The 55795-nt window shown below is 46.8% G+C and carries 66 protein-coding genes and 2 pseudogenes (1 of these 68 cut by a window edge); 45 read left to right on the top strand and 23 right to left on the bottom strand.

Features of this window, described 5'->3' with window-relative positions; genetic code table 11:
- The coding region (locus tag NSMM_RS04105; RefSeq protein ID WP_090284884.1) for an IS6 family transposase at nt 1-645 on the top strand (645 nt) is incomplete at its 5' end.
- 93 nt (nt 646-738) lie between these two features.
- On the opposite strand, the gene NSMM_RS16970 is transcribed toward NSMM_RS04105, so the two are convergent.
- The 3 genes from NSMM_RS16970 to NSMM_RS04120 all read right to left on the bottom strand — a co-directional run bounded on the left by NSMM_RS16970 (nt 739) and on the right by NSMM_RS04120 (nt 2066).
- On the bottom strand, nt 739-1017 hold the full coding sequence (locus tag NSMM_RS16970) for a DUF2569 family protein (RefSeq protein WP_176753850.1): 279 nt from the start codon (nt 1015-1017) through the stop codon (nt 739-741).
- The gene (locus NSMM_RS04115) at nt 1005-1325 is read right to left on the bottom strand and encodes a hypothetical protein (RefSeq protein ID WP_090284888.1); all 321 of its coding nucleotides are present in this window, start codon (nt 1323-1325) and stop codon (nt 1005-1007) included. Before NSMM_RS04115 ends, NSMM_RS16970 begins: the two co-directional genes overlap by 13 nt.
- A 72-nt stretch (nt 1326-1397) precedes the next feature.
- Nucleotides 1398-2066, bottom strand: coding sequence for an AcaB family transcriptional regulator (locus tag NSMM_RS04120; protein ID WP_090284890.1), 669 nt, complete (start codon nt 2064-2066; stop codon nt 1398-1400).
- A gap of 134 nt (nt 2067-2200) precedes the next feature.
- Here NSMM_RS04120 and NSMM_RS04125 point away from each other — a divergent pair, with 134 nt between their 5' ends.
- The 8 genes from NSMM_RS04125 (at nt 2201) to NSMM_RS04160 (ending at nt 10347) form a co-directional block, all read left to right on the top strand.
- The gene (locus NSMM_RS04125; protein ID WP_090284892.1) at nt 2201-2701 is read left to right on the top strand and encodes a S26 family signal peptidase; all 501 of its coding nucleotides are present in this window, start codon (nt 2201-2203) and stop codon (nt 2699-2701) included.
- Nucleotides 2702-2703: 2 nt separating this feature from the next.
- On the top strand, nt 2704-4776 hold the full coding sequence (mobH, locus tag NSMM_RS04130) for a MobH family relaxase (protein ID WP_176753851.1): 2073 nt from the start codon (nt 2704-2706) through the stop codon (nt 4774-4776).
- Nucleotides 4773-5396, top strand: a complete 624-nt coding sequence (gene traW / locus NSMM_RS04135) for a type-F conjugative transfer system protein TraW (RefSeq protein WP_090284896.1) — start codon at nt 4773-4775, stop codon at nt 5394-5396. Before mobH ends, traW begins: the two co-directional genes overlap by 4 nt.
- Entirely contained in the window at nt 5380-6393 is a 1014-nt protein-coding gene (gene traU, locus NSMM_RS04140) for a conjugal transfer pilus assembly protein TraU (RefSeq protein WP_090284898.1), read from the top strand. Before traW ends, traU begins: the two co-directional genes overlap by 17 nt.
- A 76-nt stretch (nt 6394-6469) precedes the next feature.
- Nucleotides 6470-7222 (top strand): type-F conjugative transfer system pilin assembly protein TrbC, encoded by a 753-nt coding sequence (gene trbC, locus NSMM_RS04145; protein ID WP_090284900.1) that lies wholly within the window; start codon nt 6470-6472, stop codon nt 7220-7222.
- A complete protein-coding gene (gene traN, locus NSMM_RS04150; RefSeq protein WP_090284902.1) occupies nt 7219-9189 on the top strand; it encodes a conjugal transfer protein TraN in 1971 nt (656 codons plus the stop codon). The genes trbC and traN overlap by 4 nt, the downstream gene beginning before the upstream one ends.
- Complete coding sequence (locus NSMM_RS04155; protein ID WP_090284904.1) at nt 9164-9949, top strand: hypothetical protein; 786 nt, start codon at nt 9164-9166, stop codon at nt 9947-9949. The genes traN and NSMM_RS04155 overlap by 26 nt, the downstream gene beginning before the upstream one ends.
- An 11-nt stretch (nt 9950-9960) precedes the next feature.
- The gene (locus tag NSMM_RS04160) at nt 9961-10347 is read left to right on the top strand and encodes a hypothetical protein (RefSeq protein ID WP_090284906.1); all 387 of its coding nucleotides are present in this window, start codon (nt 9961-9963) and stop codon (nt 10345-10347) included.
- A 66-nt stretch (nt 10348-10413) separates the two neighbouring features.
- Here NSMM_RS04160 and NSMM_RS04165 read toward each other — a convergent pair.
- The 5 genes and pseudogenes from NSMM_RS04165 to NSMM_RS04185 all read right to left on the bottom strand — a co-directional run.
- Nucleotides 10414-10545, bottom strand: a pseudogene (locus NSMM_RS04165) (IS256 family transposase); the annotation flags it as partial.
- 136 nt (nt 10546-10681) lie between these two features.
- Complete coding sequence (locus NSMM_RS04170) at nt 10682-11038, bottom strand: DUF1428 domain-containing protein (RefSeq protein WP_090284910.1); 357 nt, start codon at nt 11036-11038, stop codon at nt 10682-10684.
- A 59-nt stretch (nt 11039-11097) separates the two neighbouring features.
- Nucleotides 11098-11397 (bottom strand): type II toxin-antitoxin system RelE/ParE family toxin, encoded by a 300-nt coding sequence (locus NSMM_RS04175; RefSeq protein WP_090284912.1) that lies wholly within the window; start codon nt 11395-11397, stop codon nt 11098-11100.
- Nucleotides 11366-11635 carry a ribbon-helix-helix domain-containing protein gene (locus NSMM_RS04180; protein ID WP_090284914.1) on the bottom strand — a complete coding sequence of 90 codons (270 nt, stop codon included), beginning with the start codon at nt 11633-11635 and terminating at the stop codon, nt 11366-11368. Before NSMM_RS04180 ends, NSMM_RS04175 begins: the two co-directional genes overlap by 32 nt.
- 247 nt (nt 11636-11882) lie before the next feature.
- A pseudogene (locus tag NSMM_RS04185) lies at nt 11883-12551 on the bottom strand (IS1595 family transposase); the annotation flags it as partial.
- A gap of 309 nt (nt 12552-12860) precedes the next feature.
- Here NSMM_RS04185 and NSMM_RS04190 point away from each other — a divergent pair.
- The 7 genes from NSMM_RS04190 (at nt 12861) to NSMM_RS15070 (ending at nt 18719) form a co-directional block, all read left to right on the top strand.
- Nucleotides 12861-13244 (top strand): recombinase family protein, encoded by a 384-nt coding sequence (locus NSMM_RS04190; protein ID WP_245654679.1) that lies wholly within the window; start codon nt 12861-12863, stop codon nt 13242-13244.
- 355 nt (nt 13245-13599) lie between these two features.
- Nucleotides 13600-14481: a PD-(D/E)XK nuclease-like domain-containing protein gene (locus NSMM_RS04195; protein ID WP_090284916.1), complete on the top strand. Its 882-nt coding sequence runs from the start codon at nt 13600-13602 to the stop codon at nt 14479-14481.
- A 317-nt stretch (nt 14482-14798) separates the two neighbouring features.
- Nucleotides 14799-15188, top strand: coding sequence for a single-stranded DNA-binding protein (locus NSMM_RS04200; RefSeq protein ID WP_090284919.1), 390 nt, complete (start codon nt 14799-14801; stop codon nt 15186-15188).
- A 10-nt stretch (nt 15189-15198) separates the two neighbouring features.
- Nucleotides 15199-15531, top strand: a complete 333-nt coding sequence (locus NSMM_RS04205; protein WP_090284921.1) for a hypothetical protein — start codon at nt 15199-15201, stop codon at nt 15529-15531.
- Nucleotides 15532-15607: 76 nt separating this feature from the next.
- Entirely contained in the window at nt 15608-16696 is a 1089-nt protein-coding gene (locus tag NSMM_RS04210; protein ID WP_090284923.1) for a DUF7146 domain-containing protein, read from the top strand.
- A gap of 268 nt (nt 16697-16964) precedes the next feature.
- Nucleotides 16965-18020, top strand: coding sequence for a recombinase RecT (locus NSMM_RS04215; RefSeq protein WP_090284925.1), 1056 nt, complete (start codon nt 16965-16967; stop codon nt 18018-18020).
- A 456-nt stretch (nt 18021-18476) separates the two neighbouring features.
- Entirely contained in the window at nt 18477-18719 is a 243-nt protein-coding gene (locus tag NSMM_RS15070; RefSeq protein WP_143001852.1) for a hypothetical protein, read from the top strand.
- A gap of 24 nt (nt 18720-18743) precedes the next feature.
- Here NSMM_RS15070 and NSMM_RS15075 read toward each other — a convergent pair whose 3' ends face one another.
- Complete coding sequence (locus NSMM_RS15075) at nt 18744-19097, bottom strand: hypothetical protein (RefSeq protein ID WP_143001853.1); 354 nt, start codon at nt 19095-19097, stop codon at nt 18744-18746.
- Between the two features lie 92 nt (nt 19098-19189).
- Between NSMM_RS15075 and NSMM_RS04230 the strand changes: the two genes are divergently transcribed.
- From NSMM_RS04230 to NSMM_RS04240, 4 genes are all read left to right on the top strand, one after another.
- On the top strand, nt 19190-19972 hold the full coding sequence (locus tag NSMM_RS04230) for an ArdC-like ssDNA-binding domain-containing protein (protein WP_090284930.1): 783 nt from the start codon (nt 19190-19192) through the stop codon (nt 19970-19972).
- A 4-nt stretch (nt 19973-19976) separates the two neighbouring features.
- On the top strand, nt 19977-20141 hold the full coding sequence (locus NSMM_RS15545) for a hypothetical protein (protein ID WP_176753852.1): 165 nt from the start codon (nt 19977-19979) through the stop codon (nt 20139-20141).
- A 288-nt stretch (nt 20142-20429) separates the two neighbouring features.
- Complete coding sequence (gene radC / locus NSMM_RS16855) at nt 20430-21035, top strand: RadC family protein (RefSeq protein WP_218121001.1); 606 nt, start codon at nt 20430-20432, stop codon at nt 21033-21035.
- Nucleotides 21032-21301 (top strand): hypothetical protein, encoded by a 270-nt coding sequence (locus tag NSMM_RS04240; protein ID WP_090284932.1) that lies wholly within the window; start codon nt 21032-21034, stop codon nt 21299-21301. The genes radC and NSMM_RS04240 overlap by 4 nt, the downstream gene beginning before the upstream one ends.
- A 420-nt stretch (nt 21302-21721) precedes the next feature.
- Here the strand turns inward: NSMM_RS04240 and NSMM_RS04245 are convergent, their stop codons facing one another.
- Entirely contained in the window at nt 21722-22528 is an 807-nt protein-coding gene (locus NSMM_RS04245; RefSeq protein ID WP_143001854.1) for a hypothetical protein, read from the bottom strand.
- Complete coding sequence (locus NSMM_RS04250; protein ID WP_218121002.1) at nt 22498-22995, bottom strand: thermonuclease family protein; 498 nt, start codon at nt 22993-22995, stop codon at nt 22498-22500. The genes NSMM_RS04245 and NSMM_RS04250 overlap by 31 nt, the downstream gene beginning before the upstream one ends.
- A gap of 304 nt (nt 22996-23299) precedes the next feature.
- On the opposite strand from NSMM_RS04250, the gene NSMM_RS04255 reads away from it, so the two are divergent.
- The gene (locus NSMM_RS04255) at nt 23300-23977 is read left to right on the top strand and encodes a hypothetical protein (protein ID WP_090284936.1); all 678 of its coding nucleotides are present in this window, start codon (nt 23300-23302) and stop codon (nt 23975-23977) included.
- Between the two features lie 573 nt (nt 23978-24550).
- Here the strand turns inward: NSMM_RS04255 and NSMM_RS04265 are convergent.
- The 3 genes from NSMM_RS04265 to NSMM_RS04275 form a co-directional block, all read right to left on the bottom strand.
- Nucleotides 24551-25087 carry a hypothetical protein gene (locus NSMM_RS04265; RefSeq protein WP_176753853.1) on the bottom strand — a complete coding sequence of 179 codons (537 nt, stop codon included), beginning with the start codon at nt 25085-25087 and terminating at the stop codon, nt 24551-24553.
- A gap of 377 nt (nt 25088-25464) precedes the next feature.
- Entirely contained in the window at nt 25465-25851 is a 387-nt protein-coding gene (locus NSMM_RS04270; protein ID WP_090284938.1) for a transposase, read from the bottom strand.
- A 184-nt stretch (nt 25852-26035) separates the two neighbouring features.
- Entirely contained in the window at nt 26036-26710 is a 675-nt protein-coding gene (locus NSMM_RS04275) for an SOS response-associated peptidase (RefSeq protein ID WP_090284940.1), read from the bottom strand.
- Between the two features lie 67 nt (nt 26711-26777).
- Here NSMM_RS04275 and NSMM_RS04280 point away from each other — a divergent pair, with 67 nt between their 5' ends.
- A complete protein-coding gene (locus NSMM_RS04280) occupies nt 26778-27248 on the top strand; it encodes a LexA family protein (RefSeq protein ID WP_090284941.1) in 471 nt (156 codons plus the stop codon).
- Nucleotides 27206-28567 (top strand): Y-family DNA polymerase, encoded by a 1362-nt coding sequence (locus tag NSMM_RS04285; protein WP_245654680.1) that lies wholly within the window; start codon nt 27206-27208, stop codon nt 28565-28567. The genes NSMM_RS04280 and NSMM_RS04285 overlap by 43 nt, the downstream gene beginning before the upstream one ends.
- Nucleotides 28568-28601: 34 nt before the next feature.
- Here NSMM_RS04285 and traD read toward each other — a convergent pair whose 3' ends face one another.
- From traD to NSMM_RS04300, 3 genes are all read right to left on the bottom strand, one after another.
- Entirely contained in the window at nt 28602-30407 is a 1806-nt protein-coding gene (gene traD / locus NSMM_RS04290; protein WP_090284947.1) for a conjugative transfer system coupling protein TraD, read from the bottom strand.
- A complete protein-coding gene (locus NSMM_RS04295; protein WP_090284948.1) occupies nt 30400-30786 on the bottom strand; it encodes a hypothetical protein in 387 nt (128 codons plus the stop codon). Before NSMM_RS04295 ends, traD begins: the two co-directional genes overlap by 8 nt.
- Before the next feature lie 97 nt (nt 30787-30883).
- Nucleotides 30884-31414 (bottom strand): IncC plasmid conjugative DNA transfer DtrJ family protein, encoded by a 531-nt coding sequence (locus tag NSMM_RS04300; RefSeq protein ID WP_176753854.1) that lies wholly within the window; start codon nt 31412-31414, stop codon nt 30884-30886.
- Between the two features lie 198 nt (nt 31415-31612).
- On the opposite strand from NSMM_RS04300, the gene NSMM_RS04305 reads away from it, so the two are divergent.
- Genes NSMM_RS04305 through NSMM_RS04375 form a run of 15 tightly spaced genes read left to right on the top strand, consistent with a single transcriptional unit; the run spans nt 31613 to nt 45333 of the window.
- On the top strand, nt 31613-32038 hold the full coding sequence (locus tag NSMM_RS04305) for a lytic transglycosylase domain-containing protein (protein WP_090284952.1): 426 nt from the start codon (nt 31613-31615) through the stop codon (nt 32036-32038).
- Complete coding sequence (locus NSMM_RS04310) at nt 32038-32616, top strand: OmpA family protein (RefSeq protein ID WP_090284954.1); 579 nt, start codon at nt 32038-32040, stop codon at nt 32614-32616. Before NSMM_RS04305 ends, NSMM_RS04310 begins: the two co-directional genes overlap by 1 nt.
- Nucleotides 32613-32822 carry a hypothetical protein gene (locus NSMM_RS04315; protein WP_090284956.1) on the top strand — a complete coding sequence of 70 codons (210 nt, stop codon included), beginning with the start codon at nt 32613-32615 and terminating at the stop codon, nt 32820-32822. Before NSMM_RS04310 ends, NSMM_RS04315 begins: the two co-directional genes overlap by 4 nt.
- 3 nt (nt 32823-32825) lie before the next feature.
- On the top strand, nt 32826-33125 hold the full coding sequence (locus NSMM_RS04320) for a hypothetical protein (RefSeq protein WP_090284957.1): 300 nt from the start codon (nt 32826-32828) through the stop codon (nt 33123-33125).
- A 14-nt stretch (nt 33126-33139) separates the two neighbouring features.
- Nucleotides 33140-33436, top strand: coding sequence for a type IV conjugative transfer system protein TraL (gene traL, locus NSMM_RS04325; RefSeq protein ID WP_090284959.1), 297 nt, complete (start codon nt 33140-33142; stop codon nt 33434-33436).
- A 2-nt stretch (nt 33437-33438) separates the two neighbouring features.
- On the top strand, nt 33439-34035 hold the full coding sequence (gene traE, locus NSMM_RS04330; RefSeq protein ID WP_090284961.1) for a type IV conjugative transfer system protein TraE: 597 nt from the start codon (nt 33439-33441) through the stop codon (nt 34033-34035).
- Nucleotides 33965-34678, top strand: coding sequence for a TraK domain-containing protein (locus NSMM_RS04335; RefSeq protein ID WP_176753855.1), 714 nt, complete (start codon nt 33965-33967; stop codon nt 34676-34678). The genes traE and NSMM_RS04335 overlap by 71 nt, the downstream gene beginning before the upstream one ends.
- Nucleotides 34668-35912 (top strand): TraB/VirB10 family protein, encoded by a 1245-nt coding sequence (locus tag NSMM_RS04340; RefSeq protein ID WP_176753856.1) that lies wholly within the window; start codon nt 34668-34670, stop codon nt 35910-35912. The genes NSMM_RS04335 and NSMM_RS04340 overlap by 11 nt, the downstream gene beginning before the upstream one ends.
- Nucleotides 35912-36634 carry a DsbC family protein gene (locus tag NSMM_RS04345; protein WP_176753857.1) on the top strand — a complete coding sequence of 241 codons (723 nt, stop codon included), beginning with the start codon at nt 35912-35914 and terminating at the stop codon, nt 36632-36634. The genes NSMM_RS04340 and NSMM_RS04345 overlap by 1 nt, the downstream gene beginning before the upstream one ends.
- A complete protein-coding gene (gene traV, locus NSMM_RS04350) occupies nt 36631-37290 on the top strand; it encodes a type IV conjugative transfer system lipoprotein TraV (protein WP_090284969.1) in 660 nt (219 codons plus the stop codon). The genes NSMM_RS04345 and traV overlap by 4 nt, the downstream gene beginning before the upstream one ends.
- Complete coding sequence (gene traC / locus NSMM_RS04355) at nt 37287-39845, top strand: type IV secretion system protein TraC (protein WP_090284971.1); 2559 nt, start codon at nt 37287-37289, stop codon at nt 39843-39845. The genes traV and traC overlap by 4 nt, the downstream gene beginning before the upstream one ends.
- Nucleotides 39842-40183, top strand: a complete 342-nt coding sequence (locus tag NSMM_RS04360) for a hypothetical protein (RefSeq protein ID WP_090284973.1) — start codon at nt 39842-39844, stop codon at nt 40181-40183. The genes traC and NSMM_RS04360 overlap by 4 nt, the downstream gene beginning before the upstream one ends.
- 1 nt (nt 40184) lies before the next feature.
- Nucleotides 40185-40973, top strand: coding sequence for a conjugal transfer protein TraF (locus NSMM_RS04365; protein ID WP_090284975.1), 789 nt, complete (start codon nt 40185-40187; stop codon nt 40971-40973).
- Between the two features lie 22 nt (nt 40974-40995).
- Complete coding sequence (locus NSMM_RS04370) at nt 40996-42417, top strand: conjugal transfer protein TraH (RefSeq protein WP_090284977.1); 1422 nt, start codon at nt 40996-40998, stop codon at nt 42415-42417.
- A gap of 3 nt (nt 42418-42420) precedes the next feature.
- Nucleotides 42421-45333 carry a conjugal transfer protein TraG N-terminal domain-containing protein gene (locus NSMM_RS04375; RefSeq protein ID WP_090284979.1) on the top strand — a complete coding sequence of 971 codons (2913 nt, stop codon included), beginning with the start codon at nt 42421-42423 and terminating at the stop codon, nt 45331-45333.
- Between the two features lie 4 nt (nt 45334-45337).
- Here NSMM_RS04375 and NSMM_RS04380 read toward each other — a convergent pair whose 3' ends face one another.
- A complete protein-coding gene (locus tag NSMM_RS04380) occupies nt 45338-45670 on the bottom strand; it encodes a hypothetical protein (protein ID WP_090284981.1) in 333 nt (110 codons plus the stop codon).
- 397 nt (nt 45671-46067) lie between these two features.
- Between NSMM_RS04380 and NSMM_RS04385 the strand changes: the two genes are divergently transcribed.
- Nucleotides 46068-46685 (top strand): ParA family protein, encoded by a 618-nt coding sequence (locus NSMM_RS04385; RefSeq protein WP_245654681.1) that lies wholly within the window; start codon nt 46068-46070, stop codon nt 46683-46685.
- Nucleotides 46682-46972 carry a hypothetical protein gene (locus NSMM_RS04390; RefSeq protein WP_090284985.1) on the top strand — a complete coding sequence of 97 codons (291 nt, stop codon included), beginning with the start codon at nt 46682-46684 and terminating at the stop codon, nt 46970-46972. The genes NSMM_RS04385 and NSMM_RS04390 overlap by 4 nt, the downstream gene beginning before the upstream one ends.
- Nucleotides 46973-47294: 322 nt before the next feature.
- Here NSMM_RS04390 and NSMM_RS04400 read toward each other — a convergent pair whose 3' ends face one another.
- Both NSMM_RS04400 and NSMM_RS04405 read right to left on the bottom strand, forming a co-directional pair.
- Nucleotides 47295-47906, bottom strand: coding sequence for a FlhC family transcriptional regulator (locus tag NSMM_RS04400; RefSeq protein ID WP_090284989.1), 612 nt, complete (start codon nt 47904-47906; stop codon nt 47295-47297).
- A complete protein-coding gene (locus tag NSMM_RS04405) occupies nt 47900-48184 on the bottom strand; it encodes a flagellar transcriptional regulator FlhD (RefSeq protein ID WP_090284990.1) in 285 nt (94 codons plus the stop codon). Before NSMM_RS04405 ends, NSMM_RS04400 begins: the two co-directional genes overlap by 7 nt.
- 132 nt (nt 48185-48316) lie before the next feature.
- Here NSMM_RS04405 and NSMM_RS15085 point away from each other — a divergent pair, with 132 nt between their 5' ends.
- Nucleotides 48317-48739 (top strand): helix-turn-helix domain-containing protein, encoded by a 423-nt coding sequence (locus NSMM_RS15085; protein WP_218121004.1) that lies wholly within the window; start codon nt 48317-48319, stop codon nt 48737-48739.
- 31 nt (nt 48740-48770) lie between these two features.
- Here NSMM_RS15085 and NSMM_RS04415 read toward each other — a convergent pair whose 3' ends face one another.
- From NSMM_RS04415 to NSMM_RS04425, 3 genes are all read right to left on the bottom strand, one after another.
- Nucleotides 48771-49031, bottom strand: coding sequence for a hypothetical protein (locus NSMM_RS04415; protein ID WP_090284994.1), 261 nt, complete (start codon nt 49029-49031; stop codon nt 48771-48773).
- A 3-nt stretch (nt 49032-49034) separates the two neighbouring features.
- The gene (locus NSMM_RS04420; protein ID WP_218121005.1) at nt 49035-50015 is read right to left on the bottom strand and encodes a ParM/StbA family protein; all 981 of its coding nucleotides are present in this window, start codon (nt 50013-50015) and stop codon (nt 49035-49037) included.
- An 81-nt stretch (nt 50016-50096) separates the two neighbouring features.
- Complete coding sequence (locus tag NSMM_RS04425; RefSeq protein WP_090284997.1) at nt 50097-50312, bottom strand: hypothetical protein; 216 nt, start codon at nt 50310-50312, stop codon at nt 50097-50099.
- Nucleotides 50313-50888: 576 nt separating this feature from the next.
- Between NSMM_RS04425 and mobI the strand changes: the two genes are divergently transcribed.
- The 4 genes from mobI to NSMM_RS04450 form a co-directional block, all read left to right on the top strand.
- Entirely contained in the window at nt 50889-51362 is a 474-nt protein-coding gene (gene mobI / locus NSMM_RS04430) for a conjugative transfer protein MobI(A/C) (protein ID WP_090284998.1), read from the top strand.
- Between the two features lie 285 nt (nt 51363-51647).
- Complete coding sequence (locus tag NSMM_RS15550) at nt 51648-51911, top strand: hypothetical protein (protein WP_090285000.1); 264 nt, start codon at nt 51648-51650, stop codon at nt 51909-51911.
- A gap of 992 nt (nt 51912-52903) precedes the next feature.
- Nucleotides 52904-54505, top strand: coding sequence for an AAA family ATPase (locus NSMM_RS04445; protein ID WP_218121006.1), 1602 nt, complete (start codon nt 52904-52906; stop codon nt 54503-54505).
- Nucleotides 54502-55795: the 5' portion of an McrC family protein gene (locus NSMM_RS04450; RefSeq protein WP_090285006.1), read on the top strand. It continues 20 nt past the right edge of the window; the window shows 1294 of its 1314 coding nt (coding positions 1-1294); the start codon lies at nt 54502-54504; its stop codon lies off the right edge, out of view. Before NSMM_RS04445 ends, NSMM_RS04450 begins: the two co-directional genes overlap by 4 nt.

The following is a 55795-nucleotide window of genomic DNA, read 5'->3' on the forward strand; positions in this document are numbered from 1 at the left end:
TACGGAATTAGCTATCGTGAATTGGAAGAAATGATGTTGGAGCGTGGATTTGAAGTCGATCACACAACGCTTTATCGTTGGGTTCAACATTATGCACCCGAAATGGAAAAACGCATGCGGTGGTACTACAAGCCGACGATGGGCTACAGCTGGCGGGTAGATGAAACCTATGTCAAGGTTAAAGGGAAATGGACATATTTGTACCGAGCTATTGATAAGCACAGTGACACGATTGATTTCTATCTTTCACCTACCCGTAATAAGAAAGCCGCCAAACGGTTTCTAGGCAAAGCGCTCAAATCCATAAAACCATGGGCACATCCGCAGACGATTAATACAGATAAAGCGCCGACTTTCGGTCCTGCCATTGATGAGTTGAAGGAAGAAGGGAAATGCCCTGAGGATACGGTACACCGGCAGGTAAAGTACTTGAACAATATTGTCGAGGCTGATCATGGAAAACTCAAACAGCTGATAAATCCCGTACGCGGGTTCAAATCCATGAAGACCGCCTATGCAACGATCAAGGGGTTTGAACTCATGCACATGTTCAAGAAAGGACAGATGGATGCATGGAAATATGGGCAAGGTCTCATAGGAGAAATCCGTCTTATTGAAAGACAATTCGATATTTACACCGCATAATCAAAAATATCAGAGATTTACTCTAGCCAACGCTATTTTTTGCAACAGAGCCAGGTAACGAGTTGCCATGGTCGATTCCTCTTGACCACAATGTTAGATACTTGGCGTAGTGATGCCATAAGTGGCCTTAATTCGTTTTGATGTTGAAAGGTAAGCAGTCAAGATTGCTGCGGCAAAAATTGAATCAATCATATTTCCGACGAACTGTGGGCCAGGCTCAGATTTTCCAAAGATCATGACAGGGATGAATATCCTCAGTATGAAGCTTGCGATTGGCCCAATTACCCAGAGGGTAATTTTTGTGCGCTTTACTGCTGATAAGCTGCGTTCCTTAATGAGGCCGAGCCCGGCATAAAAACTCAGGTAACACACAAGCAAGAATGTCCCGCAGGTCGCGGATTGTATATACCCAATGCTGCGACTGATTCTAAATTTGGATATTGATCTTCAACTATCATAAAGTCCGTATTTATGTTTACCGCCCTCATTAGGGGAACTAGAAACATGAGCCCAGTGACTAGCAGCAACAACCAGCCACCAACCCCTGAAACGCCGCTTTGTTCTGGCGCGGCAGGAGGGTATTTGTTTGCAATGTTTTTTATGCCGTGTGCAATCATCCATGTGATTACAATGATTATCACAAGCGGAAGAAAATCAATCAGCATTGATGGTTTGTCCATTGAGGGCTCCATTGAAAGTACCTAACGTAATATATACGTCAAGAATATTGGACCTCGACTAATCCAATCCAGTTAGGCTTGCTGGTTTCGGCTTAGCCAGGAAAATGCACCCGGGGATGTATCTTTTGGCTCTGTTGATCCAGCAGATTGTTTTGTGTCTGCCGCTCCCTTTATAGTTGCTTCACTGACAGCAGGAACATCAACGATATTTTCCTGCTGCGCTTTTTTTCTGGATTCGATCATCGCCTGGCGCACGATTCCCCTGACATGGGTAGCGATCCTGAGTATTCTTCGTTTCCATTCATAGGTTACTCTCGAATAGTCACTGTCAGGAACCAGACCGGATAACCAGACTGCATCGAGCTTGGTAATAAGGTTATCGAATTCACGGATGATGTTCGCATAACGTGCCGATCTATGGGAGGATATCTTCGCCTCCACTATCACGGGTTGTGAGTAACTGACACTTTCAAGCGTAATTCCATTGTTCTCGGCAATTTTTTCGAGTCTGACTATTTCATTGCGAATGTCAGCCTGAGCCTTGCTTAGTTTCTCGTCGATTAATCCCTCCATCTCGCGCACCTGATATTCGTCCGCGAACGCACGCAGCACGACACTCAAGGAATAGATCGATTCAGTATAAACATCAAACCCTCTCTTGAACGTTTGCTGCGCATGGAAAGATTGCAATGGCAATTTTTGCGACATATATGGACGACTGCTGGCCGTTTTGTTTTCCATGTCTTTTCCTTGATGTTGATGGCAAAGTCTTGATTATCCTTTTTAGTGATTTCTTAAACTACCCCCGATAAGTGCCCTGAATTTGTCACTTATCGGGGGTAGTTTTTCACATGCAATGTTCGTAGCATGTGCGCATGAACAAACTTTGTAATCATTTCGCAAAATATTATCCGCTGTACCTCTGGATACTGGTGGGTTGTACCGCTTTTGGGAGAGGTTATGCCGTCTCACTGAATGTGACCAATTCCTTACCAGGAATTTTTTATCTGATTGAAAAAAACAAGGCGTTTAAACCAGCTCCGAATGAAATGATCGCTTTTCTGTACGAAGGTGATGCCTTCTATAGTAAGGGAGCTGTCTTTGTCAAAATAGTCAAGGGAATACCTGGATCGATCGTCTCATCCAAGGAAGCAGACCCCGTCACTCATGATTATTTCGTAGACAATGTTTTTTTTGGTAGAGCAAAACCCTACTCCAGCACCGGCGTACCAATAAAACGCGGTCCGACTGGAATCATCCCTGAAGACCATTACTACGTATACGCCACCCATCCAGACAGCCTCGATTCGAGATATGAGCTTGTTGGATGGGTTCGCCGGAACCAGATCATTGGACGCGCCATCAGGGTTTTTTGATCATGTTGACGAGTCTGCTGAGGTTTCTAAAACTGTTGTTGTTACCAGACGGTGACAAAGCATCACCTAACCATCTTGTACCGGCAGCCAGGCACTGGCAAGACAAGGATATTCCTCGTTACCCCCCGTTTATGCAGGGGCTACCGGTCATTCCGGTTGAAAAGCTCCTGCATACCCAGACAGCACTCATTGAACGTATCAAAAACACGACCGGCATTACACAGACGCAATTCAACCAGTATTACCGTCCGGTTATCGAGAAATTCTCGTCTTACGCTCATCTTTTGCCTGCTTCACAATCCCATCATCATCGCGGTGCAGGTGGATTATTCAGGCATTCCCTGGAAGTTGCGCTGTATGCGCTGCAATCTTCGGAAAAGGTTTTACTGGACATTGCACAGACTCCCGCAAAACGTAGAGAGCTGGAACCACGATTGCAACTGGTGACATTCCTTGCAGCCCTGTGTCACGATGCTGGCAAGCCTGTAACCGACATGACCATCACCAATCATGATCGATCTGCTATCTGGCGACCGATCCGGGAAAGCCTGCATGCCTGGGCAACCCGACAGAAAGTTACCACCTATTTTCTTGATTGGCGTGAAGGGCGTAACCGCCAGCATACCGCCATGGCGAATCTGGTCGCAGACAGAATCATCGGGACCGAGGCGCTTGCCTGGATTGAGGAAGGCAGCATTGAACTCATCATCTGGTTGATGGAATCCCTGAATTCCAACCCATCTGTCACCAACCCCATATTCGATCTGGTGATCAGGGCTGACCAGGCCAGTGTCGAGCGCGATCTCAAAACCATCGGCGCAACTATGGCGGGCTATGATCTGGGCGTGCCGGTAGAGCGCATACTGACCGACATCATGCGCCGCCTGACCAAAGAGGGTGTCTGGACGATCAATGAACCAGGAGCGCGGGTGTGGAAACTCTCCGGCAGCACCTATCTTGTCTGGCCTGCTGCGGGTGAGGATATCGCAAGAGTCATCCGTGAAGAACGGATGCTGGGGCTGGCGCGTACCTCGGAAGGAATTCTCGACATGCTGGTCGAGCGCGATATTGCGCAGATCAAAGAAGGCCAGTCACCTTACTGGAAAATTGCGCCTGCCTGCCTCAAGGAGAAGATCAAGGATATTCGCTTGCAGGCAATACGCCTGAAAGATGACGTGATCGTATCCGCAATGCCATTACAAACGGTAGAAGGAGAAGTGATCGATGATACTTGTGTGCAGTTGGAAGCACCAGAAGCGGCCACCCAGTCACCATCTGTTAAGAGTTCAGTCATCGTTGAGGTAAACCAAGAACCACCAGCAACCTTACAGACAAACCAGCCTGCTAAGAAAGAGGCTGCTTCGCTGTCACAGCCAGCATTGCCAGTATTACCGAATGAATTGGAGCTGGATTTTCCTGACAATGAATCAGGTAGGATACTACAAGTATTACGTGATGCTGTCGCATCGAAACGCAAACAATGGGGACAGGATGTTCTGCTTGATGATAACGGGTATCTACTGATCCGCTGGCCGGATGCTTTTAGTGATTGTGCTCTGCCGCTAAAGAACATTCTGGATGCGCTATCTGATCAAAAATGGTTGTGGATCGATCCTGTGACACCCTGGAAGAAGGTAGTCGATGCTGAAATCAATGGCCAGATTACTAAGGCCATTCGGCTGGAAAAAAGTATCAGTGCTTCTCTGTCCGGGATGTCTTGCAAGCCGGTATCCAGTTCCAGAGAAATAACATCGATGAGCGTCAAACCTGAAACAGATAAAAAACCGTCGTTACCGTTGCAGCAACCTGCACCTTCACCTGAGGAATCTTCAGTTAAACCAGAAAGTACAACTGGTAAGCGAGGTTTCCCTGCACTGAAAGAACTTATCGCAATCGCTCAACTAGAAGATATAAAGGCTGATCAGGATGGCTGGTTGGTTCTCGACCGAAAATTGCTGGCAAAGTCAGTCAGGGCGGCAGGATACCGGTTTACCGTGGTTTTTCTGAACAGTCTCGTCAAAGACAACCCAGACAGGTTGTCGAGTGAAGGCACATTGATCCGGTTAAAACTATGAGACATATTCATATGCTCGCCTGCTGCTTGCTTGTATTGCTTGTCGGACAACTCATGGCCGAAGACCTGGATGTGATTGGGCCAACGTATCCCATACAGGAGCGCGATCTAATCGAGGCGATGCAGACCAGGTTCAAAAATATGGAAAAAAGCGGTGAGCTTGCCGATCTGGAGGAAAACTATAAAAAACAGGTGATTTCAGGTATCGAGCGACCACAACCGGTTGCAGGTATCAGCACATCTGGAACCAACAAAACTTTTTACGTTGATCTCTCTTTTACGCTTGATCGGGATGTCGTGGACGAACATGGCCGGGTGATGTTCAAGGCGGGCTTTAAGGTCAACCCCCTCGACTATATTGGTTTTGGCAAGATACTGGTGTTTTTCAATAGTGACAATAAGCGTGAGAAAGCCTTCGTTGAGCGTTATATCAAATCGGCGGAGATGCCAGTCAAACCCATACTGATTGCTGGTGCGCCACTGGAACTGATGCGCGAATGGCAGCGGGAAGTATTTTTTGACCAGGGAGGCGCGTTGTCAAAACGCTTCAAAATCACCCACTCACCTTCTACGGTCAGACAGGAAGGCAAAAGGCTGAGAATAGATGAAATCCGTCTCTAAAAAACTGTTTTTTGCCTTGCTGCTGATCGGCATTTGCAATGCATCCCATGCTGCCACCTGTACCGGCAGGTTTGCCAATCCGATTACCGATATTTGCTGGTCATGTATATTCCCGATCCGCATTGCCGGTATTTCCATTTCATCACTTGAACAGGAAGATACGCCTAATCCAGAGGATATTGCCTGCGCGTGCGGCAACCCCCCAAGAGCAGGCATTCATGTGAGTTTTTGGGAACCGGTCAGGCGTGTTGATGTGGTACGTGATCCGTTCTGCCTGACCAGTCTCGGTGGTATCAGCATGAATCCTGGTTTTGATGCGCCGGTTGCCTCAAGAAACCGGCGTGACGGGATGGATCAGGCGTCTTTCTATCAGGTACATTGGTATGTAGATCCGATCATATTCTTTTTACAAACCATACTCGATAATGGCTGTCTGGAGAATGTTGGATTCGACATTGCTTACCTGACCGAACTCGATCCAATGTGGAAGGATGATGAATTAACTGCACTACTCACCCCGGAAATCTTTCTGTTTGGCAATCTACCCGCGCGGGCTGCCTGTGCAGCTGATTGCGTCGCGGCAACTGCCGGTTTTCCCAACAACCTTTTTTTCTGGTGCGCAGGGTGCCAGGGCAGTTTGCATCCTTTGAACGGCAACATTCAGGCACATATTGGCAGCGTCCAGGCATCCAGTCTGATGGTGAACCGTATTATCGCCAAGTTGCACCGCGAGCTGCTGATGTGGTCCGCTGCTGGTAACAATTCAGTATGTGGCTATACCCCGCAGCCAGTGATGGACAAGACTGGCTACAAGTACCAGATGCTCTATCCCGTCCCACAAACCCTGAAAATTGCGGGCAAATGTTGCCAGCCACTCGGACGATCAACCGTATTGTGGGGCGCTGGCCGTGAATTTCCGATCCAGGGTGAAGACTTTTCCTATCAGATATTCAGGAAACGTAACTGCTGTCAGGGTGCCATTGTGCTGGGGGAATGATATATATAGCAATATATATAGCTATATATATATAAAGATAGCTATATAGCTGTCTTTATATGCATGAGAGTGAGTAATGAGAAATAACCGGTTCCTGTTTTTTGTCGCCGTAGTCGCAACCTTAGTGTTCCTGCCGTCACTCCCTTTGGCGCAGGAACACCTTTTTCCAGGTAATACGTCTACTGAGCACAAACCGTTGGTACGTCTGCCTGATGACGAGGACATCCGGAATGCCTCTAGTCGTGGGCGTAAGGCTATGCAGCAGCTCGATACACTTGAGAAAAATAACGCGATTGCCATACCGCAAATGCCCGACATGGACGCCTTGCCGCAGCCAGCTTTTCCAGCAGATGACATTACTACCATTGCCGAGAAATTCAGGGATATAGGTGAAGCTAGTGCTGAAAAAATGCACTCGCTCGATCTCCTGATATTGGTGTCCCTCTCGATGCCGGAAGCAGCGTTACGCAAGCTTGCTGACCAGGCGGAAAAAGCAGGTGCTACATTACTGTTTCGTGGACTGAAAGATGACTCAATGATGAAAATGGGGGAGGCTGTCAAGGCCATCCTGGATGGTCGCAACGTGCATGTCGCCATCCATCCGCCTGCTTTCCAGCAATTCGGTGTGACCCGCGTACCTGCTTTTGTCCTGGCCAGCCAGGAAGCGGGCAAGGTAATGGATAACGGTTGCTCAAAACCACAGACCTTTGTCAAGGTTAGCGGTGATGTGTCGCTCGACTATGCGCTCGAATACATAGAGCGCACAAGCCCTGACTGGTCGATGGTGGCCAGATCTTTCCACTCACGAATCGTTCGCGGAATCCAGTGAAATATAATCTGCACCTGATGCTGATCGGGCTGTTTTTGGGGCTGTCCGGTGCAATTTTCGCTGATGATATGAATAGTGCTTTCGAGGATGCCAAGGCATTAGCCGATAGCAGAAATGCAGCTATTTTTTCGGGAGTCAATGAACAGACGATAGCTGACAAACTGGATTATTACGGTATGCCACCTGCCGAAGCCAGTCTATTCCAGGATGGCCAGGGACAGCTCACCCAGCCAGGTCTGGATAAGGTAAATAATTGTGCTGGATATATTCCAACCGGCAACGCCATGTTCGATCAGGAATGTGATGCGGTCAATTTCATCGTTGACCACCGACAAACCGTGCAACATGTTCCGCTCGCGCCTGATGATCCTGTTCTGCAAAATACCCGCAATGCCAGAAACAATGCGCCTGCCGTTTTCCAAAACACCGGTATTACTTCGAATAACGATGGTCAGTGTGTTGCTCAGACGAACACTGTTCCAGCGGTTTATGCAGAAAAATCCTGCGCCTTAATCAAGGAAGTTGCACCGCATGAGTGCCTGGCTCCACGGGATATTGTAATCGCTCAACAGCAAGACTCCGTTACTGGCGGGATCATTCATGTGCTGGTTTCGAGCGATTACGACATGAGCGTCTGCGGCCAGTGGCATAACAATCCAAACTATGAGTATGTCGGCAGTGAATGTGTATCGAAAGTACCTCCATTCCCACTGCCTCCGGAAATCAGTTTGGCGGATGTTGCACCAGACGGATGTTTTACCCAGAAGCGGGGATATGTTGGACTAACTGGCGTTGAAGATCATACGGAATGCCTGATTTTTGATAATGATCCGGAATGCACTTATCAGTCGGATGCTGCGTGTCAGCAGACCGTAACGATCAATGAGCAGCAGATATGTGTCGATCAGGAAAGAATCTATAGCTGCAGAACAGCGCCATCTATGGACAGCACGTTTCTTGACTGCTCAGGCCAGAAATTCTGTATCAATGGCAACTGCTTCAACACCGGTCATCAGAATGACACCGATTTTGCGCAGGCGATGTCATTGGTTGAGGCAACCAGGGAAGCCGGTGTCTACCTGAATGAAAACACCTGGCGTATTTTCGACGGTGACAGAGGTAAGTGCCGCATAAAGCTTGGTGGCATCATGAACTGCTGTTCCGGAAGCTCTGGTGGCAGCACTTTCAACAATAATCTCCTGTTCAATCTGACGGTTCAGGCAGGAAAGAATGTGCTGTCTTACGGCAGCAAATATCTCTACGATGCGTTGTATACTTCCACTGCGCCGAACTGGATAATCAAGGGGATGTCGGCAATGATGAGCGTTGATCCACTGAAGATTCCTTCTGGCGGATTATTAAGCGCATTCTCGCCATCATTGAGTTACTTTGGATTCAGTGCAACACTTGGATCGACACCAGCACCAGGGTTTGTAACCAGTCTTATAGGCGCGGAAGGAGCGATTATTCCATTAGGAACACCAACCATGTTTGGTAGTAGAGTGGCATTCGGTTTTGACCCAACTTCCTTTGCTATAGCGGTTGCCATCATGGTTCTTCAGGAACTGCTGTCCTGTGAGCCTGATGAACAGATACTGTCAATGAAGAAAGGGCAGAATCTTTGCCACCGGGTAGGATCGTACTGCTCAAAGAGATTCTTCGGTGTCTGCCTGCAAAGCACTCGCTCCTACTGCTGCTATAACAGTCGCCTTGGCCGCATCATCAATTCCCAGGGAAGAGCGCAAATCGGAAAATCATGGGGAAGCGCCAAAAACGCAAATTGCGCGGGATTCTCCCATGCCGAATTTGCGTCGATCAATTTCGCAGCACTTGATTTATCTGAGTTCTCACGCGAGGTTATGACAGCCGTGAGACTGCCGAATACGTCGGATCTATCCGATAACGCAAGAGACGTAATCACAAGAAGGACACAAAATTACTATGACACGGGTCATCAGATTGAATAATTCTTCAAAACAAATCGTTTCATTTTTTCTGATTTTTTTGACGGTAAGCTGTCAATCGATTGTTGAACATGCTCCTCTTTCAAATTCAAGCATCCATTCATTGGTAATGGATAAAACTGCTGTATTCAGTTCACGTAATTTTGATGCAAACAAATCCATCTATGTAGTTAGCGAATCAGGCATTAGACCGCCACATTTGCCGCTTACGTCAAGATTATTTGGCGAAAACGGATTTTTTGTTACCTCCGAGAAAGATAATGCAGATTACATAATGTTTGTCATATCCTTTATTACCATGCCATTCAAGGAAGATGGCCGTGCAATGCCCTATACGGCAGAATATCTTTTATCGATGCGCGAGGAGCCGCCTGTCGTCAAACCGTTACTTTTGCCAGGAGAGTCTACAAAAAAACAAATCGATAAAATGGCAAAACTTGTAGATAAAGCGACAAACAATGGGGCTAATTTCTACATGGGAGCAAATCCAATTTCACTTGGATCATCACTAGGTAGCGGATTAGGTGGGATTATTGCTGGAGCAGCAATGGGGGTTATCGGAACGGCGACTGGCATCGCTTCACAAAACAATATTAAGGAGGGATTGGCTGGCCTCAGATTTTCTATTGCATCCAACAGGTCAATTGGAAATCAGGTTGTTGGATTCGACATCTATATTGCTTCTACTCAGCCCGAACATCCAGAAACCTTGTTGCGCGCAGCTATTGAACGCGCAGCAATTGAACTGGGAGTTAGCAAATAATAGTGAAAACTATGGCAAAAATAACTCATCTGCTGGTACTTTTATTCCCGGTACTTTTCTCCTGGCAAGCCATGGCAGGAATGCCGACCTATCCCAACATAAAGCCGTTGCTGATAAAGGCAATTGATGCACCGGATGGTACAGTCAGCGGGATTGTTTCGGGACCGATGGCAGGATTTTTTCGGCAGACAACCGGATCACAACAGCCAGTTATTGCCACAGTGACAACACTGGCAGAATTCGATCAACCAGGCTGCAAACGCCTCAATCTCCACCTCAATCAAACTGGAGCGCAGACAAAATCAGGTGAGCCGAAGGATTTTGATGTGAGCTATGGCATCAATCTTTGCAGAGACGGCGATGCGCCTGCAAAACAGAGCCAAATGCTTGGCAACTAACATCCATCTTCAGTCTTTTGCTGGTCTGCCACTACTCGCTTCAAGATATTCATCATTTCATCCTACTTCAGGACCAACCAAAACTTCCAATGCGGTGGCCATTTCTCCAGTCGAAACACCCTTCAAATACAGCCAGGGTAACGCCGCCTCTAGCATAACGGTCTTCCGTACATACGGCGGCACCAGGGATGACCGAAATATGGCTAATTCATGGCTACTTGGTACATGTTGTTTTAAAAAAATTGATAGCACATGGAAAAATTATCCATGAACATATCTCTTTTCCAGTCGATTGCATGGAAAACATAATTGTTTTTGAAACACTCGAAGAAGCTTAGCTTTCTGTCACAAAAATTGGATCAAAACCAGCCCACATCATACGTTTTCCATCAAACGGCATTTCAGGCATATCTTTCCATCTTGGATCAGATTCCATCGCCTTCGCCGCGGCTTCGTACGTTTCCTTATCCGGCCATTCAATCCATGAAAAAACAACTGTTTCTTCATCTTTTGCTTTCACGGCACGCTTAAAATCAGTGACTTTACCATCAGGCACACTATCACCCCATGCCTCAACGATTTTTAATGCACCATATTCTTGAAAAATAGGCGCGGATTTTTCCGCTAGTTTTTGATATGCGTCTTTGTTTTTGGTTGGAACTGGTACAAGAAATCCTTGTATATAGCTCATTTGCTTTTCCTTTCGCTAAATACGTTCATTATTACCAATTTTGTAATATGAAGCACACTCTATTTTTCATCTATATGGCGTTTAAAATCCATCTCTTCACCCAATACACGAACAATTATAATTCCGGTGTCTGTGTTGATAAAGAAAACAACATGACGGCCATAGCGAAAACGCTGTAGATTAGGTGTAAGTTCGTCTGAATTTACGCCTATATTTGGATTGTCAGCAAGAAATTCAAAGCGTTCATGCAAACCAAGTACATAACTTCTAGCTTGTGCTAGTCCCCACGTTTCTATCCCGTCTTCATAAATTTTATCAATATCTAGGTCAGCTTCTGTCTGTATCTGGTAGCGTGCCATTTTCTATCATTCTCTTTTCTACGCGTTTCATAATATCAGGCACACTATTCTCACTAATCCCACTGGCTAAACCTTCTTCAATCGCAGCTTTAAGCGTTTGAAATTTTTCCTCACGCTCACGCTCACGGCGAATAAGATCGTTTATAACATCCGTTTTGTTTGAATATTCTTTACTCGCAACCTTAGCATTAAGCCAATCGTCATTGGGCGATGTAAAGTTAACTGATTGCTTTGTCATGGTATTGTCCCTCAATTCAAACTATTTAGTTAAGTTCCAATATACACCCGAAAAGCACCCAATCGCAACAGGGAAAATACGGCTTCTTCAGAAAACGTATAAGGGTTCGAAAACGGACACTATTACCAAATCGGTAATTTCTACTGTGATTTTTCCCCACGCAATCACATCGTAAACGGCGGTTTCACCCTTTTAAACCATCTATTGCAAAACAGGTTTAAAAAAATCTTGCAAAAATTATTCCTGATTAGCAACGAACGTCAGCCATTCGAATAGAGTGCAAGGACTGCGGAGTGGTCGAAGCAGCGGCGATCAGCAATCGTTCGTGCAGTGAGCAAAGATCAAAACGCCGGTTGAATTGGTAACTGAAGGCGGCAAGATAGCGAACGGCATACTTGCGGAAGTTGAACGTATGGTAACAACCCGACAAGCTGGTCTTGAGATTGCCGAGGATAGTATTGATCCACCGGAACTCGGGAGTCTCCTTTGGTTTGCGTCCGGCGATAACTGTAAAATGGTGGCTACAGCCAATTTTGGTGACGGCACCAAAGCAGGCCAAGGCATCCGAGAACACCGTGCAGCCGGGCGCCAGACAATCCTTTGCCCAGGCTGAAATTGCCTTTAGCGTAAATCCCGAGACTGGGGTAAGCCTCACGCGCAAAGGGTGATCATCCTCAGTCAGAGACACAGCGGCAACAATGGGCACCTTATTCTCTGAACCTCTACCCGCTTTTCCTCCCGCACGCTCTCCACCAAGATAAGCATCATCGACCTGGATTCTGCCATCAAGGACATAGCGCTCCTCACGATTAGCCATCGCCTGCATCAGTTTGTGATGTATCAACCATGCCGTAGGATAGCTCACTCCCAGCTGGCGCTTGAGCGCCAGGGATGACAAACCGGTCTTGGCCTGACTAGCCTCGACAAATGCTTAGCGTACAATTTTTTCTGTTTTCTGAGTCGACCCCTAAACGAGTTGGTTCCGTCTATCACACATCGGCGGGATGCGATTTCACACGGTGATGGTGACGTTGGCACGCTGGCCAGGGGTAGCGAGAGCATTTGAACAAAACTACAAAGAGATGCACTGATTAATTCCGGCACCGGCCCTAGAAACATATTTGAGGACAAGGCCAGTGGCGCAAGGGAAGATCGTGAAGGACTGATAAACGTGTTGGAATATGTCCAGCCTGGTGAATGTCTGGTGGTCTGAAAACTCGACAGATTGGGAAGATCGTTATCGCAGCTCCTGAAAATCGTGGTTGATCTCCAGAAACGTAATGTGGCTTTCCGCTCTCTCACTGAGCAGATAGACACCTCCACTCCAAATGGTGAATTACTGTTCAGTATTTTTGGTGCTCTTGCTCAGTATGAGAGCGCCCTCGTCAGAGAGCGCATTCTGGCGGGATTGGAATCAGCAAGAACAAGAGGGAGAAAAGGTGGGCGACCCAGAGCGGTTGATGATGAAAAAATGACTGCGATTGCTCATGCCCTGCAATCCGTTGCAAGCAAGGCATCCGTATGTCGGAAGTTCAATAACAAACGGTCTGCACTGTACGATTATCTGGGAAGACATTCCACAGACTCTGATTTGCATTCTATCAAATAATTCTTCCACATTTTCTGTGGATAACACACCGCATGAACAGAGTAATCGATTGTGAAACAAGTTATTTACTAGGTTGCTGAAAATTTGAGCAGTTAAAATAAATAACTCAACTTTAGACATTCAGCCATTTATCGAATTAAAATAATTTGCGAAAAATAAGAATTTTGCTATAGAATAATATCGTCTCGTCCCTTCTAGTAAAGGGTCTGGTCTTCCAAGCTGAGGAAGTCAAACAATCAGCAATCTTAGTTCTTCATCTTATGACAGGCTTTACGGCTTGTCATTCATCAATCCCACGGGGACATCTTCCTCCCCGCAGGGATCATGGTGTCTCCGTGTTTTCAGGAGCATCATCATGAAAACATCATTCGTAGCATCCATAAGCCAATTAATACCTGATAACAGTGCTCATCAGGGAATACTTCAGTCGCTACCGGCTGAGGAATATCACAGTAACCCGGCGATTGGACACTCAAGTCTGTTGAAATTAATGCGCTCGCCTGCGCATTACATCGATTACGCGACCAGTCCACGTAAGCCGACACCCGCAAAGCAGCTTGGAAGCGCTTTCCATGCAGCCTTGCTTGAGCCGGAGGTTTTCAAGCAAAGCTATGTCGTCGCGCCTAAGTTTGATCGGCGTACCAAAGACGGTAAATCTCAAGCTGAGGCATGGGAAACCGCCAATGCAGAAAAAACAGCGCTGAGTGCCGAACAGATGGAATCCATTCTAAAGATGGCTTCTGCTGCACAGGAGCACAAAGGTGCAAAATTCCTGCTTGCGCAAGGCGAGGCAGAAATGTCAGGATTCTGGACAGACCAGGAAACCGGCATTGCTTGCAAAATCCGTCCAGATTTTCTGGCAAAGAGAGGTGAACTCATTACTGGCCTGATCGACATCAAGACCTGTGTCGATTCAAGCAGGGAAGTATTTGCCAAATCAATTGCCAAATTTGGCTACGACGTGCAGGCAGCCTACTACACCGATGGATTGGAAAAACTGACTGGTAGAAAAGTTGGGTTCTACTTCATCGCTATTGAGAATGATGCGCCACATGCAACGGCGGTCTATGAGGCCAGCCTTGAAATGATCGAGATTGGTCGCGCCAAATATCGTGCAGCACTGGAATTACTTCAATGGTGTCGCAAGGAAGGTTACTACCCGTCCTATCAGCCTGCGGGCGAGATCGAGAGAATCGATTTACCACGCTGGGCATCCAGTTTTACCCTGGAAGATTAGCTATATAGCTAACTATATCTCTTAACCACCACCCCTATGCTCCGGCGTAGGGGTGTCCTAGCAACCAGCTATATTGATAGCTATATAGCTATACATCCATGACTGTTTTCCTGAGCGCATCGAGGTGTACTGAGGAAAACAGGATTGTTCTCTCTGGCTATGGCCAAGGGACATGAAGGTAGCTGGCCTTCCTAAACGAGCAGCAATTTCCAGGCAATCGGGCAACCGGTTGTTTATTTCAAACCCTGCCGGGTAAACATTGTTCCCGGTTGGGGATGGTGTCATGTCCGGCTTTTTCTAAAAATAAGGAGTAAATCATGTTGAATAGAATTCAACTTATTGGTTATCTGGGTTCTGACCCGGAGATTCGCTACACCCAGCAAGGTGAAGCGATCACTCGCACCCGTATTGCTACCAGTGAAAACTGGAAAGACAAAGCTGGTGTGAAGCAGGAAAGAACGGAATGGCACAACGTCGTTTTCTTCGGAAAGCTCGCTGAAATTACTGATGAGTATCTGAAGAAAGGATCACTGGTTTATATCGAAGGTCGGCTTCAAACCCGGTCCTGGGATAAGGAAGGTGAAACCCGTTACGCAACCGAGGTTGTCGCTGACAGCATGAAAATGCTGCCAGACGGCAAGAAACAGAGCGTCGGCAGTAAAGATAAACAAACTGCTGACTTTGATGACAATTCTGGTCCTTTTTGAGGAGACTGGTATGAATCATAAAGCCATCCTTCCTACCCTCTGGAAAAACGCCCTTGTCAGAAATGACTGGGCTGATCTTGAAAAGAACTTCCCGGAGGAAGCTGCCAACGCGAAAGTCTGGCAGATTGAATCCGGGTTGTCTGTAATTGGATACAGGAATGAAATCCTGTTCATTAATTACGAAGGCCGCATGACCGAGTGTCTGGAGTTTACCTGCGCAGAAAATAACCCATTTTTTGAGAAGGTTTTGCATCGGATCGAGTGTGGCGTTACTACAGCGACGGATGCGGAGGTTATTCGTCGCTACGTTGCAGAAATCAGACAATTAAATTGCCATCATTGATTGTCATTCCATTCCCAGCCGGGGATTCGTCCCCGTCCGGGATGCACCTCGGCTGGTTTTCCTCAAGGAGAATCAAATGAAAGCAATTGATTTAAAGCCTTTGGCAATGGGTAGATGGGAAGAAATTCTCACTGCCCTTGCACCTCAGTCTATCGTTGCCTTAAAGCACAAGGGTCGTCATGTGCCATGCCCTGTTCATGGAGGCAAAGATGGTTTTCGAGTATTCAAAAATGTTGCGATCACAGGCGGAACCGTATGCAATACCTGTGGTTTCAACAACGATGGTTTTAACACCATCATGTGGCTGAATGGCTGGGATTTCAAAACCACCTTGCAGGCGGTCGCGGATCATCTCGGATTTGGTAGTCAGGAAAACCCGGCTATACGAAGGGCATCAATTAATGCCAGGAATTTCGGCCATAACGATGAAAAGCTCCGCCAGGCACTCAATCGTGTTTGGCATGAATCGCTAAGTCTTTACGATACAGAGGCAGGGCCAGCACGTCTCTATCTGGCGAGAAGGGGAATATCCATACTTCCTGCGGAAGGATCGGCAAGATTTCACCCATCGCTTGCCTACTATGACAATCGAAAACTTGTCGGCAGATTTCCTGCGATTGTTGCCATGGTCAGTGATGCAGAAGGCAGGCCTGTCACCATTCATCGTACTTATATTACGGTAGATGGCAGAAAAGCACCGGTTCATTCGCCCAGGAAATTAATGGGCTATCCAACAGGTGAACGTCAGATAACCGGCGGCGCCATCCGGCTAACCAGGTCGGATACGCAAACACTCGCCATTGCCGAAGGACTGGAAACGGCTCTTTCGGTAATTGAGGGAACAGGCATTCCAACATGGTGCGTGATTAATGCCACTTTGCTGGAAACCTTTGTGCCACCTGAAGAAGTGTCTCGTGTTCTTGTCTTTGCCGATAAGGATATTGGGACTGATCAGCACCCCAAGGGTCATGGCCAGGAAGCCGCAAGAAATTTGACCATGCGTTTGTGGCGGGAAGGATTCATAACTTCGATATTCATGCCCTCTACAAAGATTGCGCAAGGTCAGAAATCTATTGATTGGAATGACGTGCTTTTCAAGCAGGGAAAGCAGGGGTTTCCAGTCGTTGATCTTGAAGAAAACAGGTTTGGGCAAAAGTCTGCCTGAACCAGGATAGCCCCGCCCAACGGGTGGGGCATCATCCTTCGATGACTATCCGAAGCATTTTCCATGAAAATGCTTCGGATAGTCACTGTATTCATCTGCCGTGAGTAATCATGGAAGACGATATTCGTAACTGGCGAATCCAAATAATCAGTAAACAACCACGCCTGACGAATTTATTTCTGCCGGGTGTTTTATATTCATTTCACCCTAAGCGGGGGCATTATTCCCGCAGGGGCATGGTGTCTCCGCATTATCAAGGAGCAACATCATGGCTTTTCAAACACTGAAAAACATCAATCGTTCTCAGTCAGGTAACAATGAAAACGAACCAAAGAATTTCCCGGTCATGCTGGATAAATTCAAAGCAGAGATTGCACGTGCATTACCCAGGCATATCAATCCGGATCGGATGACACGAATTGCCCTGACTGCTTTTCGTATGAATCCGCGACTGGCCGAATGCGATCCACGTTCGGTATTTGCAGCGATCGTCCAGTCCTCGCAACTGGGGCTGGAAGTCGGCTTGATGGGAGAAGCGCATCTCGTTCCATTCAAGAACGAATGCCAGTTGATTCCAGGTTATACCGGACTGATCAAGCTGGCACGGCAGAGTGGGTTTGTACAGGACATCTACGCGCACGAAGTCAGGATGAACGATCAGTTCAACTTGAATCTGGGCTTGGAAAGGAGTCTTGAACACGTACCCATGCAAGGATCATGCGGTTTCCCGGCAACCGACGATGAACGCGGACCAATCGCTGGTTTTTACGCGGTTGGCGTCTTTAAAGACGGTAGCCGGACATTCGTTGCCATGGGTGTCACGGAGGTTGAGCGTATCCGCGACAATTCACGCGGATATCAGGCAGCAAAACGGAGTAAAAAGGATTCTGTATGGGATTCTGATTTCACCGCAATGGGTCTGAAAACCGCAATCCGGCGGTTATGCAAATATTTGCCAAAATCGCCGGAGCTGGCTACCGCCTTGTCACTTGATGCAGCATTCGAGCAAGGCAAAGATCAGCATCTCAATCTCATCGATGCTGCCACAGGAGAATTTGTGCCAGATAATTTCGATGAGGAAGAATCCAGCGAGGTAAAGGTAGAAATGCCGCCTGCTGTCAAGAAGTCTGATGCTGCAAAAGCATCTGAAGCAGAAATCAGTAATCCGGTATTACAGGCTGCGATACTGGCTCTGGAAAAAGCAAAGACTTATGACCAATTGGACGAAATTTATATCCGGCTAGAAGCAGACTTTGCTGATACTGACCTCGAATTTCTGATGCGTCATTACCGCCGTATTAGAGATTCCATAGAATCAAAATAGATATATAGCTATCTATATATCTATTACTTGAACCGCCCTCCCCTATGCCTCGGCGTAGGGGTTTCCCTGATAGATAGCTATATATCAACATATCAAGCTATCTGTATTTCCTGATAGCTATATATCTATCAATGCTTTCCTGAGCGCATTGAGGTGCCCTCAGGAAAGCAGAATTCATGCCCGTGGTTATCCATGGCTGATCTTCCAAGCTGAGGAAGTCAAACAATCAGCAAATCAATAAGCATCCGGGCAGCCGGGTGTCATTCATTAATCCCGCGGGGACATTATCCCCGCAGGGGCATGGTGTCTCCGCATTATCAAGGAGCAACATCATGGAAATATTGTTTTCTATAAAAGCAGTGTTTTCCTGGATACATTGTAAAAGTAAGAAAAAGGAGTTTCAGCCGGTCCAATGGCTGGAAACAACTCTTGTATTTTCGCTAAACGATGAATGGCGTGAGTACGATACTCCTACATGGTTACGCAGGGGTATTTGTATCACAGGTAGGAATGCTGCTGCCAGGAACAATCTTCTTCAATCCACGAGAAATACCCGTACCCGATAAGGACAGGTTTTCCGGCATTACCGAATGGAGATTGTTATGGGTATCTTGTTCGATATGGCAGCATTTTACAGGTGGCTTGAACAGGCATCAGATCGTGAGCTTCTTGCTCGTCGGGACGAAGCTCTCAACATAAAAGACCACATCAGTGATTCGGATCTCAAGCAGGATCTATGTCACCTGATTCGGTTGACTGAGGAGGAGCTTGTTGCTCGGAAGTTCCGGGCATGAAGCTCATACGCCGCATTTTTGCCAGAATGTCGGAAGCGTTACTTCTTCCCTCCATGATGGCAAACACTCCGGCCGCCTCATCACTGACCATGGCTCTGTGCCTGATTCTTTCCAGGCACAAGTCAAATACTTCTGATCGAGATAATTGAAAATGCTCGCAAAGATCTTCAAATTCATCTCGACGGAATATCCAAGGCTGGTTGAACAGGAGATATTTCTTCTGATCTTGTTCATCCTTGCCGCCAACTATGAGCGAGAACGATGAATTACATTTTTTATTCATGTAATTAGTCTATCACGCTTACCATAACCTCAAGCGGGGACATCACTCCCCGCAGGGGCATGGTGTTTCCGCTTCTTTTTGGAGACACCATAATGGAAAAAGTTGATTGGAATCTCTTGCTGCATGATGCGCTTTCGATGCCTGGTAAATTGTCTGAAGCGTACTTTGCCATGCACAACTACTCACTCAGCAACAGGGTGCTTGCAATTAAGCAGCTTGTTCCGCGCGGGTTACCTATTTCACCCATCGCCAGCTTCAACCGCTGGAAAGAACTTGGCCGCAAGGTCAAGAAAGGCGAAAAAGCCTTGTCATTGATCATGCCTTTAACCATCTGGAAAAGGAATGAAGCCAGTGATGAGAATGACGAAACCGATAAAATTCATAAAGGATTCATGCTGAAAAAATTTTGGTTCAGCCTGTATCAGACGGATGGTGATCCTGTTCCTGAAATTATCATTCCCGAATGGGACAGGGAAATGGCGCTATCCCGACTTGGCATCAGAGAAGAAGTTTTTGTTGGTTTTGATGGCAACAGCATGGGATATGCAGTTCCACGCGAAAGCTTGATCGCGATTAATCCACTCAATCGGCTGCCATTCAAAACTTCTTTTCATGAAATAGCACATTGCCTGCTGCACTCCGAAGAATCAATACTGGTCGATTATCTGCTTTTGGAGAAGGCAATCTATGAAGTTGAGGCAGAGTCGGTAGCCTATTTGTGCTGCGCATCGCTCGGCCTGCCTGGACTGGAAGAAAGTCGGGGATTTATCCAGTACTGGATGTCGAACTCAGCTCCTGGTTCTCTTTCAGATAAAAATATCCGACGCATTTTTGGTGCTGCCGACAGAATATTGTCCGCTGGCCATAGAGGATGAAATCATGAACACAATTGAATCCAGAATACGCGGGCTGTTGCATGCCATATCCGAACTTCGTGATGCACCCTACACGATACGGGGCATGTATTTTGATCAGGATGGTTTAGTACAGCGAGCCATCGATGAATCTCTGCAAGCCGATGTTATGGCGCAGCAGGTATTGTAGAAACCTGAACCGCTGGAAGTGACAACATGATTGTCGATACTTCCGGCGGTTCACCAACAGATAGATAGCTATATAGCTATCTATCTGTGCTTTCCTGAGCGCATTGAGGTGCCCTCAGGAAAGCAGAATTCATGCCCGTGGTTATCCATGGCTGATCTTCCAAGCTGAGGAAGTCAAACAATCAGCAATCAAGCTGGGTACGCTTCTCAAAGCATACCTTTTCCCATACAGGGGCATCATCCCCCCTGTTGGGAGCTTGGTGCCTCTTTTTTTCAAAGGAGTTGCATCATGAAGCAGTTCAACCAAATGAGCAATATCGAACTTCTGACATTGCTCGTCGGTGAAGAATTAGCCAGCAACCTTGGAACCAAATACCTCTCCGAGCTGTTTGGTTTCATGAATCCAAGATCAGTAATGGTATCAAGCGGTGAACATCATACTTACTACCATCTTCATCCAAACTTGGGAGCAGCAAAGGAGCTTATTTCCCGCTGCTTCCTGGAACAGATGACTTCTGGAGAATCATTTTCCTCTCCGGATGTTTCTAAAAAATGGTTATGCACCATGATTGGAAATCTTGAGCACGAAGTTTTCTGGTGCCTCTGGCTGGATTCGCAGCACAGACTGATCACAGCCGAAGAAATATCTAGGGGTACGATCAACCAGGCCAGCGTTTATCCAAGGGAAATTGTGAAACAGGCGCTCGCCGTAAATGCAGCGGCGGTCATTCTGGCTCACAATCACCCATCTGGTCTTCTTGATCCATCGTCGGCAGACATTCAGTTGACGGTGGGTCTCAAAAAAACCCTTGATCTCGTGGACGTAAAGCTACTGGATCACATCGTAATAGCAAATTCTTCCGGTGTATCTTTTGCCGAAAGGGGGTTGTTATGAAAAGGGTATTTAGCTTTTATGCTGATGCCGGTCATGGCTGGCTCAGGGTACAAAAAAGTATACTTGCCGAGCTTGATATTGCAGAGAAGATTTCTTCTTTCAGTTATCAGCGCGGTGATTATGCTTATCTCGAAGAGGATGTGGACTTGTCCTTATTCCTGAAGGCAATGAGAGACCGTGGCATCGAACCTGAGTTTCGTGAATATCATTCCGAATATTCCAGAATTCGCAGCTTCGATCATTATCGTTACAAGTTGCCGTTATAGCCACAATTCACCTCTGGCAGATTTTCTGCTGGGGGTGAATTAATACTATTTTTTGTCTTTTGTGCCATTATCTACCGGCTTGCCACCAACATCTTACCAGGCATCGCTCAAGACTGGCGGCCAGCGTTGTTGAAGCGTGGAACAGTCGTGATGATAGAGAACGATTTGCGAACCGATTACCCTTACCCTGTTACCGGTCGCCCTGCTTTGTGGCAATCAACAACCGCCGAACGGGGAAACGTCGCGCGATCAAGGTCCAACTGATGGGTGACGGTGAGTGCTCCAGACTGGTTGCGCATTATCTGGATGTTATCGAATGCAGGATACTGCCGGAGAAAAAATTTAGTCCAAAATGCAAGTCTTGTGGCCACCGAATGGTTTGCGGATGGCAGAAGCTACTGCCCAGCAGTTCCCAACTTTTTAACTACACTTCCAAAGAATAATTCCATCGACGACATCACTTACCGTTTTGTACTCATAAGCGTTGAGCAGAGAAGTTAAATTATTGTTGATAATCTCGACGGCCTTTTTTCTGTCTGAGCGAATAAACTCGCTTTGATTGCCACATGTTTTGTCTACCCAAATTTGAGGGTAAGTCCTAATTGTATGATTCAGGGATGCAAGAATCTCCGCAACATAAGGAGCCGTCTTTTTGAAATTCCAATCAACTTTTCTCAGAGAATGCATATTCCCCAACAAAGCCAATATGGGTACCTGACTTACCTGCTCTGCCAATATTTTAGTCATCCACTCATCACGTCTAACGTCTATTTCCATTCCGGCATCAATCGCAATCAGTTTTAGGCAATCATTTACTTTTGCCATTTTTGCCAGATCATTGATCATCACACGAAAGGCAGTGTGATCGATTATGGAAGAAATTTTAATATCGGATACAGTTGACTTGCCTTCTACGATTTCATCAAGAATCATTTGTTGATTGCTGGCAATCTCAAGCGCAACAACCAGGCATTTATCCTGCTGCAAATATTTGGATATTACAGACTGGAAAAATTGGATAGATTCAGGTCGCTTATGATGTTCACCGATTATTGTAATGCTGTTAGGCTCAATGCCTTTTATGATCCATTTCTGGACTTCACCTGAATAAACCGAATTTGAGAAAAACAACCCGGTTACGAAGAAAAAAAAATAAATCCTCTTTTTCAAAGCAACGAATATGGAGCATTCTGATTTCATCTTTTTCTTGCTTGTCGCCATTCCCATGGTGGAACTTGCTGAGCTTCCGGTAGGCTCCATAGCCCCGATCTATTCTTTCTAGCCCGTTTTTCCAAAGCATAGAGATTTTGATCCTTGGCATATTTTCGATATACCCAAGCAGCCCCAAGCCTCACCATTTCTGCATTTACATCGATATTATCCGCATAGACTCGCCCAACCGTACGTCCATAGCGATCGATATCCCGCACTTCGACGCTTATGGTTTTGCCGTAGACAAGCCGAGACAATTCTTGTTTTGCACGCTTTCCATAAGGCTGTGCTGATTCGGGTGTATCGATCTCAGCGAGCCGTACTTTGATTTGTTTTTTTTGATTATCCAGGATTGTTAGCGTATCACCATCTGATACACCCACTACTCGCCCAATATGTTCCTGAGCTACCGCAGATAACGGTAAGAACGCAACACATAGCAAAACGAGAAATAAAACTTGCTTAAAATTTTTGGGATTCACCAAATATTCTCCTACTCATTTATATTTTATGCAGATAGAGACAATCTTTATTGCTATCGACTGTTTTGGCTATAAAGTTGAGAGGCGGGAAACAAACTGGTCAAACCGCGTTGTGGGCGTTGGTTCTTGACCGCCATGACCAACGCTTGGGTTGTGAAATAATTACATAATCCACGGTGCGCTCTTGACGACTTGGGTAGTTACTAAAGGAAGTATCTTAGTAGCTTATGCTTTGCCACCCCCAGTAAACACCCAAACCTATCGCCGGGTTCGAGTTCTATAACATATTGATAATAAATTTAAAATGACATATATAAAAAAATTAATCATGCTGATCGGAAGCTGTTTACTGTGCGCCGCATCAATATTAACCATGGCAGGAGAAACAGAAACAGTTTTTACATCTCCCGGAAAGCTATGTTTTCCACAAACCTCTTTGCGTGCCGAGCTTGATAGATATGACAATGTTATCCTGGATCACTATGTCGTTATTTCAAAGGTGCATCATTTCAAAGAAGGACTTGTTTTTGTGGGATTCAGGCTTAAAAGCAAACCAGATGAGTTATGGCTATTTAGTGGAACAACCTGGGTAAAATATCAAAATAACCTTATTGATTCTTCCCCTGAGCCTTTTATTCCACAAGTACAAACTATACCGACTGGACAACTCCAGCCAATTATGCCAACAACGATTTCAATGGCACCAATTGATCCTAGTGCTTATGTAAGTGACGGTGAAATCTGGATAGGCTATGGGCTAAGCTCATCAACAAGTGTGGCCGAAACTTTTTTTGAAATGATAGAGAGCAATAGATTTGAACGTATTTGGGAAATTGGCAAGAGACTAAATGAAGGAGAATTCTCTCCTTCAAATATTTGCCTTACTATCACAAAAATGTCAGAAATCGATCATTTGGTGGGAACGTTCCCCATACCCAACGAAACCGGGCCAGATATCGAGCCAATCGCGAATATTGATTGATGGCATAAGAGCACTCGCATTCTCTGCTCAATAGAACCAAGTCACAAATCAAGAAAAAATAGAGCAATAAAAGCAATATAAATTCTTGATTCGTGACTCGACCCGCTCGCAGTAAGGGATCGTCTCAGAATTCGGAAAATAAAGCACGTTAAGCTGATTGCAGAGGTCGCAGCGGCTTGAACTTGCCCTCGCCGATCTTGGCGCTGCTGCGCCACATGTAATCGCCAGTCATGATGTACTTCCAGCCCAGCGGCGACAGGTATTGCAGCAGCGTCTAGGTCGGGGCGGGAAAGTTCAATTTGGGAAGAACCCTATGACGGATTTGGTACCTTTGTTCGCTTTCAACCTACGTTCTTCAAATACCTTCCTAAAGTAGAAATTGCCAACATTGTCATGTTTATTGGCGACCTAATTGGTATATGGGGTGGTCTTACGCACATGAAGGATCGTTGTAGTAAAAAGAAAAACCACGTCCCGTTAGTAATCAACGCCTGCCTGTGCGATCCTGGAGGGGCATTCTTTTGGGACACACGACCATGTATGCCTCCCCTCTGGTAGAAGGAGGAAGCACATTTATTTAAAGACTTTTATTAAAGTCCCACCAGGGCTAATACAGACATCACATTTGGGAAGAATTATTGCTTTAATATCTGAAATAAAATCTACTTGTATGGGTATTTGATCAAATGAACAGATAAGTAGAAGCAAGCTACTTATGATTGCGGCAATTATTTGTGGCTCATATCCACCTAATGTTTCAAGCCCAAAAATATAAGTAAACAGTCCTGCGGTTACAACAGTAACTGTGGCCTGGATAATGAACATGGTTGATAGTGTCATCAATAGATACGCCCGGACTGCCCACTTGCCTAGCTTCATGTAGCCATGCAGAATGTTCTCGCCGGTCGCTGCCGTGTAACGTGGTCCGAATTCGAAAAATGGATACTTGATGAAGTGAATAATCACGATAGCGAGAATCAGTTCGAACCCAAACATTCCGCCAGCGCGTGTTGATTGCAGTAGATGCGATACACCAACAGCCGCTCCAGCATACAATAACCCTGGCCCTAGTTTTGAGAGAAACCTATTGAAAACTTTTTTATTGTCCATCGTTTTTACCCATTTAATTAAGCTGTTATAAGCAATATCTGCATTTAGTTTCTAAAGACCGCACCTTATAAGTAGATAGCCAACTTCTAAATACTGAGTTTTACGTATAAGGGGGCGCTGATAAAGCAACTTGGATCTGTTGGGTCACGAGGACTGATTTATCGCCACTTTGGCAATCATGAATTGAGAATAGGAGAATCAATTGCCCGAAGAGATATATGGCGCGATAACATCGAAGATCCGTGTTTTACTGGAAGCTCCATTGATTCCAAGCGAAGGCTGTCATCTGACCCGGTGCGCAGCAAGCCCCACCGTTTAGAGCGAGGAAGGATAGCGCAGACGGCGTAGCCGCCCTTGGGTTTTATACCCACCACACTTTAAATTTTGGCACTCAAGCGTGACCGACCGATGATTTGGAAGCGATCGGTCAATAGCGAGCGTAGCGAGGCGTGGTGCTGGTCTAGTCCGGCAAAGAAATTGCCGCACGCTGTTTTGAATTGACAAAAGGTTTCGTAGTAGCGCCCATACAGTACGGTTTTCTTGAAGAATTTCCAGAACCGTTTGATCAAGTTGAGGTTCGACGCATAAGGCGACAGGAAAACCAGTTCGATTTTGGAATTCGCCAGGTATTCCTTCACTAACCGGGCATGATAGTAACGGGTGTTGTCACAGATGATATGAATCCGCGCGGCTCCTGGATTTTGTAGTTCAATCTGTTGGAACAGTTTATTGGAGCGAACGAAAGCAAGTCGCTGACGAACCAGACCAAGCTCTCACCGTTCGCGATGTTACATTACTGTTGAATGTCACGGAAAAGACGATCTGCAGGCTCGCGCAGAAACGGGAGCTGCCTGGGTTTAAGGTGGCAGGACCGTGGCACTTTATGACAATAAGGCAGTTTCTTTCATCCGGGACGGTCAGCACTATGCTGGGAGTTGGATGGAGTGATCATCCTTGATTATTGATCGGCTGAATTAGTTGTGCTCCCTCATTGTTGGTGCGCCCCACTGCGGAGGATACAGGCCATAGCTGCATTTGCCCGGAAGAATAAAGCTGCAGAAGCGATAAAAGGCTATCGTCGGTTTGCTGGGTAGAAGTCAGCCAGACATCCCATACTTCTGGTGGGAGGATGAATGGCATCCGGTCATGAATGGGACGCATCAAGGTATTACTTTCTGTAGTGATAATCGTGCAGCTATCGATTGTGACTTCATCGACTGTTGCAGTTTCCCATAAGCCTGCGAAGGAGATCGGGCCGTCTTTGGCAGAGACATAGAATGGCTGTTTGCTTTTGCCATTCGGCAGCAATTTCCACTCGTAGAAGCCCGAAGCAGGAATGAGGCAACGCTGCCGACGGAAGGCATGTTTGAACATGGGTTTGGTTGCCAGCGATTCAGCGCGAGCATTGAACAGCAAGGGTAGTTTCTTCGGATCCTTGATCCAATGAGGTATCAAACCCCAGCGCATCATCGATCCTGATCGGCCCCGGTCGCTGTCACGAATGACCAAAATATCGTCAGTAGGTGCAATGTTATAACGTGGCTTGATCTCCGGCATTGATACAGTATGATACCAGTCGATCAGACTGGAACGGGGATAAGCCAAGGAAAAACGTCCACACATACGTTAATTGTTATTCATCAGATGAGTGTTTTATACTGTGCTCTCATCATGTCTTAGAGCATCCCCCATGACAATCATTATACCCTTCGATCCATCAAGCTCATCGACATTGCCTTATCTACAGCCTGCTGTCATCGACCCGCTTGTTTGTGTCTTGCCATTGTTATTGCATCGTGTTCCTGCCGGATTTCCTTCCCCTGCGGATGAATACGTTGAGAAAGGACTCGATCTCAATACCTACCTGGTACGTAATAAGACAGCAACATTTTTCTTCCGCGTAATCGGTGATTCCATGACAGGTGCCAATATTCATGATGGCGATATGCTGGTGGTAGATCGCTCCATTGAGCCCAAGCACCGGCACATCGTGCTTGCCGTCATCAATAACGAATATACCGTTAAACGGCTCTATCATCAGGATGGCGTAATCGAGCTCCATGCTGAAAATGCTGCCTACCCACCTATCCGCTTCGGTGAGCATGATGAATTGCAGGTATGGGGCGTTGTGGTCGGGGCAGTATCACGCTTCGCTGTGTAGCCATGGCTGGAATCGGCGCGACCGCCTGCAACCAGATTTTTGCACTGGTTGACGTAAACAACTTTTATGTCAGTTGCGAACGGGTTTTCAATCCTGCCCTTGAAAATAAGCCTGTAGTCGTTCTTTCCAACAACGACGGTTGTGCAGTAGCGCGTTCCAATCAAGTCAAGGCGCTCGGCATCAAGATGGGTACGCCCTGGTTTAAGTTTAAGGACCTGGCCAAAGAGCACAATATTATTGTGCTCTCGTCCAATTACACCCTCTACGGCGACATGTCGGATCGCGTCATGACGATATTGCGCGGCTACAGCCCGAATGTGGAAATCTACTCCATTGATGAAAGTTTCCTCAGCCTGAATGGCATGAGCAGTCTCTGGCCAGCCGCAGTTGATATGGGTCAGTCGATTCGCTATCGAGTACGCAAATGGACTGGCTTACCGGTCTGCGTTGGGATCGGACCGTCCAAGACGCTGGCGAAGCTGGCTAACCACCTTGCCAAGACACGGCCAGAAATGGAGGGCGTTTGCGACCTGGTATCCATGCCGCAAGCAGAGCTTGACGCCTATCTGTCTACTACCGAAGTGGGTGAAGTGTGGGGGGTAGGACGTCGTATTGGCGCACATCTGGATGCAGCTGGTATCAAGACAGCGAAAGCGTTGCGTGATGCTCCGCCCTCGTGGCTGCGTGCAAAATTCGGAGTCGTGATGGAACGCACCGGCAATGAGCTACGCGGCGCCTCATGTCTGGCGCTCGAAGAAATTACCGCACCCAGGAAACAAATTGTGTCCTCCCGATCTTTCGGACAATTGGTTCATACCCTGGCGGTACTGAGTGAGTCGGTCACCAGCTATATGACAAGCGCAGCGGAAAAGCTGCGTCGGCAGCGCTCCGTATGTGAAGCAGTACAGGTGTTTATTGCGACCAACCCTTTCCGCGAGCAAGATGCGCAATACAGCAACAGCATCACCGTTCCTCTGCCTAACCCAAGTTGTGACACGCGCCTGCTGGTGCGTGCCGCGCTATTCGGCCTTAAAAAAATCTACCGCCCCGGCCTTGCCTACAAAAAAGCCGGAGTGATGTTAACCGGCATCGGCGACGCAGGCGTGATTCAACGTTCCCTTCTCGTCCAGCATGGCGTCGGAGAGAAATCTGAAAAGCTGATGGAAGCGATGGATGCGTTGAACCGGAGATTTGGACGCAACACGGTCGCCATCGCTTCTGCCGGGACCAATAGAGCATGGCGTATGCGCAGGGAATGCATGTCGCCCTGCTACACGACAAGCTGGAACGATGTGCCGATTGTCCATGCCGACCACTGATTTATAACCTGATAGCTATATAGCTATATAGCTATCAGGTTATCAAAATCGGTATCCTACCCTTGATCGTCTTTCCGCCCGACAAGCGAGCAAAGTAATGCAGTGGTGGCAATTCGCTCAGGATGGCTGGTGGAATCAGATCCGCTTCTTCCTGGGCAGCCTCTTCTCGGTACCCTGCGTCATTATCGTTCATGCTCGAATCAATGCTGTGGTTGTACATGACCGACATGATGCGGGTCTTGATCTTTGGAATGCCGTCCGAGATATATTTTTGTGTTTCGGAATCCAGAACACGCATGGCAATCTTGTTGTTAGTATTGGCAAGCACCTGCCTAGCCCTGTTTTCGTCCCCAAGCCGTGATGCAAAATCCGCAAATGTCTGCGTAGCGATCGTTACCCTAAACTGCGCACCGCCGCCCTTGTTCATTAACTGGATCGTCGGCTGGTTAATCACCTCTGCTGCTTCATCGATAAAAAGATTAACGGGTTTCATGGTTTTGATACCGTAGTTATACCTGTCACCGGCAACCGCAGTCAGATCCGCCAGCAACAGTGATCCAATGGCGCTTCCCACCATGCCATCGGCGAGCGAATCCAGCCCGATATACAGCACCTTGTCTGCTTTTATTGCCCTTGCCGCATCCGTTATTGCACGTTCATGCCCTGACTCAAAATCAGGAGACAACAATTCCTTGAGTGGCTCACTTGTCAGCATCGACAGAATCGGGATAAGGGAGGCGATCATTTTCTGGAAATGGTCACGATTATGCTCGAAGGTTGAAATTAGACCATCGAGATCGACTGATTGAGCCTCATGTACGACGATTTCCTTATAGAAAGAAGTATAAGCAAGTGCTTCATTGCCACGATATTTTTTGATAAAGCTGCCTGTTCTGGACTCCCAACCGGGAACATGTTTCTTGAAATGCCGGCGCAGTGCCCTGAGCAGCAACCCGTCCGGACCCCCTTCTATATATTTTCGCACCTGCACTAAATTGGGTCGCGTACCGGTTGCGATCAGGCCATTCACAATATCGTTCAATACTTTCCATCCAAAAGCAGTGAATGGATCGGCACCGGTTTCGGATGGAATCAGGGATGCAATCCTGCTGGCCAGTTCCGTTTTTCGGTTCCAGTTACGCAGCGGATCAATGCAGATCGATTTATCAGGGTAAGCCGGATGAAAAAACTCGAAGCTATCAGGTTTTCCAAGTGCTTCGCAGACCCGCCTAGCGTTCTCGGCCAGACCATGATCTCCTTTTGGATCGATGATGATAACCGGTTCATTTCTGGCGATAGCCTGCGCGATCAGCAGATCAAGCATTCTGGTCTTTCCTACCCGTGTCGTACCCACGATCAGGGTATGCCCAACCAGGCTACCAAGGTCAGCAAACATATCTTCTTCCCTTGATAATCCATGCAGCCAGTATGCGCCCTCGTTGTTCAGAATGGCTTTACCGAACTGATTGGCGATACCTTGACTGATCAGGGCGTGCATTCTGCCCGACTCGATGTCCGTCCACTGGAAACCGCTGCCAAGCCACAGACTGTTTTTTTCAGCGGCTTTGTGGGCAATTTTGAGGACTTCCGGCAGTTTATAGAACTGCCTACCGGATAGTTTTATGCGGTTGGTGTCACGGTATCTTTTCCATGCCTGCATACCACGAATCATTCCGAAAAAAGCACAGGCACTGGTCAGGATGATGCCGAATCTGAGTGGTACTACCGGTATCGTGTAAACCATCAAAAGCGTGGCTGCAGAAGCAGCAAACCAGGCGCATGCCATCGGCAATTCGTATATTTTTCGCCAGGGATTATCGAAATCGTATACGTCAGCCATGGTTATCGGGCAGTGGTTCAGCCATCATGAAAACTTCTTCTGCTTTGGGAATAAGTATTTTTCTTTCGATGTTGTACGCACTGGAATTTTCCTGCTTGTATTCGACGATATTTTCAGTAATTCTCTTTCTCACCAATGTATAAAACAAAAATGGTCTGGAAATCATTACATTACCGATGCCCTGCAAGCCATAGCGCCGGGCGGTCTGGCTCCAGCCGGAAACACACTTTCCAGGATGACAGCTTGAATATAACCAGACTGAGCCGTCGTGCAGAAAAAAAAATAAAATATATCCACCACTCAATGCTGAAGAAATCGAAGGTAACTTGAGGTTAACGTATTGAGAAGGACCATCATAAATCCATAGTTTTTTCTGCATGGGCATTCAATAATCTTGTTAAAGCTAAAAATATACTGAATCAATTAACACGAACAATCCCCTATAAGTGACCTTAGATGGCGTTTATCGGAGATTGTTATATTCTTTTTTGGATATTAGCCATCCACATCCAAAGTGAAAAACCCATCATGAGGATCATTCCTGGCGCGGATATTGCCGGTAAAAGAAATGGTATAAACAGCCAGAGCAGTAGAAGTACCGAAGAAAGCAAAAAGAGATTCGCACCGATGCTAAGACGCAACGGGCTCTGTGAGATGAACATATTTTTTCTGATCTCTCGCATCAACACTCCATCCGTTGATGCCGCCATCAGAACTGGGAATGCGATCAGGAACCAGAGTGCGAGCGAATACATTCGATAGAAAATAATATCGCTCCACAGGATCGTGGTATAGATCCGATCAACCACCCATCCTTTTAATTCTCTTGTCATTTCAATGGATGTCGCCTTAACCACTTCTCTGGAAAATTCGAGCGCCATGGCAGATGATTTGCCGTATATCCACTGGTCGGCACCCTCTCCTGCCCATGAAATCATCTGCTGTTGCTCTGCAACCCTTGCTTGTTCCACGATTTGTCTGGGAATGAGTAACCAGGCGGCAATCATCCCGATAATACACAAGGTGACAATCAGCGTACTCCAGGGATTGGGTCTATCTGTTCTGGCCATGGCAATACCTGTCTAATCCGGGCAAAGACAAGAACCTTATCAAGCTTGCCATCCAAAAACTACCCCCGATAAGTGTCAAATTCAGGGCACTTATCGGGGGTAGTTTTGCACATGCAATGTTCGTAGCATGTGCAAATGAAAACATTATTTTTGTTGATGATTTTGCTGTTTCCGCTTCTTGCTGGAGCGGCCTGTTTCGATGAGGCAGCACAACGTTACCGCATTTATCCGGATTTGCTCAAGGCAATCTCGAAAGTTGAATCCAACGGCAATCCCAGGGCGGTCAATCGCAGTAACAAGAATGGCTCACGCGACATCGGCCATATGCAGATCAACAGTAGTTGGTTGCGCAAACTAGGTAAGTACGGGATCAGCGAGCAGTCCCTGTTCGACCCCTGCATCAACACCTTCGTGGGTGCATGGGTGCTGGCCAACAATTTCAGGGAACTGGGATACAACTGGACCGCAATTGGCGCTTATAACACCAAATCTCCTGACAAACGGATCATCTATGCACGCAAGGTCGAGAATGCACTCAACCGTATCAGGAACCAACAGTAATGCAAAAACTCTCCGTCATCATACTTGGATCAATGCTGATTGCCTGTGCTGGTCAGCCGAAGCAGGAACCACAGGTTCTGATTGAACAGCCACCCAAAAAATTCTATGAGATTGCCTGGTTCGATAATGATTGGCGCATTTGCGAGGTCGGCATCAATTGCCTCAGACCGACCAGGAAATCACCTATTCAGACCATTTCCCTTACCGCCATGAGCGGTAATACAACCAAGCCCGATATACAAAGCGACTCTCCACGAAAGATTGTACTGCGCTTCCATTTTGATGAGGCGGATAGCACGGATATTGGCGATCTCGAAGCACTTTTAACAACTCTCCCGGAGACTGACCGGATACTCATCGAGGGCTACACCGACAGTATTGGGGAAGAAGAATACAACAAGAAGCTCGCAGGATGGCGGGCTGAATGGGTGGCCACGTGGATCAGATCACGCGGCATCAGGAATCCGCTGGAAATCAGAGCCAGAGGCGGTTGTTGCTATCTGACCGATAACCAAACGGAGAAGGGACGCGCGGAGAACCGCCGCGTTGAAGTAAGTGTAATCAAAGGTAAACAATGAATAAACCTATAGATTCCTTTTTACCTCGATCAAAAGAGGCGATCAAGGATACGGTCGTTTCCTCTGCCTTCGTTGCCATGGGGGTATTGATGCCGGGCGGCATGCTCGACAGCAACAATTTCCAGGTACATCTAGGCGGTATTGCCATTGGTATTGGAATCGGCTGGTTGGTTAAATCGATTATTTTTCATAAAAAACAGGAGTAGATCATGTTGTTAATTAACAAAAACTCATTAATCTTTTTAGTGCTGGCTGTCCTGTCGCTGTTTTTTGTAGGTGATGCCATGTCCGGCACGACTGGCGCTTCATTCACTGCTTTGTACACCTTTTTCAAGGAACTTGTGCTGGGGTTTGGCGGTAAGGCGATTGCGATTGCCGCTGTCGCCTTGGGCGGTATTATTTCCATCGCACGAGTCAATCCAATTCCCGCGCTGGCGGGGGTTGGATTTGCGATCTTCATGCAATTCACGCCCGGCATCATCGAGGTCATCATGACCGCAACTATCTAGGCAGGAGGTGCCACATGAATGGCGATGAAATCGGATTTATACCAACCCTCCTCGATTCGCGGGAGCGCTTTCTCTGGTGGGAAATCGACCAGCTTGTTCTGGCAATCATGCTGATCGGTATCGGTCTTGCCCTTGGCATGGCCGCGATTGGTCTGATCGGTGGCACTTCAGCAGCGTGGCTTTATGGTCGCATGAAGGCAGGCAAACATCCGAGATTCGCCATTCATGTTCTCTACTGGTGGCTCCCTGGCAGTCTGTTCATCAAACCAAGAACCCTACCCCCATCCAGCCTTCGTTATTTTCTAGGTTGATCATGTTATTCAACAAATACACTGATGCGCAGGCCAATACCAAGCAGGAAATCCTTTTCATGCGCCTCCTGCTGGCAGGATCTGTGCTGATCATCGTACTGGAAAGTATGGCAATACTCAATTTACAGGGAGAAGCCCGGACGGTACTGGTGCCACCACAGATCAAGCAGAGTTTCTGGGTATCGAACAACGCAGTATCCAAAGAATACCTGGAAGAGATGGCCTACTGGTACGCCGGACTTGCGCTCAACGTCACACCAACCGGTATTGTTTACCAGAACGAACTTTTCCTCAAATACGCTCTGCCATCCGAGTTCGGCAGGCTATCTCAGGAAATGGCTTCCCGCTCTGATTTTCTGAAAAGAAACCAGACATCCTCGCAATTTTCGGTGCAGGACATCACTGTCGATGAAAAACACCTGCGAGTGGCGCTATCCGGCAAGTTGTATACGTGGGTGGCCGATAAACGGGCGGGAGATCGTGATGCAACCTTCATGATTGGATTCAACTATCTAAATGGAAAACTCTATGTTTCTGATTTTCGTGAGACAACCCGGCAGAATCCTATGGATGATGATGCTGATGCTGCTAAGTCTTGATATTTCGGCTGCCCAACTTTTACAGGGTGATCCAGATGAAACCCTGCATGCCACGGCATCCCGCGCGGAACCGACGCTCGTCCGGGTGGAAAGCAGGCACATTGCACGGGTATATGGGGCGGAGGGAGATTTCACTGCTGTTCCCGACAGTGAGACAGGTGCTGCCTATATCAAGCCGATGGCGGATAAATCTCATATCAGTCTGTTTATCACCGACGAATCCAAACATACCTGGAAATTGTTGCTGTCGATCACTGACAAGCCTGCCGACACCATCATAATCAAGCCAAAAAATAAGCCAGGTAAAGCGGTTGAAGCAGGTCTTGATATGGAACGCAACCGCGCCATCAAGCACGTGATTCTTGCACTGGAGTCGCCACAGAACTCAGGTATGGAGGCACGCGCAGTCAATCGGGTCGTGCCGTTATGGAACGATGTGATGTTTGTCCTCACCTCCACGCTGGATGGTCGCTACACAGGGGAAAAATACCGAATAACGAATACATCCAGCCAGCAACTGGTAATCGATGAGCGCGAGCTTTACCGGGCAGGAGTCGTCGCCGTGTCAGTCGAACAACCAGTACTCAACCCAGGCGAGGTATCGGATGTATTCATTATTCTGGAGAATCCACATGAGCAATGATTCTGCCACCAATTTTACTGAATACCTCAAGAATCTATCGGTAAAAGCCAGACAAAATCTACTTTTGAGTGGGCTTGCAATTTTGTTTTTTTCGCTGGTATTTGGTGGAGTATATCTGTGGGATAACCAGGAACCAATGTTGCTTCCTGACACAGATAAAAAACCGACAACGCGAAACATTACGACTCCGGGTGCGCAGGTTGACCCGCGAGAAGTCTGGATGTCGCAATCATCTCAGCAGTTGCAGGAAATGGATGACCTGATTCGTGCCATGAAACAGCAGATAACAGATCTGGAGAGCAAGCAGGATCAGGAACCACAGCCTGGTAATTTTTTCGCCCCGTTACCGCCACCCGTACCGGAACCAGCCACCCAGACTGATGCCTTCCAAACGGAAATACCCCCACCGCAGCCCTATTTACCGCCTCCGATGCCAGAGCCTGCTGTTGTTACCGCACCACCACCCTTGCCAGGCATTGCGGTATTTCAGATGACGGCAGCCAGCCCGCAGAATGCGCCCAATACTCCACCCGAACCACCCAAAACTTACATTCCTTCAGGCACATTCATGAGATCGGTGCTATTGGGCGGGATGGATGCGCCAACTGGTGGCCAGGCACAGAACAATCCGATGCCCGCACTGCTTCGAGTGCAGGACAATGCTTTCCTGCCAAACCGCTACCGGGCGAAACTCAGAGAATGTTTTGTTCTGGGTTCCGGCCACGGCGACATCAGCTCTGAACGCGCCCATATAAGACTTGAATCGCTCTCCTGCACACTCAAAGACGGCAAGGTCGTTGATGTGCCTGCCAAGGGCTATATCGTAAGCGAAGACGGCAAAGCAGGATTACGTGGCAGGCTGATCAGCAAGCAGGGTCAGATAATCGCCAACGCGCTCATGACGGGCATCATTGCCGGTATCGGTCAGGGATTGCAGCAAAGCGCCACATCATTTTCAACCAGCGCCCTGGGGACGGTCGGCACTCTCAGTGGCACAGGCAACCAGTTTCGCGCCGGAATGGGGGCGGGTATCGGTCGCTCCCTTGATCGCGTATCCCAGTATTACATTCGCCTGGCTGAACAACTTTTTCCAGTCATCGAGGTCGATGCCGGGCGGGTTGTCGAAGTGGTCTTGACCAAGGGAATCGAATTCGAGATTGGAGATGGGCAGGAAATGATCAGCCTCGGTGAATCTCGCAACAAACTGCGCCGTATGGCGGGAAGGAGAGAATGATGGCACAACAAAGAATGATTGCCGCTATTGCAGTTTTGCTGATGGCATTTTCTGTCAAAGCCAATGATGTTACAGCCGAAATAAAAAGCCGTCTGCAAACACTCTATCCGGCTACCGAATTTACCCGTGTTCAGTCAAGCCGCATCAAAGGTGTATTTGAAGTTGTCATGGGCAAGAACATCGCCTATACCGATAGCGATGGTCGCTATCTGATCTTTGGACATCTGTTCGATATGTCGCAGCAACGGGATCTGACTGCCGAATTGATGGAATCCCTCAATCGGATTGATATAAAAACCCTTCCTATTGTGGATGCCATAAAGACCGTTCATGGCAATGGAGAGCGCAGCCTGTTCGTTTTCTCCGATCCCGACTGCCCTTATTGCCGCAAGCTGGAAGAAGAGCTATCCAACCTTGATGACGTAACCATCTATACGTTTCTGTACCCGATCAATGAACTGCATCCGGAAGCAATCCATAAATCACGTCTGGTCTGGTGTGCTGATGACCGCGCCACCGCCTGGGCTGATCTGATGATCAATAGACAGTTACCGCAGTCAGCTGATGATTGCCAGAATCCCATTGATCAAAACGTGGCGCTTGCCAGACGACTTGGCATAGATGCCACACCCACTATGATTCTGGGCGATGGCAGCATGGTGCAAGGCGCAATACTTGTATCAGAAATTGAAGCATTACTTGCCAAAGGAGAAAGAGAATGATCAAACCGTTTTTCTCAATTGCACTACTGTTGATACTTGGCGGATGTACCACACTCTCCGGGTACGACGGCGGGAGCAAATTCGCGTGCAAGGCACCAGATGGCGTTTCCTGCTCATCGATGTCCGGGGTTTACGCGAATGCCGTTCAGAATAATCTTCCTGTCCTGGGCAAGAAAGGCAACCCGGACAATCCGCCTGCGTCCAGAAGTAATAAAGATAGTAAAGCGGATGATTCGTATCATCCAGCAGGAGTGGAAGCACAAGCCACATCCACCATCATAGGCAATGCTCCCCGTTCTGGCGATCCAATTCTGATTAAACCCAAACTGCTGCGGGTCTGGCTCGCTCCATGGGAAGATGCTGATGGAGATCTGCATGATCAATCGTACATCTACATGCTTGCCGACTATGGCCGCTGGATTATCGAGCACAATCGGCAGCGCATTATCGATGAATACCGACCAACATCGCTAGTCTCGGGCCGAAGCCCTAAGGATATGGATAGCGAGGATTCTGCAAGAACGGCAGGGGTCCGGCCGTTCGCCCCATTGCCGCAACCACCACAGCCAACCCAGTATTCGGCACCGCCACCATCCGTTCCCCAACAGAATACCCCTTTATCACAGGACGACATTTATCCGGAGGACAGATTTTGAGCGCACTATCTGATTTAAAATCGATTTTCATGGGCGAAAGGATTGACCCATCTGATCTGGTGCCAAGAAAGCTTCTCAACGAGATCGCATCCATCCCTCGCCTGACAGGAATTCTGCCGTATTCATCGTGGCTTCCCGAAGAAAGGCTTTTGGCCCTTGATAACGGCGCTTATAACGAAAAAGTTACGCATAACCTCGGATTCTGTATCGAAACACAACCGCAGACCGGCGCTAACGAAGAAATGGAGAGGGTATTGAGCAGCCTGTTCCTGTCATGTCCGCCTGGAACCGGTATTCAAATAACGCTTTATGCCAGCCCGCATATTCTGCCGGTGTTGCGTAAGCAGTCCACGATGCTGCCGGTCGATCTTGAAGAAAATGGCTTGCGTAGCAACAACACTTTCCGCGCATTATCTCGGCGCAGAATCGACTATTATCTACAAAACAAGGGGAAATCATTTTTTTCCAATCATTCCTATCTGCTGCGTAATTTCCGCTGCGTGGTATCGGTGGTATTGCCACTTGATCCCATATCCGTCACGGATATTGAGGAAGCGATCCGCATTCGTGAGTCGGTGCATTCGATCATGCGATCATCACTATTGCCGGGAATCGACTGGAAACCGGAAGATCTGATCAATTTTGTTGCGGATTTCTTTGATCATGAGCGCATGCTTGGCAACAGACGCAAGCTGATCGAATACGACGACTCCCTTCCAATCCGGAGCCACATTTCCAGCACCGAGATTGCCTCGGCAGTTGCAGACTGCTTCATCAAGCAGCGCAAGAATGGGGGAGCGGAGACGGCATTGCAATGCTTCTCGGTAACTCAGTATCCCAAGTATTTCCGGCTGGGCAACATGGATGCCATGATTGGTGATTATTTCCGGCTGGCACTGGCGATTCCCTGCCCATTCCTGATCACGATGGGAGCGGTCGTACAGGATTTCGAGACATCCAGAAACAGAGCCAGTATCAAGGCTGCACGCGCAACCCAGGCCGCAGAATCGGTGATGGCGAAATTCCAGCCCGATTTGCAGGATAGGAAACGTGACTGGGACATGGTGCTGCGTGCTTTTTCCAACGGTAGAAATGTCGTGCAGATGTATCACCAAGTAGTGCTTGCCTCTCATCTGGAAGAAGCATCACGCTGCGAACATGCGGTTCGTTCCGTCTGGCAAGCCAGAGGTATTGATCTATCCAAAGATTATTATCTTCAGCATCATGCGCTGGTAGCGGGTTTGCCATGTACTCTTACATCGTCACTACAGACTGATCTCAAGGTATTTGGCAGAATCGGCACCAAGACTTCCGATAACGCCATCATGACAAGCCCGTTACTTGCTGAATGGAAAGGCTCCGGCACGCCAGCGATGACTCTGTTTGGCCGACGCGGACAGATCATGTCACTCGACCTGTTCGACAACAAAAGTGGAAACTTCAATTTCGCCGTAGCCGCCCTGTCAGGTTCTGGAAAATCAGTAATGGTCAACGAAATGGCATTCCGTTATCTGGGCACGGGAGCGAAGGTTTGGATTATCGACATTGGAAGATCGTACAAAAATCTGTGCGAACTGCTCGGTGGAGAGTTCATCGAATTCACTGACGAGCGTCACAATCGTCTGTGTCTCAATCCCTTCTCAATGGTGATGGATATCAACAGCGACATGGAAATGCTGCTACCGCTGGTAGCACAGATGGCCAGTCCGCAGGAAAAGCTCGATAATTACGGCTACTCGCTGCTGGTATCCGCCATCAAGCGGGTATGGGAAGACAAGGGTAAGCACGCCACTATCACGGATATTTATGATTTTCTGAAAAACAATAATTTGTCGGAAAATGATGAAAATATTCGAGATATGCACCGCCTGGCAACGGCACTGGAACCATATACCAAACATGGGGTATACGCTTCCTACTTCGAGGGTGAGTCAAACATCCAGTTCACCAAAAATTTTGTCGTGCTGGAAATGGAAGAACTCAAGTCTAAAAAGAATCTGCAAACAGTGGTCATGCAACTGGTGATGTATCGCATCACTCAGGAGATGTACCTCGATCGGTCTTTGAAAAAGATTGTCATCATAGATGAAGCCTGGGATTTGATGGGAGCGGGTTCCAGCGCATCTTTCATTGAGGCAGGATACCGTCGAGCGCGAAAATACGGTGGGGCGTTCGGCACCATCACGCAATCCGTGGATGATTATTATAAGTCTGAGGCAACACGAGCCATGATCGAGAATGCCGACTGGCTGTTTCTGCTGCGCCAGAAGGCGGAATCCATCGAGCGGCTGGGGAAGGAAGGCAAGCTGACACTCGATGAATACACTAAACGACAGATGACCAGCGTGAATACAGAGCATGGCATGTATTCGGAAATCTATGTTCATTGCCCGATGGGATCAGGTGTGGGACGCCTGATACTCGACCCCTTCTCGATGTTGCTGTATTCCACTCGCGCAGAAGACTATGAAGCTATCAAATCCCTTACCAGTAAGGGGTTTGCCGTGACAGATGCCATTGAGATGATTCTGGAACAGAGGAGTAGCGCAGCGTGAAAAACCATATTCTTACCTGGGCACTGTCGGTCTTGTCTGCTGTCATCATTGGAGCGGCATGGATGCACACCCACCCTGTCCAGAAGTTCGTGACAATTGATCTTACCGGTCTTTTCAGTGAGTCCGCTGTCACATTCGCGCAGAGAAAGGATGAATCTGCCCTGATAGAAGCGCAGGCACAGGCAATCCGCATCGACATGGCCTTACAGCAGTTGGCCAATAGTTGTGGCTGCTTCGTGCTCAATTCAGCAAGCATCGCCAAACGGCCTGATGGTGCAAACAGCGGAAATATTGCAGATATGACCAGTTGGGTCAAATCCTATCTGGAACAGAAATAGCATGTGGCTTCATGTATTCATCCTTCTCATCCTTCCCATCTCTGCCTGGGCAATGCCTGATGATGATTTCGCATCCAGTATCGATTACCCGTCGGTTTGGCAGTGCGACCGGAGCAAATTCCTTTGGTATTGCGAGATCGATCCGGAAGAATTGCAGGAACAGCAGATAAGACTGGAAACGCCTCAAGAGACGGCAATCAGGAAGCTTGAAGAATTACAGAAAGAACTTAAAGGCAGACGGGCGCTCGCTATTGTAGAGCCGACTCCCGAGAATATCGCATCCTACATCGATCTGCAAAACCAGTCTATGCAGATGGCATCTGTTTTTTCAGATGTCTGGCGCAGGGTGATCTGGCAAACTCCAGAACTCAATTATGAGCTGAAACATCCGGTCAACAACGCCGCACTCGACATTCACAAGAAGACGACCCGTGTGGCGCAGGTGGATACGCTGGAGAGAATCAGGAATGATTGGGGTATCTTCTTTTTCTTCAAGTCCGACTGTCCTTATTGCCACATGATGGCGCAAACACTCCATTATATTGGCCAGGCACATGGCATCACAATTTTTCCGGTATCCCTCGATGGCAGTGCGTTGCCGCAATATCCCAATGCCCGCATGGACAACGGATTGGCAACCCAGATTGGGGTCACTGAAGTACCACTCATGGTACTGGGCAATGTTCACGACAAACGTATTGTGCCTTTGGGCTCCGGCGTAATTTCTTCACAGGAACTCATCGAACGTATTCACGTCCTGACCAGCACTCGACCAGGTGAGTCCTATTGATCTCAAATTAAGGAATTCGGCCATGATAAAAGCCCGTTATTTATTGGCTCTGTTACTTACGCTGCAAGGCGGTCCCGCTTTCGCCAATATCAGCTCCGACATGCAGTCATGGTTTGACTCCATGGGCGCTTACAGCAACATTACGACCCCACAGGCTGTCCAGGGACAGACCGGTTCCTTTTATACCGGAGGATCGCTTTATATGCGCACTCCCGTGACCAGCTACCAGTTGGGCAGTCTTGCTGCACCTACCTTCCGGGCAGGCTGTGGCGGCATCGATATCCACGCAGGATCATTTTCATTTATCAACACACAGCAGTTCACAGCACTGCTGCGCAATATAGCCAACAATGCGTTGGGCTACGCCTTCATGATTGCCGTTCAGACGATCTCCCCCGATCTGGCTGATTTGATGAAAAGTCTGCAAAACGCGGCACAGAGCGCGAACAGTCTGCTCAACATGAATTCCTGTCGCGCGGCGGAGGCATTGATCGGCATGACGTCGATGCCGCAAATGGCACAGAAAGCCAAAGAACAGGTAAATGCGCAAAGCAATGGCTCAAGTCTGATCAACAAATTCACTGATTCACTTGATGGCCTCTCGAAATGGGCTGGTGACTTCACGACCAGGAAGGCGACATTGACCGAGACATCGCAAGCCGATCCATTACTCAAGAATTACCTCAATCCAGGCAATGTCGCCTGGAAAGCAATGAGCAATCTGAATGCGCCGGATCACATCAAGGAATTGATGATGAGTCTGGTTGGCACGATCATCGTCAGGGCGACGGGAGACGCTGCTAACACGGAACCACAGGTGCTGAGTTTTGGCAAGATCCTTGAATTCAAGGATCTTGTCGGCAATGTGTCGCAGAGCAGCAAGACTATCAAGGTATGGCGCTGTACAAGCACGGATTGCGACAATCTCTTTGAGGATACGATCACGATCACTCCTTTTGCGTGGCGGGTTCGTGAAATCATCAGAAAAGGCACTGACAAAATTTATACCAGAGATCCACAGGGTTTCACCGACACCGATACCTTCTTTCTCACGCAATCAACTACCCCTCTGTGGAAGCTGTTGTCGATGTCTGCAACCGTTCCTTTCTCCCAGGCGGCGCTCGATGAATACGCGGAGATTATCGCCACTGAAGTTTCTGCCAATTTCGCAAACACAGCGATCCGTGAAATGAACAAGGCGCTGGTACACGCACAGGGAGGCCAAGACCCTGCCTCTACGAAAAGTATCGAAAAATTACAGGAAGATGCGGGCAAGGTCAGGACTGAGATGGCTGAAAGCATCTCCCTTGCCTATCAGAAGGGTATCGGCATTGCGGAACAGGCCAGAAACCTGCAAATGATCAATCAGACCATGATGAGCGCCGTATCGAATGATCTGCGCAATTCGCTATCACTGTTCAATTCCAACATAGATCTCAAATAGATCATGAATTTCGAGATTTTCTCCTACTGGAACGCCACTGAACTGGTCACGTTGTTCAACGCTGTTGCTGCCCTGACCAATAGCAGTAATTTCCTTGGGCTGCTCAAGCTGTTCTCGATCATCGCCCTGTTGTCTGTTGCAATGGTGGTCATTGCCGGGCGTGGCCGCATGGATGACATGTGGAAATGGATTATCCTGCTAACCCTGTTTCATGGTCTGCTGCTGGTGCCGAAAGTCACGGTTGTAGTAGTGGATCGCACCAGTACCAGCCCCAATCCTCAGCCTGTTGCCAACGTGCCAATCGGTATTGCAGCACTGGCAGGCAGTGTCAGTAAGATAGGAGATTTTCTGACGACGAGCTTCGAGACGGTGTTTTCATTGCCAAACGACGTTCAATTCCGCAAATCCGGAACTCTGTTCGGCGCACGGGTAGTGCGCGAGATACTGATGGCAAGATCAGGCAGTCCGGTGCTGTCCGCTAACATGATGGATTTCATACGGGAATGCGTTTATCCGGAATTTGTCACAGGCTATGTGCCACCACATGAGCTGATCCGCCAACCGGACATCTGGGCTTATCTTAATGGCAAAACCAACATCGCTCGCTATGTGGAAATCAGAGAGATTCCGTCCGGCATCATGAGGCTTCCCAGGACCTGCCCGGAAGCCTATATTGAAATGACTAACCAGATCAATACCGTGGTTTCCGCCAGCATCAACGATCTGGGCAATGCGCTTAACCCTCATGTGCCGCTTGCAAGCCGTCAGGCGCTCACCCAGAGCCAGATCATGACTGCCGCCAACCTCTACACCAGCATTTCTTCCGCTGCACCAGATATCATCCGTCAGGGTATGGTCATGAACCTGTTTCTGGATGCGCAATACAAGATTCCAGCGCAAATAGGAGATGCAGCAACTGCTACCACTGCGCTTGCCGAAGTGCAGGCACTGCGCTCCACTTCGGAATCCTATAAGGTCATGGCTTCTGTTGGCCAACAGGTAATGCCTAAGATGCGCAATATCATTGAGATGATCCAGTATGCGCTGGCACCGCTTGCGTTGCTGATCATCGTCGTGCTCGGGCAGTATGGCCTGGGGGCATTGGGTATGTATGCTAAGAGCCTGCTGTGGATACAGCTCTGGCCTCCACTCTATGCGGTGATGAATTTCATCATTACCATGTATTCGGCAAAGCAGGCAGATGCGCTGGCTAATGGCGGTATGTCGATGATGACCTATACTTATCTCAACAATCTGATGATTTCCGATCAGGCAATTGCAGGCATGATTGCTGCTGTAGGCATTCCGACCATTTCCTGGATGATTGTGAATGGCCTCGCACTTGGCGCGAGTGCATTCGGTAATGTGCTGTCTTCCCCGATGGGTGCAGAAGCTGCCAGATTTGCCTCTGCCGCATCTCAGGGCAATCTCAACATGGGCAGCCTCAACGTCGATAACCAGTCGATGGGACAATACAGTCTTGCGCCCAATACCCATGTTGGCGCTCCGATTCGACGTGAAGTTGGTGCTCACGGTATCACGAGCACATTTACGGGAGATGGCCATCAGGCGTTCGATTCATCTCTGATACGTCACAATACCAGTATGCGCCTGACCTTCGGAGAGCGTATGGCCAGCACCTTCCAGCAACAATCTGAATCCGCGCAGACGGCAGCCACGAGTGATATGGCAACGTCCGCAAAGCTTTTTGCTTCAGGGTTGCTGCAATCCTTTGACTTCGTTCGTTCCAGCGGCGCAAGCGAACGGGGTGGTATACAGACTGGTAGCAGCAGCCAGATCGGATTTTCGCAGTCGGTGAACGAGGCAAGGGAGATCGTCGATAATTTCGCCAAAGAACACTGGCTGAATCAGGCGCAGGGGGCGGAAATATTAGGATTAGCTAAAGGATCAATTAAAAATCCCAGAGCCATAGAAATGGTTTCCCCGCTTGCTGTAGAGGCAATCACACAAGCAACAGGTAAGTCTTCCGCACAAGCCCAGCAAACGCTTAAATCCGCTATCGGCTATTTGCAAAAGGATGGCAATGCCGATGCACTCAACCGCGCAGAGCAGGCGGCGAGGAACGTTACATTCGATTCCGCCGATGAATCCAGTCGCAGGGCTATGGACTCGATCGTCTCAAACTTCAATCAGTCCAGTACCCGATCAGATGCGGCAACCGCACAGTACCAACGATCCGAATCACTCAGGGAGATGGCCGGGAAGTTGAAAGAAAGCTCCGGTTCATTCGAGGCAAGCATGTACCACCAGTTCATGGAGTGGATGAGAACACAGCGCAATCCATTCGATCTGCACGGCAGGGGCTTCGATGGTGCTACCGTCTCGCAGATGGCTGAAAAGAATCCGAACCTGCTGGTGCCTTTCCTCGATATCTTCTATAAGGAGAAGATGGAATCAATGGTGACGGCCAATGCGCCACGGTTCAACTCACCGGAAGACATTCGTCACTTCTTTACCGAACAGGCACAAATGATTCGTGGCTCTGGAAGTGTAAGCGGATGGAATGGTGGTGGTGCCGCAGCCACCGCAGCGGCGGCTGTCGGACTAAACCCTGGCGATTCTGTCGCGAGCAGTCTGCCTGGCAAGTTCGATAATGTTCGTGAGCGTGTTATCGAAGCCATGGATGCGGGTCAAACCTATCTTGATATGCAAGGCGCGCCAATCAAACAGGAGGCAGATAAACGCACCGAACCTGGCGCACAACCGTTGATGGGTACTGCCATTAGCAATACATCAGGTGTTCTACCGGATGGAATCGCTTCTCAATTTCCCAGCATGCCTGGCGCTGTGGTTACTGAAACCCAACAGCAACGTGTTGATAAGGGCAGACCCAACAATCCAATGATGGATGCCATCCGGGAAATTTTGTCGAAAGAAACTAAAGGGAAGAATTAAATTATTACCGAAAATCTTCCTCATAAATAGGAGATGCAGGGTTCGCTGGATTTATATCCCAATCTCGATCCATTTCCTCTCTTTTTATATCCATTTCAGCATCCTCCCGAGGATGCTGCGGCAACTCGAATTCTGGTTTCTTCCAGCCCAGGGCAATACTGAGATCCCGGAAAAATACATACATAAACCACAGGACTGCCCATAAGAAAGCTGAGTAGAATAGATTATTTATCACGCTTAGTATCGTGATTTTCCCCGTTGCCATCACGGTAACGGTAATGCCGATAAACAGCAGGATTTTTGCCCTACGCTCGAATCTTTCCTGTTTGGTTATCATTCTTTCTCCTTTTTTTGCATTTTTCTGTAAATATTATTCCTGCTGCATGTTGATTGGCAAGGGGAAAAATTAATTACATACAAAAAGTATCAAATCGAGTTAAATAATGACGACACTAACTTCGAGAGTCGAGACACGGAGCAAGTAATGACGCGGATGATGCTTCGATGAAAGTTGCCCGGTCAAGGGTGTGGAACCAACCGAGATAAGAATCGAGGTACTTGGTCGCATTAGTTGTAAGTTCACTATTAAATGCGAACTGAACCCACAAAAAAACGCTATTCAATCTTCAAAAACAAGATAAGATATCTTTATATCTTTATATCTTTATAGCTTTATAGCTTTATAGCTTTATAGCTTTATAGCTTTATATCTAATTGTAAATATGATTTTCTCTGTGATCAACACAAAAGGCGGTGTTGGAAAAACCACTACCGCCGTACACCTTGCAACAATGCTTGCCAAGCAAGGAAAAACTCTACTTATTGATGGTGATCCTCAAGCAAGTGCAGCAAGTTGGGCAGCATGGCGCAGAGAAAACAGTGAATATTCTCCAAGCCCGGTGACAACTTGCCTTGCGGGAAAAGCAATTTTTTCAGAGGGAAAACAATTGTCTCTCGGATTCGATAATGTCGTTGTAGACGCAGGAGGACGAGATTCTGTCGGTTTAAGATCTGCTCTGATAATCGCTCAAAGAGCAATCGTTCCAGTTGGAGCATCGAACCTTGATGCAGCTGCAATGACTGATTTGATGACAGTTGTTGAATTAGCCATAGACTATAATCCAGATCTTGATGTCCGGGTACTATTAACAAGAATTGATCCTCGTACACGCGATACGCTTGAAATGGTCGAATTTTTAAATGATCAGAAACTTAATGTTCTGCAAACCAAAATCTGTGAAAGGGTCGCTTTCCGCCGCGCAATCGGAGAAGGAGCAATTGTTCATGAAATCAATAAAGATAATGCAGCAATAAGCGAAATGAATTCATTTTTCATGGAAGCCACAAAATGAGCAATAGTAAAATACGTGGAAAACCAGACGTTTCAAATTTCCAAAAAAATAGAAACCCAGATAACTTTCTCAAAGGCGGTCAGGAAGGAAGTGAAGGTAAATTTGAGGTCTATGAAAAAAAACAAAAAAATAGCGCAACCATACAAAAATTATTTCGTTTCCCACCTGAACTGGCAACGGCATTACGTGATGATTCCGCTGATCGTTCCCGAATAGAAAACCGGCGTGTCACCGAGACAGAGATTCTGATAGAAATTCTCACCAGTCACTACAAAACAAGGAAATAGATACCTATATATCTATATATCTATATATCTATATATCTATAAAAACGTTAATTATTATTTTTGCACCATTTGCGGCAGTGGCTTCATCTAATTGCGCGATAAGCTCTATCATGCATAGTAGGGAGGGATAGGGCCTGCTTTTAGGTGCCTGGTTACGTACATCTTTCGATGTAGCTCCCCTCCGGAAGAGCATACTCGTTCTCACTTTACAGTGATGAAATAAACCTTCGAGCTCCAACATGACCTATCCCTTCCAGAGCGACGAACTGAGGAAGCACTCAGTGGTGGGTTTTAACGACCTGTTACACTGGTAGTCGACTGGTTACGGCTTCCGCTGGTCAACCTGGCTTTTACAAACCCCACTCCTTAGGGCGGGGTAGCTGATGTTCGGAGCTATGTTTTGCCTATTGATGTTTGGAACATTTACATTTTTTATTACTGGCATAGTTTTACAGAAAGGGCATTTTTTTGTGTATTCATTACCCATTCTATGCTCATACTTGTATACATACGCTGCTCGGCAACACTGGCAATTAATCATTGTTACGACCCCTGCCCCAACGTCTCTCACAGCAAAATATGCTGTGTTAATGTCAAGGTGCGTTTTGCATATCAATTCAAAATCTCGAAGCGCATCAAGCAATATTTTGGAGTCAACTTCAAAATAATTTGATAACCCTCGTTTTTTTGTAATGTTTTTGTATATAGCTAAAAAACCAGCTATATTCGATGCGTCTGCGTAGCTAGATATAGCCCCCAATACTGAGTGTTTTATCAAACCCCGACTGGGTGCGTCTGAACGTAATTCATGCCATAATTTTCTTAATAACTTTATATTAACTCCGGTTATTTTCTGAACTACAGTCAATCGCATTCCCTTTTTTACTAATTCGCAGGCATTTTCTAAGTCCTCTATATTTTCAGCTCTTAGCATTCAATCTCTCTCGTTTCTTGAATTGATAAGATATAATTTGTTTTAAATGCGTTTGTCATTTTTATAAATTTTTCTATTTCTTCTTCGCGAAGCCTGAAACCTAGAAGACTTACTCCTGAGTATTTTGCAAGTTCTTCTATTTGTTCATAGCTCATTTGTGAGATTATTTTCAGAAGATTACTTGATACACCCATAGCCAGTTCACCTGATTCTGTGTTATTCGACATCTCTTTTACTATCAAAAGATACCTAAAGTTTATGGAATGTATCTCATTCATATTTATCCTTTCTCTAAAGAAAAAACATTTTTTATTCACTACATTATCAAATAATACGCTTTTTATATAAAAAAATTGATTTTTTGTCTGTTTTAGGTTTATTTGTTTTTAATTATTACTTCTATAACAATTGTGGTTAATTTGGACAGCAAACAAGATATTTCTTTTAGATTACGTCAGTGGCGAAAATCATTGGGACTAACACAAATAGCATTGTCTAAATTCACAGATACAAGTATTACTACTATTCGCAAGTGTGAAGGAGGGTCGTGTGTTCCTGGTGGTAATTCCTTATTAGCATTAGCTAAAGCTGGTCTTAATATCCATTGGTTATTAACCGGCGTAGGCGATATGACTATCACAATAAGCAAAAATCATTCTGATCCCCAGTCCTTCGCATCCCGGCTTCGAGAACTTGAAATACAAATCATTAATCTTGATTTTGATGAGGACTTGCGGAATTCGATTCTTGAAAAGCTATCCTTGATAATCAAGGATTCCGAAAAAATAAATACTCTCGAAAAAAAGGTTTGGCTTTTACAGAATAAGGAATGATTTATTTAAAATATCAAACCCTTGCTAATTTCTAATCACAATTCGCAAGTTTTCTTGCGATCTTCATTGCTCGCTGATTTTTATTCAGCACTACTGGTTCCGCAACTTCCCCCGGTTTATCATCAACACTAATCTTTGTGTTCCGCATACCAGAGCATAATGCTATTCCGACTGTTGCCAGGGTTCTTATTCTTTCAGATCTTGCTCTTGCAGGCAGTCTTTTTGCTTCTGCAAATAACTCTGGATTTGAATCAAAATCAAGGCTCAGTATTATTCTTATTCTTTTATCCATTAATTATTCACTGGCTGCGCCGAGCATCCAGAATCCGCGACAGTTTGAAAAAACTGCATCCTGCGTCAACAGAATTTTTAATCTTGGAAAAGCTTCCTTTACCGCTTCCATAAAAAAAGTCGCACCCCCGCCAACCATCACTACTATGTCAACCATTTTGTTCTCATTACGCAAAGACTTCTGAATTTCTTCTGTGATTACGGGACCAATTGATTTTCTGGCAATGCGCAAATAAGGTGCAATTTCGATTCTCTGACCAAGAACCATGATGGTTGTCTTATTTTGCCGTATGGCATTTTCCAGCATCTCAGCACTTATTCCGGTTCCATGATCTTTACTGATCAGGGCAGAAGCTTCTTCCAGCAAAACGGATGATGCGGTCAGGCTCGTGCCAGATGAATGTTTATGTATTTCATCATTACTGATTACGACCCAATCTACTGAGAAGAAACCAGGATCAATTACCAGTATGCTTGCATCTTCAATATCTTCGTTGCTCCTTGAAATAAAATCAAGAAACCCACCAATTGGTTGTGACACAACCTTCACTTTTTTAATGTCGACTATTTTTCCTGGTAATATTTCATGAATCCCAGTCATGTAATTTATCAGTGATTTTTTTCTTTGCTCGTCCAGATATTGCAAAACAGGCAATCCAGTAACAAGCATATCTATCTGCTCCATTCCCGCCAGCAGCAGGCCCGCTTTAAAAAGTGCCTGATAGGATTCGCTGGATGAATATTCAGCGTGCAATGAGCGGCTCCACATCTGTGCGCGGTCTGGAGATACACCTGCAATAAACTTTTTACCGTTAACCACTACTCTCAGAAACTCTTCACTATCTTTACCGTCCAGGCGTGACCCGAATCGGTCTTCTGGTGCCGCCCCTGCTGGTCTAAGTATGGTTTTAGGCGAAGGTGTTTCGTTTCTTCCATAGGCTACCTTTAGATTTGAGTAGCCAACATCAATACCGACAATGTTCAATTCTCTCTCCGAGGAATACTTGAAATAAAGCCTCCCACCGCTAAGTTTTTAAAGTCGTCGCTGTAGCAGGTGCCTCTCGGTTCAACGACCTGGGCGCCAGGTGTTACCACCCAAACGATTTACCTCAGTCTCCCCGAGTGGAGATTGTGTGACTTCAATCGATTCGGTGCCTTCCGCCTCTATCTTGCTCATTAAGATGATTCCACACCGCTTCGAATAATTTTTAGAGCACTTCCTAGCCAGCAATTGCTTGATGTCATGCATGGCAATGACTTTTGCCGCGTTTTTAGTCCACATGGTCGGTGTTTCCTCAGCGTTGGCAGACAAGTGATCAAAATCAGAAAAATGTGTGCCGCCAGTGTACTTCCAGTGTACTTTTGCTCTGATCTGTGTCTTATCTTTACTAAAAATGTATCGCCAGTGTACTCAGAGTGTACTTTTTAGTTTAATTCTGCCGAACATTTAACTAAATCGCACTCTAGCAATTTGTCCTTATTAAAACTACCCCCGATAAGTACCCTGAAAACGTCATTTATCGAGGGTAGTTTTGTGATAAATCTCCGTGCTACCATTTTCTGATTTTTGAAATTTATTTTTAATAACTCTATTTATTTTTTGAAATGAAATTTCAATTTCAGTAGTTTTTTGATTAAATATTATAGAAATTAAATTAATTATATTATTGATAATAAATGTTTATTATCAATATTTTTCTTGGCTTTCTAAAAACTAAAATTTTATTAATTCTTGTAGTTTTTTAATGGCAGAAAACAACTCAATAAGGGTTGTTTTCTGATAAGGAAACAACCCTGGAATCTTAAATTTTGAATACGGCTAGTTTTTTTTCCAACATGGAAAGCAGGTGAGATAAAAGTGTCAACGGTTGAATCAGAAACACTACATTCTTTGGAAAGCCTCGAAACGATCTGGAAATCAATCGAAATCCGGATTGACGAATTGGAGAAAATTGCCGCATCGATAATTGATCGTCATTGGGAGCTGGTGATGCAGTCCGAGAAAGCATTCCCAGGGTGGCAAAACAGAAGCAATTTGAATTTAAGGATTCATCGAAAGGGAAATAATTTGCGCATCGACTGGACAGGGATTAAATGGAGCAGTAACAAAGATGGTAAGAAATATCCACTGTACACACATATCTCGAAAGGCAAAGGAAAACACACCTACACGCTTTCAAAACTTTATTCCTTTGCAAAGGAATGGGAAAAACCGCTCATTGCGGAAACGGAGAAGGAGCTTGCATGGATCAGACGTGAATCATTTCATCTGAACAGGTCATTATTTTCAATCCGATATGCGAAAGCAGCTGCAATGCGATCAGAAGGTTAATAACGGTGAGAGCAGATTACCGCACTGAAAAACGTGGTTACTCCAGGGCAATATTTAAGGATTTACTTGGTAACTATACGCTTCACTGTCATTGGTATGGGCTGATGAACAGAAAACATGGAAGTAAGGTGAAACTTTTCTCAGATCTGGAATCGGCCCAAAAGGAATATAGCCGTATCGACAAATTAAGAATAAGCCACGGTTATGAGCGGCTATCGCCATAGTAGAAAGAAGCACTACCACAGCATTACCGAGAACGTATCTGCGGTTTATTGAGAACAGAAAGTGATATTTGATCGGAATCGCGGAGATACTTCGCCTGATTATGTTCGCAAGCATGCAGAGGAAGGAGCTCTTGAGCACAGGCGGTTCGAGATGGAAGAAAAAATCCGTGCGTTAGAAAACAAACCGGATGAAGTGATCGACAAACGATGCTTTATTTCATCATGCATCTATGGCATCGATGCATCAGAGACAAGATTACTTCGGAGCTGGCGTGACGATGTGCTTATAAAAACAGTTATCGGCCGAATTTTTATTTACGCTTAATACTGTATTTCGCCTTACATGGTAATCTTCATCAAACGAAACAACCGCCTCAAGAACCTCGTACGTCAATTCCTTAATCGCTTGATTATAAGAATCGTAAATCATCACATTTATTGATCAAAGTTCGATATTGGTCTTTGCCAGCTTCCTTCAGACCGCCCGTCACGGGTTGGCCCTTGCCCGATCAAGCAGTTTTTCAATGGTTTCCATGGCCATACTTATTTGTAAAGATTGCTATGTTCGAGTCGTAATTAATTTAAACATTACAGCAAGCAATCATTTACAAAAATATAAAGCACCACACTCAAGGTTGTCAGACTTCACGTCTTATACATTTCCCTGAATCCTGTTGATGTTTTGAGAATAGCTATCGCTATATAAATTATTTACGCTTTGATCTGACAATTGAGAGCGGACGTATTCAAAAATTCTTTTTGAAACGTCAACAGACTTTTAAAAAACCAAAAAGAGAAATGTGATGACTATGCAAGTAATGCCAATACAGCAAGATCAAAATGGACGCTGCCCATCGGGATATTATTCGAGTGGAAACATGTGTGTGCCTGGCCCAAATGCCAAACCGGCAATTCCAAAAATCGGCTACTGCCCCAACGGATGGTACTCATCAGGTAATTTTTGCGTTGCAAGCAAAGACAACCCTAAGATCGTCATCCCTAAGGGGGGATCCTGCCCTGTTGGGTATCACGCTGAAGGTAACTATTGCGTTCAGAATTGAGGCTAATCCAACCATTACTCAAGAGCGAATATAACAAAAAATGCCCAATACAAGGTTGTAGATGAGGGCAATTTGTTGGATTTGCTCATCACGGGTCCCCAATCAAGGGTTACAGGTGATGTTGCCCAACAACCCCCGATCGGGTAGCCGGACAGTGCGCTGGCTGATTTAATCGCCTTACTGACAGTCCAGACTTCTTCGTATACAGCTATTTCGCTAAAAAATTCTCAACCTAACAATAAAAATGGATTTTCCTATGCTACCCCTAAATCAGATCCTCTATGGTCCGCCGGGCACCGGCAAGACCCACGCGACCACCGAGCTTGCGGTGGGTATCGCCGAGCCTCAGTGGTATCAGGACGCGTTTGCCAAGTACGCTGGTGCCGAATTGCGGCAGGAGGTAAAAAACAAATACGACCAACTGTTGGCAGAACAGCGAGTGATATTTACTACCTTTCACCAGAGTTTCTCTTATGAGGACTTTATCGAAGGAATCCGTGCCAATACCGATGAGCAGAGCGGTGGCATACGCTATGAAATCGTTGACGGCATATTCAAACAACTGTGTGACAGCGCTGATGTCAAGGTTCAAGCGGCATCTGATGAAGCTATTAACTTGGACGGCAAGCGAATCTGGAAAATGTCTCTTGGTAATACTCAGGGAGCAGAAGAATATATTTTTGACGAGTGTATTGAGCAAGACTATGTGCTACTTGGTTACGGTGATGATACTGACTTCACCAATTGCCATGACCGAAGGGCTGTGAGGAAACTGCTAGAGGAAAAAGAAGGAGCAGCAGTAACTAACAATAACTATGCCGTCACATCAGTCAATACTTTCAAGAACGTGATGAAGCAAGGTGATCTGATTATTGTTTCTGACGGCAATCATAAATTCCGGGCCATCGCCGAAATCACTGGTGATTATGAATTTCTGAAAAAAGAAGAAAGAGTCGGATACCAGCAGTGCAGATCGGTGAAGTGGTTGCGTCAGTACCAACCTAGCTTGCCTATGGAACGACTATTTCTGAGAGCACTGTCTCAGATGACGCTTTATGAGTTGAGATACACCACGGTAGACAAAAACAAGCTTGAGCAATTACTTGCCCCGGAGAAGAATCAAGATACAGAGCGCAAGCCGCATGTGCTGATCATCGACGAAATTAATCGGGGTGATATTTCGCGCATCTTCGGCGAGTTGATCACCTTGCTTGAGCCCAGCAAGCGTAAGGGGGCACATGACGCGCAGACGGCCGTGCTGCCTTACTCGAAAACGCCATTTACCGTACCCGATAATGTGTATGTTATTGGCACCATGAACACGGCGGACAAGTCACTTGCCCAATTAGATCTGGCGCTGCGTCGTCGTTTCAGCTTTACCGAAATGCTGCCGCAACCGCAGTTACTGGAGGGGGTTTCGGTATTTGATGTGGATTTGGAGAAGATGTTGACTCTTATCAATCAGCGTATCGAGGTTATGCTGGATGCCGAGCACCTGATTGGCCACAGTTACTTTATCCCGCTGATAAGTATTGAGGATGAGACCGCGCGGCAGCAGGCACTTGCAGAGCTGTTTAAAGACAAGCTATTGCCTTTGCTCCAGGAGTATTTTTTTGATGACCATCAGCGAATTGGCTGGGTGCTTAATGATCCGGCCAAAGAAAACACGAATGACCGCTTTATCATCACCGATAAAACACCAAGAAATACCCTTAAAAATGAAACACTAAAGGATCCACTTCCCAATCTACAAAAGCTATTTCCACAAGACATAGCCGACCAGCTGGTGGATCGACGTTATCAAATCAATGAGCTCGCCTTTTCTCGGCCAGAAGCCTATCAGGGCATAGTGAGATGACCATACAGGTGCGCGAGTATGCCACCTTAACCTGTGATACCAGTCGAGAAACCAGTATGGATCTTGGCGTAGTATCGCAGGCTACCTTTGACTGGTTACTCGAATTACAGCAGAGCTGGAAAGGTCGTGCTGACCTTCTCAGTATCGAAGGCAAAACACGTCTTAAGCTATGCAGTTATGCGGGCTATCTGCAAAGCCCTCATGGCGAGGCCATTGAGATCCTTCCTAAAACCGAGTATGCCATTCCGACTGGCCCGGAAAGATTGCGCCGGCTGCTGCACACTATGTTGCGCTCAACTCTAGGACTAAAGCACCGTGAAGCCGGCGCCGCAGAGTTGTTGCGCTCGCGAACACCGTTACATGAATGGGTGATTCGCCAGTTTCTAAAGGAGCTGGCAGATCTCGTGCGCAGAGGGTTACGTTTTGATTACCGGAATGTTGAAGAGCAATGTCGTTTTATCCGAGGCCAGCTGGATATGACCAGGCAGATCAGGCAAACACCTGAGAAAGCGACCCACTTTCATGTACGCCACGCCGAGTTCAGCCCTCAGCGGCTGGAAAATCGACTCATAAAAACGGCGCTGGATATTGCTTTTAAGCTAACCAAAGACAGTGATAACTGGCGGCTGGCCAATACCCTTAGCCATCAATTGGTCGATATAGAGCCAATAAATCAACCTTTGCGTCAACTTGGGCACTGGCATCATGGAAAGATGATGCAGTCATACAGTATTATCAATCCCTGGTGCCGCCTCCTCCTGGAGCAACTCAACCCCAACTTTCAAAAAGGTAAGCACAAGGGGATTGCCCTGTTGTTCCCAATGGAGCAGTTATTCGAACGCTACCTGAAGGCCTGCCTGCGACAACAGCTGGCTGTCGGTGCCAAGCTCACTCCCCAGGTAAGCCGCCGTCATTTGCTCAGCCATGCTCCTGATTCGGCAGAGGACGAAACCGTACAAAACTGGTTTGTCCTCAAACCGGATTTTCTGATAGAACAAAAAGGCGTCTGTTTTGTGCTAGATGCAAAATGGAAACTGCTCGATCAACGACTTTCTACCAGTGAGCATAAGTATGGGATCAAGCAGGCGGATCTCTATCAAATGTTTGCCTATGGCCAGAAATACCTTGACGGCAAAGGACAGCTCATGCTGATTTATCCCAAACACAACGATTTTGAGCGGCCATTACCGGTATTCCGCTTCAATGATCAGCTTTCACTGTGGTGTGTCCCACTGGATCTGTATACCGGTAAGCTTATCGAGGGTGACTGGCTGGGTTCCTTCGACTGCT

The sequence above is a fragment of the Nitrosomonas mobilis genome (assembly GCF_900103035.1).
GTDB classification, from domain to species: domain Bacteria; phylum Pseudomonadota; class Gammaproteobacteria; order Burkholderiales; family Nitrosomonadaceae; genus Nitrosomonas; species Nitrosomonas mobilis.

Bases quoted from the DNA above. Each gene is read 5' to 3' on its own strand.
- NSMM_RS04245 (WP_143001854.1), bottom strand. From the start codon at position 22,528: ATGGGAATGGCGACAAGCAAGAAAAAGATGAAATCAGAATGCTCCATA.
- NSMM_RS04405 (WP_090284990.1), bottom strand. From the start codon at position 48,184: ATGAATGAGATACATTCCATAAACTTTAGGTATCTTTTGATAGTAAAA.
- NSMM_RS04305 (WP_090284952.1), top strand. From the start codon at position 31,613: ATGAAAACATTATTTTTGTTGATGATTTTGCTGTTTCCGCTTCTTGCT.
- NSMM_RS04120 (WP_090284890.1), bottom strand. From the start codon at position 2,066: ATGGAAAACAAAACGGCCAGCAGTCGTCCATATATGTCGCAAAAATTG.
- NSMM_RS04125 (WP_090284892.1), top strand. From the start codon at position 2,201: ATGAACAAACTTTGTAATCATTTCGCAAAATATTATCCGCTGTACCTC.
- traV (WP_090284969.1), top strand. From the start codon at position 36,631: ATGATCAAACCGTTTTTCTCAATTGCACTACTGTTGATACTTGGCGGA.
- NSMM_RS04375 (WP_090284979.1), top strand. From the start codon at position 42,421: ATGAATTTCGAGATTTTCTCCTACTGGAACGCCACTGAACTGGTCACG.
- NSMM_RS04345 (WP_176753857.1), top strand. From the start codon at position 35,912: ATGGCACAACAAAGAATGATTGCCGCTATTGCAGTTTTGCTGATGGCA.
- NSMM_RS04280 (WP_090284941.1), top strand. From the start codon at position 26,778: ATGACAATCATTATACCCTTCGATCCATCAAGCTCATCGACATTGCCT.
- traW (WP_090284896.1), top strand. From the start codon at position 4,773: ATGAGACATATTCATATGCTCGCCTGCTGCTTGCTTGTATTGCTTGTC.
- NSMM_RS04335 (WP_176753855.1), top strand. From the start codon at position 33,965: ATGTTTCTGATTTTCGTGAGACAACCCGGCAGAATCCTATGGATGATG.
- NSMM_RS04175 (WP_090284912.1), bottom strand. From the start codon at position 11,397: ATGGCACGCTACCAGATACAGACAGAAGCTGACCTAGATATTGATAAA.
- radC (WP_218121001.1), top strand. From the start codon at position 20,430: ATGAAGCAGTTCAACCAAATGAGCAATATCGAACTTCTGACATTGCTC.
- NSMM_RS04155 (WP_090284904.1), top strand. From the start codon at position 9,164: ATGACACGGGTCATCAGATTGAATAATTCTTCAAAACAAATCGTTTCA.
- mobH (WP_176753851.1), top strand. From the start codon at position 2,704: ATGTTGACGAGTCTGCTGAGGTTTCTAAAACTGTTGTTGTTACCAGAC.
- NSMM_RS15545 (WP_176753852.1), top strand. From the start codon at position 19,977: ATGAACACAATTGAATCCAGAATACGCGGGCTGTTGCATGCCATATCC.
- NSMM_RS04240 (WP_090284932.1), top strand. From the start codon at position 21,032: ATGAAAAGGGTATTTAGCTTTTATGCTGATGCCGGTCATGGCTGGCTC.
- NSMM_RS04230 (WP_090284930.1), top strand. From the start codon at position 19,190: ATGGAAAAAGTTGATTGGAATCTCTTGCTGCATGATGCGCTTTCGATG.
- NSMM_RS04180 (WP_090284914.1), bottom strand. From the start codon at position 11,635: ATGACAAAGCAATCAGTTAACTTTACATCGCCCAATGACGATTGGCTT.
- traL (WP_090284959.1), top strand. From the start codon at position 33,140: ATGAATGGCGATGAAATCGGATTTATACCAACCCTCCTCGATTCGCGG.
- NSMM_RS04210 (WP_090284923.1), top strand. From the start codon at position 15,608: ATGAAAGCAATTGATTTAAAGCCTTTGGCAATGGGTAGATGGGAAGAA.
- NSMM_RS04215 (WP_090284925.1), top strand. From the start codon at position 16,965: ATGGCTTTTCAAACACTGAAAAACATCAATCGTTCTCAGTCAGGTAAC.
- NSMM_RS15075 (WP_143001853.1), bottom strand. From the start codon at position 19,097: ATGAATAAAAAATGTAATTCATCGTTCTCGCTCATAGTTGGCGGCAAG.
- NSMM_RS04315 (WP_090284956.1), top strand. From the start codon at position 32,613: ATGAATAAACCTATAGATTCCTTTTTACCTCGATCAAAAGAGGCGATC.
- NSMM_RS04200 (WP_090284919.1), top strand. From the start codon at position 14,799: ATGTTGAATAGAATTCAACTTATTGGTTATCTGGGTTCTGACCCGGAG.
- NSMM_RS04415 (WP_090284994.1), bottom strand. From the start codon at position 49,031: ATGGATAAAAGAATAAGAATAATACTGAGCCTTGATTTTGATTCAAAT.
- NSMM_RS04400 (WP_090284989.1), bottom strand. From the start codon at position 47,906: ATGCTAAGAGCTGAAAATATAGAGGACTTAGAAAATGCCTGCGAATTA.
- NSMM_RS04380 (WP_090284981.1), bottom strand. From the start codon at position 45,670: ATGATAACCAAACAGGAAAGATTCGAGCGTAGGGCAAAAATCCTGCTG.
- traE (WP_090284961.1), top strand. From the start codon at position 33,439: ATGTTATTCAACAAATACACTGATGCGCAGGCCAATACCAAGCAGGAA.
- traU (WP_090284898.1), top strand. From the start codon at position 5,380: ATGAAATCCGTCTCTAAAAAACTGTTTTTTGCCTTGCTGCTGATCGGC.
- NSMM_RS04300 (WP_176753854.1), bottom strand. From the start codon at position 31,414: ATGATTGCCGCCTGGTTACTCATTCCCAGACAAATCGTGGAACAAGCA.
- NSMM_RS04365 (WP_090284975.1), top strand. From the start codon at position 40,185: ATGTGGCTTCATGTATTCATCCTTCTCATCCTTCCCATCTCTGCCTGG.
- NSMM_RS04255 (WP_090284936.1), top strand. From the start codon at position 23,300: ATGACATATATAAAAAAATTAATCATGCTGATCGGAAGCTGTTTACTG.
- NSMM_RS04425 (WP_090284997.1), bottom strand. From the start codon at position 50,312: ATGTGGACTAAAAACGCGGCAAAAGTCATTGCCATGCATGACATCAAG.
- NSMM_RS04310 (WP_090284954.1), top strand. From the start codon at position 32,038: ATGCAAAAACTCTCCGTCATCATACTTGGATCAATGCTGATTGCCTGT.
- NSMM_RS04295 (WP_090284948.1), bottom strand. From the start codon at position 30,786: ATGCAGAAAAAACTATGGATTTATGATGGTCCTTCTCAATACGTTAAC.
- NSMM_RS04265 (WP_176753853.1), bottom strand. From the start codon at position 25,087: ATGGACAATAAAAAAGTTTTCAATAGGTTTCTCTCAAAACTAGGGCCA.
- NSMM_RS04445 (WP_218121006.1), top strand. From the start codon at position 52,904: ATGCTACCCCTAAATCAGATCCTCTATGGTCCGCCGGGCACCGGCAAG.
- traD (WP_090284947.1), bottom strand. From the start codon at position 30,407: ATGGCTGACGTATACGATTTCGATAATCCCTGGCGAAAAATATACGAA.
- NSMM_RS04285 (WP_245654680.1), top strand. From the start codon at position 27,206: ATGGGGCGTTGTGGTCGGGGCAGTATCACGCTTCGCTGTGTAGCCATG.
- NSMM_RS04115 (WP_090284888.1), bottom strand. From the start codon at position 1,325: ATGGACAAACCATCAATGCTGATTGATTTTCTTCCGCTTGTGATAATC.
- trbC (WP_090284900.1), top strand. From the start codon at position 6,470: ATGAGAAATAACCGGTTCCTGTTTTTTGTCGCCGTAGTCGCAACCTTA.
- NSMM_RS04390 (WP_090284985.1), top strand. From the start codon at position 46,682: ATGAGCAATAGTAAAATACGTGGAAAACCAGACGTTTCAAATTTCCAA.
- NSMM_RS04320 (WP_090284957.1), top strand. From the start codon at position 32,826: ATGTTGTTAATTAACAAAAACTCATTAATCTTTTTAGTGCTGGCTGTC.
- NSMM_RS04195 (WP_090284916.1), top strand. From the start codon at position 13,600: ATGAAAACATCATTCGTAGCATCCATAAGCCAATTAATACCTGATAAC.
- NSMM_RS04205 (WP_090284921.1), top strand. From the start codon at position 15,199: ATGAATCATAAAGCCATCCTTCCTACCCTCTGGAAAAACGCCCTTGTC.
- NSMM_RS04160 (WP_090284906.1), top strand. From the start codon at position 9,961: ATGGCAAAAATAACTCATCTGCTGGTACTTTTATTCCCGGTACTTTTC.
- NSMM_RS04340 (WP_176753856.1), top strand. From the start codon at position 34,668: ATGAGCAATGATTCTGCCACCAATTTTACTGAATACCTCAAGAATCTA.
- NSMM_RS04170 (WP_090284910.1), bottom strand. From the start codon at position 11,038: ATGAGCTATATACAAGGATTTCTTGTACCAGTTCCAACCAAAAACAAA.
- NSMM_RS04275 (WP_090284940.1), bottom strand. From the start codon at position 26,710: ATGTGTGGACGTTTTTCCTTGGCTTATCCCCGTTCCAGTCTGATCGAC.
- NSMM_RS04370 (WP_090284977.1), top strand. From the start codon at position 40,996: ATGATAAAAGCCCGTTATTTATTGGCTCTGTTACTTACGCTGCAAGGC.